This is a genomic window from Nostoc sp. JL23, assembly GCF_017115065.1.
GTDB lineage: Bacteria > Cyanobacteriota > Cyanobacteriia > Cyanobacteriales > Nostocaceae > Nostoc > Nostoc punctiforme_A.
Window position 1 is genome coordinate 57,672 of the sequence record NZ_JABXKN010000092.1, and the last position, 57,671, is coordinate 115,342.

Here is a 57,671-nt window from a genome sequence, read left to right on the forward strand (position 1 = left end):
AACCACCTGTAGGCGGCATCCCGTATTCCAAAGCTGTCAGAAAGTCTTCATCTACACCTTGGGCTTCCAAGTCACCAGCAGCTTTCCGCGCCGCTTGAGCTTCTAAACGTTCTCTTTGATCGATGGGATCGGTAAGTTCTGAGAAACTATTCCCAGTTTCTCGCCCGACTATAAATAACTCAAATCGTTCTACCAAACCAGGCACAGAACGGTGAGGTTTTGCTAAGGGCGAAATTTCTACAGGGTAATCAATTACAAAGGTAGGTTGAATTAAATTGGCTTCTACCTTCTCTTCAAAGGCTAAATTTAGTAACTTACCAATTGATTGTGCTTCATCTATACCAGGAATAGCAGCATTTTTACTCGCTGTTTTCGCTTCTTCCAAACTTTGGAACGAATTAAAATCCAAGCCTGTAAATTCTTTCACTAGATCGTGCATTGTCACCCGTCGCCAAGGTGGTGTTAAATCTATCGGTTCCCCTTGGTAGGTAATTTCCAATGTACCGAGTACCTCTTGGGCGACAGTGGTAATAATCCCTTCAGTCAACGCCATCATATCGTTATAGTCGGCGTAAGCTTGGTAAACTTCAATCGTCGTAAATTCGGGATTGTGTCGAGTCGAAATTCCCTCATTGCGGAAAACCCGCCCCAATTCAAACACCTTTTCAAAACCACCCACAATTAACCGCTTGAGATGTAGTTCTGTGGCAATTCGCAGATACAACTCCATTTCTAAAGTGTTGTGGTAGGTGATAAATGGACGCGCATCTGCACCCCCAGTCTCACTTTGCAAAACTGGCGTTTCAATTTCCAGAAAATCCCGCTGTTCCAAATAGCGGCGAATACCGGCAGTAATTTGGGCGCGACGGCGGAAAGTTTGCCGCACTTCTGGGTTTACAATCAAGTCAACGTAGCGCTGACGGTAACGCTTGGCAACATCCGTTAATCCATGCCACTTGTCGGGTAGAGGTAACAGGGATTTAGTGAGGATAGTATATTGTTTAACGTAGACAGATAACTCGCCCTTTTCAGTCCGTTTAATAGTACCTTTGGCTCCGAGAATGTCGCCTGCATCTGTAAGTTGCTTCAGGTGATTGAAGGCATCGGCATCAATATCTGCCATACCTTCTTGGATGCGATTTTTATCCAGATAAAGCTGAATTGTGCCGGTTTCATCTTGCAAGGTGAAGAAAGCTAATTTACCGAAAACGCGACGTGCCATAATGCGTCCGGCTATGGCAACTTCCAAATCAACTTCTTCACCACTGGATAAATCGGCAAATTTTTCTTGCAACTGCGCTGCGTGATGGGTGGATTCCCAACGATAGGCATAAGGATTAGTCCCTAGCTGCTTAAGCTGTTCTACTTTCTCCAGCCTGGCGGCTCGGATATCTTCTTCCGACATGGTAACGAACTAAATAGGGCAAGATTAATTATAGATGCTGCCAAAGTTGAGAGTAAGAGATAATTGCCTAAAAATGATGTGCGGATGGCTAAAGGAAATACACAATGACACAAACTAGAGTCCGTCTATGGACTGTAAACGAATATCACCGGATGTTTGAAACGGGTATTCTTACAGAAAATGAACGGGTTGAACTGATTGAAGGGCAAGTTGTTGTTGTTATCCAGATGAGTGCCAAAAAGCCTCCTTACGCAGCGACAACGCTGTGTGCGTTTGACTACCTCAAGCGGCTGCTATCAGAAGTTGGCTTAGTTCGGGTGCAAGATCCCATTCAGTTGAGCCAATACTCGGAACCTGAGCCAGGTATCGCTGTTGTCCAGATTGATGCGCGAAAGTACATTGAGTCATCCTACACCAAATGAAATCTTTATTGAATTTATTTTGCAGTAGGATGCAACGTTATCCTTGATTGCCTTTCCAGAAATCGAAGTGCCAATTAGTCAAATTTTTCCATCAGTTCTACAAATCAAACCTTTACTTCTCTGCTATTTTTAGCAAATGCCTAGATGAAATAGCATTCATTTTCAAGTTAGTAAATTGCACGATCGCTTTTACTAAGTCTTGCTGTTCTGGTTGCAAATTTAGTTTTTCTAGCGCTTGCTTGATATTATTACCAGCCCGGAGATTTTGATTAAGTTGGTCACGCTGAGATGAGTTTAATACTGCCGCAATTTCCTTATTTCTTCTCTGACGCACAGCCTGGAGTTCCTGGCGTTGTAAGGGAGTCAGGCTAATCTCCGACGAGGTGGAGTAGCTTGCAGTTTTGGTACTTTGGGGGAAAATAACACCATAAGTCGTATTGATTTGAACGGGTACAGCTAAGGCAATTCCCGGCATGAAGAGGACAAGAGCAAGAATATTAGCGAACATAGACAGGCGTTTTGTCAAGTAAATTGCCATATTGAGAAATATCTAGTACAATCTGGCAGAAGTTTGCCTACCTTTAACAAGTTGCTCAAGTAACTTATCTGGTTAATTAACTTCCAAAACCAGGAATTAAATGCTTGAGGGCACGACCGGCAACATCGCCATAGCGCAATTCTCCACACATAATCTTACCCATGATTTGGGGAGCCGAGGGATGCTTAACACCAACTTTGTAGCCAATGTTGGAAAACCGATAGAATGCTCCAGCTAATTTTTGCGCCCAAGCCATCTCAGTACCCAACTCTTCATTAATGGCTTCGCTATATTTTTCTAAAGCGTTAGTGTCACCAGAAAGTGCTTCATTAATAGTTGCGGCTGCGAGTAAACCACTAAAAATTGAGGGGCGAATGCCTTCTGCTGTCATGGGATCAACCACACAAGCAGCTTCCCCAGCTAAAACCGCATTTTGCGTGTGTAGCTTTTGATTACCATCCCAAATACATAGGGGATGACCATATTGTTTGCTGGTTTTGAGGTCTACATTCAACGATTTGGCGTACTCATCCAAAATCTTTTTGAAGTCCTGGGGTTGACGACCAATAAACGTCCCAACACCTATAGAATAACCATCAGCTTTGGGGAAGTTCCAGAGATAGCCGTTTTTGACCAAGCCAAACTCAAAATGAATTGTGGGTTTGTTTTCCATGATGCCAGGGATTTCTGCCTCTAAAGCCCCTGTGAGCAAACGTTTACGTTCTTTGAAACCTAGCCATTTTGCCATTGATCCTTTGGCACCATCGGCTGCGATTAAGTAGCGACCTGTAACTGCACCATTAGCTGTGTTAACTTGCCAATAGTCACTTTGAAATTCAATACCAGTTACTTCCGTATTATCTCGTAGTTCAGCCCCTTGCTTTTGTCCTTGCTGCACTAGGAAATGGTCAAAAATATCTCGTCGCACCATCCAGACTGGTTCTTTGGTGGCGATTTTTGCTTCCACGGGGTCGCCCAATTTCCAGGTAAAACGAAGGGAGTTGGCTTTCACAGAAATCGCTGGGCTAAAATCAAAGTCAAACCATTGAGCGATCGCTGGAGATACACCACCGCCACAAGGTTTATATCTTGGCAGAGATTCTTTTTCTAAGACTAATACTGAGCGACCTTGTTTGGCTAAATGATAGGCTGCTGTTCCACCAGCTGGCCCAGCGCCGACGATGATGCAGTCGTACATAAGGCTGAATTTTTGCTCCCCAATTAGTTTATTTTCTATTGAGATACTTTTGATCAATTTTTGCTAGATACCTAAGAAATGATAAAGGCTGAAGAATTTATCCATTATCCTTCAGCCTTTATACTTAAGACTTTAGACTTTAAACAGTCGTGATGTCTTTTTCTTTTTCTGCCAACAGTGAGTCTATTTTGGCAGTATACTCATTTGTCAGTTTTTGCAAGTTGTCTTGTTGGTCTTTTGATTCATCTTTGGAGATTTCAGAGGCTTTCTCCTGTTTGCGAATGGCGTCTATGGCATCGCGGCGAATGTTACGAATAGCAACACGACCCTCTTCAGCATACTTGGATGCCATTTTGACGAATTCTTTACGGCGCTCGCTGGTTAAGGGCGGAATATTCAACCGGATTACAGAACCGTCGTTACTGGGTGTTAAACCCACATCTGAGAGGGAAATAGCCTTCTCAACGATGTTTAGGGTATTGCGCTCGTAGGGTTGAATTAAGATCGTCGTAGCATCCGGCGTGCTAATATTTGCCAGTGATTTCAAGGAAGTAGGCGAACCGTAATAGTCCACCAATACCTTATCTAATAGACTCGCATTGGCGCGACCAGTGCGAATCGAGTTAAAAGCTCGTTGAGTTGCCTCAACGGTTTTTTGCATCGTACTTTCAGCTTCAGCTAATTTCACAAGAACCTCCCACAAGGGTGCCGATGGATTCTCCCATGACTGCTCGGTGGATGTTACCTCGCACCGTTAGGTCAAATACCAAAATTGGGATATTATTTTCTTTACACAAGGCGATCGCAGTACTATCCATCACCCGCAAATCTTTGGCTAAAACGTGCGCGTAGGTTAAGCTATTGTAACGCTTGGCGTCAGGATAAATATGAGGATCGGCATCATATACTCCATCTACTTTGGTGGCTTTAAAAATCACCTCGGCATCAATTTCTGCGGCTCTTAATGCCGCAGTAGTATCTGTAGTAAAAAAGGGATTTCCAGAACCAGCACCAAAAATTACCACCCGTCCTTTTTCAAGATGACGGATGGCACGACGACGGATATACGGTTCCGCTAATTCTTGCATAGCGATCGCGGTTTGCACTCGCGTCTGTACTCCTATGCGTTCTAGCGAATCTTGCAGCGTCATGGCATTCATTACCGTGGCAATCATCCCGATATAGTCAGCGGTTGCCCTGTCCATCCCCGCCGACGCTGCTTTGACGCCACGAAAAATATTGCCGCCGCCAACAACTATGGCGATTTGAGTACCAGTGGCTATCACCTCTGCTAATTCTTGTGCTATTCCTTTGACCACTTCTGGATCAATGCCATAGCCCATGTTGCCCATTAAGGCTTCACCGCTCAGTTTGAGTAAAACCCGTCGGTAATTCGTTCCCATGAAGTTACGCTTTATCAAAAAAGTTGCAATTGCCTCCAATTTAAGATAACAGTTACAGGGACTATCTATGTCTAGTTACGCCAAATCAATGTAGTCCCAACTGGTTCTGTTTGTGGTATAGCTATTTCTTCACCTTTAAACAGAGAAGCGATCGCAGTTCTCAAATAATCCTCTCCCACTGACAATCGCTCTTGGGGATGATTATCAATTTTACCTTTGTAACGGACTATACCATTTGTGTCTATGAGAAAGGCCGTTGGTGTTTTTGTTGCACCGAAACTACCGGTCACATCTTGCGTTGAGTCCCACAGGTAAGGAAAGTTCAACTGGTGACGTCGGGCAAAAGCTTTCATGTTTTCAAAGCTTGACCTAGTGTCGTAGTCAACATTACTACCATTGAGTCCAATTAGTGTGAAGCTTTTTGGGGCAAATTCGGCTTGAATGTTTTTTAGTCTGCCTAAATACCGCTCTACATAAGGGCAGTGGTTACACATAGAAATAACGCCGACTGCTCGGAACTTCTCAAGATAACGCCTGAGATGGTGTACTTGACCATCAATTCCTGGCAATTCAAAATCCGGTGCGTAGCTCCCAACGGGAGTATCAATTGTTTCTAGTAGATTCATGTTTTCTGGCTCGCAGAACTAGGAACAAAAAAAATATTGTTAAATTCAGCGTCAGTTTCCAGTTCCAAACCACCCCTTAGCCGATGCCTCATATTCGCCAATCTTATAGACCAAATTTGCGATCGTAAATTGTGAAACTACTGAATCTAGCACTGATGCTAATTCACTCACATCTAAAAAATAGCCCAAATCTTACTCACATTAGAGAAGTTATGATTTCTAATACTGACATAATCTCAGTTGTGAGTAAATTATCTCTATAAAGAAGAGGAAAACTCTCTACACTGGATAAATTTATCAGCTTAATGCTAGTATTATCGGCCTATAAGCTTTTGTGGTATATGTATAGGCTATCACTAGAGCAAAGGATTTATTTTGAAAATCTGATAAATTTTATGCAAATTAAAAACAATTTTACTTGTGCTTTGCTGCTAAAAAGCTTTTAGCATTATTTAGATCAAAATTACCATGACAAGCTCAAGTTCAAAAACAGCACTTAACTCTACAAAAACCTGGATTTGGCAAGATTTTCCGATCTGCTATCAAACCCAAGGAACTACTGGGCCAGCTGTTGTCCTGGTGCATGGATTTGGTGCTTCTTGGTGGCACTGGCGAAAAAATATTCCGGTATTAGCGGAAAATTGCCGTGTTTATGCGATCGATTTGATTGGTTTTGGTGCTTCTGCAAAACCTAAACCTGGTGAAAAAATTACCTACACATTAGAAACCTGGGGACAGCAAGTAGCAGATTTTTGCCGTGAAGTTGTCGGTGAGCCAGCTTTTTTAGTTGGAAATTCCATTGGCTGTATTGTAGCTATGCAAGCAGCAGTAAGTAATCCAGATATTGCGTTGGGAGTTGCTTTGCTCAACTGTTCTTTACGGCTGTTGCACGATCGCAAACGGGTAACTTTACCTTTATCTCGTCGTTACGGAGCGCCTCTACTGCAACGCCTGTTATCTATCAAACCAGTTGGTGATTTCTTTTTCAATCAACTCGCCAAACCGAAAACGGTGCGGAAAATTCTGCTGCAAGCTTATGCAAATGCTGAGATGGTGACAGATGAGTTGGTAGATATTCTCACTTCACCAGCAAGCGATCCGGGGGCTGGGGCTGTGTTTCTGGCTTTTACTTCTTATTCTACAGGGCCATTACCAGAAGACCTTTTACCACTGTTACAGTGTCCGGTGATTATCTTGTGGGGAACGGCTGATCCGTGGGAACCAATAGAGTTAGGGAGAGAATTAGCTAACTTTCCGCAAGTAGAAAAGTTTATTCCTTTAGAGGGAGTGGGGCATTGTCCGCAGGATGAAGCGCCGGAGTTAGTCAATCCGATTTTACTCGATTGGATTTTGGAGCGATCGCGGTCATAGACTCGGCTCAATTTTCACCTAATGGATGGTGTTGAATATATTCAAAAAGATTTATTTTTTTGTTGATTGAGCCGATACGAAAAATTAGCGGTTGACTGTGAATCAACTTAAAACTTTGACAGTACTATACCAATACAGTTCAGATAAGCCCAAAACCCTCATGTAGAGACGCGATTTATCGCGTCTTCATAAGACCAATTATCCTTAACTGAACCGTATTGAGTACTATACTTCTTTTCAAATATTCCTAAAGATATTCAAGAACGCATTGAAGATTATTCGGTTCTGTTTCAATACCAATTATTTTATCTCTTCTAACTGATACAGAATAAGTACCTTACTCACTCAGTGTCAAGGAACTCAGTTCTAACAGTACCATCTGGCATGATAGTGTTACACAAAGTCAGGTATCTGACGTTACCAGTAAGACTAGCACCAGTCAAGTCGGCATTAGTCAAGTCAGCTCCGTACAATATGACGGAACCAAGATGGGCATTACGCAGATTGGCATTGATTAGTTTAGCGCCTTCGAGATCGGTACAATCAAAATCTGCATCCCTCAAATCAGCATTAGTCAGGTTAGCACAAGTCAAGGTAGCACCTCCCAGATAAGCACCACTGAGATTAGCACCGCTCAAGTTGACGCATATCATGTTGGTTCTAGTCAGATTAGCACCACTCAAATTGATGCTACTAAGATTATTCCTAGTGGGGTCGTATTTACAGAGTCCAGCAACATTAAGGTTGACACCACTCAAATCAACCCCGCTAAAATCTCTCTCCCCAGCAGCATAGCGTTGCAACAACTCTTCAGCATCCATATTATTAACCAACGATGAATTTTTGGCACTATCTCTTGTTTGCTCAATTAGGAATAGTCCTGTAGCTGTGTCCAAAAACTTTTAACTACTTCTCCCTATCTTCATCTAGTGCTTTTTGGATAGCTTGGCGACAAAATTCAGGAGGGTCGTCTTTAGCCTTTACCTCTTCCTTCATTTCCTTAGAGACTCTAAAACTCAATTGGTCAGTTAATGGCTTATCTCCCTTTGGTTGCGCTGGTTCAAAATTTTGAGGGTTCCCTTTAGGATTAGGCATTGTTGAGAGATGTAAGTATAGCTTGATACTAACGAAACCATTAGAATAAGGTTTTAGATCGGTGGTGATACCCAGTCTACAAAACAAGTTCACCACCGATACCACTTTTACAAATGGGTAACTCTATTTTATGTTCACAAGGTCAGAACTCGAAATCAAAACTATTGCTGAGTTGAGAGACTTGTGTAGGCGTTACGGATTGAAGCCTACTGGGAACGGAGGGTACAAGACCAGTTGGATTGTTACCTTGATGGCATTCCCACAGATAGCACTCGCTCAACTAAGACAAGGAAGAGGGTTGAAGTCACCAGGCTTTAGCGTTATTCAATTCCTTGAAGGGGTGGTAGATGAGATGAATTCACCCACTGATGAGCAAGCAGCACTGATCAAGCTAACAATGGAAGGAAAGGCTATGAGCTACCCTGACAGATACGACCAAGAAAGCTTGCTTAACTTGCACAAAGCTAAAATGTATCTTGAAATTGCGATCGGACTGCTAAACCAGTAAATCAGTTTTGAGTGTTTGTAGTAAGGACTTTAGTGCTTAGAAAATAAAGACTAAAGTCCTTACTACGAAATTGCTTACCCGTATTGGACTCAACTGAAAAGTACTATTTTTATTAACTAAGTACAACATTTCTCTAATTCATAACGAATTAACTTTGGTAAAACTCTGCGTACCTTTGCGTTTAACTCTGTGTTCCTCTGCGTTTAAAAAAGTACTAAGGATGAATTTTTGGCGCTATCTCTTATTTGCTCAATTAGAAATAGTACTCAAGGCAATTACTAATTCAAAACTAACTGACTTAAAAAGAAGGCAAGGGCTGCACTGCCCAAAGGAACTGTCAAATTGTCAATACCCAAAAATGAAACAGCTTCTAAAGCCGTAGCTATAACTGCTACTAACAGTGATACTGCCCAAGTTTGCCAACTGTTTCCTTGAGTGCCAACTAAAATCAAACTACTGACGACATAGCTAACGAGCATCATAGTTAGGGAGCCTTCCCAACTTTTTTGCGTACCAAAAACTTTATACTTATGTTTACCAAAGCGTTGCCCAATCAAGGCTGCTAATCCATCTCCCCAAGTCATGATCAAAATTCCGAGTGCTGCGTACTGGGGTTGTTGTAAATACCAGAACCAGGCAACTAAAATACCGAAACTGACGGAGTAAAAAAACGTCCCTAAGCTTTGCCGTCCAACGCTATTAATACCAGGAAGAATCGGCAATCGGTAGGATAATAAGGTGATTGCACTCGCTAAAATAGAAGCTGTGATCCCTACACTGGCGGGAATATCTAGCCACCAAGCGATTAAAATCACATTACCAGTGCCAATATGAACTATCTTTCGCACGATTTCTGGCTTGTCGGCAAAGCGGTTTACCACCCATGCAATCAGGAGGATGAGTAACACCCAAATTGCAGCCGACGCAATTTGCAGCCAGAAAACCGGAATTGAGGTGAAGTCAGAAAATGTAATTAACAAAGATGCGACAAAATGAAAAGTTTTACCCCTGTTACTAATTTATAAGATTTGGGTAGCTGCAATGAAATTATTATTTATTTGGCTGATTCGGGGCTACCGAATGTTTATCTCGCCGTTGTTTCTCCCGACTTGTCGCTTTCAACCAACTTGTTCGATGTATGCTATTGAAGCTATTGAGCGATTTGGTGTGTTGCGTGGTAGCTGGATGGCAACTCGGCGGATTTTGCGCTGTCATCCGTTTCATCCAGGTGGTTACGATCCAGTGCCAGAGGTGGTGGAAAAGGTGAAGGAGGAGTAGTTTGAGAATTAGAGTTTAAACGCATAGGCGCTTCGCCTTCCCGCAGGGTAGGGGCGCGGAGGGAAGCGCAAAGGGACGCAGAGAATGAGAAGAGGGGTAGATTATTAAAGGATGTGTTCGTGGGTATAGGTATTTGGGGAGATGTCAACAGACGAGGTTGTCATCTAGCGTGGGAAGGTTGAATAATTTAATTTGGACTTACGATGATTAATCCTACTGCGATTTCTATACCCGAACCACAAATTCCTACTCCTGGCCCGAGTCCACTACCTAGTCCCGAACCTGTACCGGGGCCAGCGATTCCTCAACCGTTACCGGGGCCTGTACCAGAAACAGTACCTACTCCCATTCCTCAAACAGTTCCAGCACCAATTCCCCAAACCATACCGGAACCTGTTTAGATTACCTTGGTAATGTAATCCAAAATCTCAAATCTAAAATCCAAAATGCTAAGAGCCGGAATTGTCGGACTTCCCAACGTCGGAAAATCTACTTTATTTAATGCTGTAGTTGCTAATGCTAAAGCAGAGGCAGCTAACTTCCCTTTTTGCACGATTGAACCGAATGTCGGCGTTGTCGCAGTACCGGATGAACGGTTAAATGTTCTTGCTAAGATTGCCAGTTCGGCACAAATCATCCCGGCGCGGGTTGAATTTGTGGATATTGCCGGTTTAGTTAAAGGTGCAAGTCAGGGTGAGGGACTAGGGAATCAATTCCTGTCCCACATCCGGGAAGTTGATGCGATCGTCCATGTGGTACGTTGTTTTGAGAATGACGATATTATCCACGTTGCTGGTTCTGTTGACCCAGCACGAGATATTGAAATCATTAATATAGAACTGGGTTTATCAGATTTAGCACAAATTGAGCGGCGAATTGACCGCACTCGTAAACTAGCTCGTACCAGCAAAGATGCACAGTTTGAAGTTTCAGTTTTAGAGAAATTAGCTGCGGCTTTAAATGAAGGAAAATCGGTGCGTCAGGTGAGCTTGAATGAGGAAGAAACAGAAATAATTAAAGGATTAGAACTGCTCACTTATAAACCGATTATCTACGCCGCCAATGTATCTGAGGATGAGTTGGCAACTGGTAATCATTTTGTGGAAACAGTGCGGCAAATTGCAGCAACAGAAAATGCCCAAGTTGTGATAGTTTCGGCTCAGGTTGAAGCTGAATTAGTGGAATTAGCAGAAGAAGATAAAGCTGATTTTCTCGCGTCTTTAGGTGTGGAAGAAGGCGGTTTGAAATCATTGATTCGGGCAACTTACATGCTTCTAGGCTTGCGGACATATTTCACTTGTGGTCCCAAAGAAACCCGCGCTTGGACAATTAATGCGGGAATGTCTGCACCTCAAGCTGCTGGTGTAATCCACAGTGATTTTGAGCGGGGATTTATTCGCGCCGAAACTGTTGCTTATAAAGATTTGGTAACAACTGGTTCGATGAATGCGGCGAAGGAGAAAGGGTTGGTTCGTAGTGAAGGTAAAGAGTATGTTGTGCAGGAAGGGGATGTAATGTTGTTCCGATTTAATGTGTAGGGGTAATTAATCAGTGGCCGTTATCTTTGAGATAATGGTCAACCTACACGAAGTTGCGTAGGCTTTGCCCGCCGTAGGCATCGCACCAAATAAGTTGACAAATATTTTATAATGTGTATACAAATATGCAAGGCGATCGCAAATAAACCAGCAATCCTCAAAATTTAGTAGCTACTTCCACCCACAATGTACAGATAAGAACCCAAATTCTCGTCGTCTGTACCAACCACTACACCGCCTTCTGCACCGGGAACAAGTTCCATAGCTTCAATTTTGTGATAATTAGAGCGGTAGAGAGGAACAAGTTGAGAATTTGCCGCCATACAATTTTGTCGCCACGAAATCTCAAGTAACCAGCGATATATACAGCTGACTGAAATGGGCCATCATCCCCAGCATCACTTGCTGAGGTGATGTACACAATTCCTACGGGGTCTACTTTAATATCTGAAATATGGCGAACATTGCCAGATGGAAACGGTACTTTCAGATTGGCAGAACCTGCGATAGTAATTTGATATTTAGCTAAGTCAAATATTCCCCAAAAAATAGTTGCTGGTTGTTCGCCTTTACCTCGATGCCCCCAAATAGCAACTAATTTCCCATCTATATTTTGTAATCCAAATGCTTCAAAATTATTTCCTTGAATAATTTCTGGTAGACTGAATTCTTTCAGCACCGAGATGGTCTTGTTAGCAGAGTCTAACCTGATGTAATAAGCTTTTCCAGAACTGCTTAAAGCGATAAAAGAGGATTTTGTTTTCTCTGGAACAGATGTTAAAGCTTCTAAGTCGATGGGCAATTGTGTATTGTTTGGCCAATTCAATGGGAAATATTCAGGTTGCCTTTTATCCTTAATACTAATAATTGCTAAACGACCTTGGTTTTTTTGTTTGTTGTCATGGACAATCAGAAAATCAAGCGTATTGCTTTGTTGCTCTATCAAAGCTATACCACTGATACCGAAAGGGATACCACCGTGAACTGGACGCCAATCTTGGGCCCAAACTTGCTGGGATATGAGTAACAATGCACCTAAGACTACTATATTGATGATTAACCTAAGAAACCGAGGCATATTGATTTAGCCAAGTTGTGAGTATCGTTAAAAGGAGTGTGTTAACGGATGAATCATATCAAATCCAAGCAATTTGCACCCACATCCATAAAAGCAGCTTTTGACACTCACAATAGCAGTATAGTTACGTAATTAGTTTACTTTCGATAGTACTTTCTGTAAAGAAAGCAATAATTCGTTGACAGTATAGGGCTTCGACAAAAATGTATTGACACCAATAGCTGCTACTGCACTGAGCTTATTCTCAGACATCAGTCCACTGCTGGCGATAATTCTGACTTCGGGGTTGATTTTTTGCAAGGTACGCATGGCTGTTAAACCATCCAGTGAGGGCAGCATAATATCCATGAGGACGGCACTAATTTTGTCTCTATTTTGAGCATATAGCGCGATCGCCTCAATGCCATCACTGGCAACTAAGATTTTGTAGTTGTGAGCTTCTAATGATGTTATCGTAATCTCTTGAATGGCGGCTTCATCATCTACAACCAAAATCAATTCTCCATGTCCTGTCTTTGGTGGCAAATTTTCGGGGCTACGTGTTTCTATTCCCCCCACTGCTGGCAAGTAAACCTTAAAGCTAGTGACACTTTCCGGTTCACTATACACGTTCACAAAACCTCCGTGACTTTTAACGATTCCCAATACTGTGGAAAGTCCTAAACCCGTACCCTGTCCGACATCTTTTGTAGTAAAGAATGGCTCGAAAATTCTATCTAGCATTTCTTTAGGAATCCCAACTCCAGTATCGGAGACAGTAATTACTATGTAAGGCCCCTCTTTGGCTTCTAGGTTCATGCGGGCATAATTTGCGTCAATCAACATATTTTCAGCAGAGATACTCAAAGTACCGCCATTGGACATAGCATCGCGGGCGTTAACGCAGAGGTTCATCAGTACTTGATGCAGTTGGGTACTATCTCCAGAAACCATCCACAAATTTTGCGGTAAATTAGTGCTGATTTCTATCGATTTGGGAAAGGTCTCTTTAAGAATCTTGGCAATTTCCACAATTATATGTTTGAGTTGCAAAGTGATGTGCTTCCCTTCTACACCCCGCGCAAAGGACAGTACCTGTTTGACTAAATCAGCACCGCGTCTAGCGTTAATTTCTAAAATTTCTAGGAGATGACGAGTTCGCTCATCTGCATTGGGAAATTTCAGCGGTAGCAGTTGCGCTCCTGCCAAAATCGGTGTCAGGATGTTGTTGAGGTCATGAGCAATACCACTAGCTAAAGTGCCAATACTTTCGAGGCGTTGAGCGCGAAATAATTGGGCTTCTAGGTGCTTTTTCTCGGTAATATCTGTGTCAACGGTGAGAATTGATTTGGGTTTTCCTTGTTCATCGCATACCAGACTCCAGCGACTAGCCACAAGGACTTCTTTGTTCATTTTAGTAAGTTTTGTTAATTCGCCCTGCCACTTACCTTTACTAATAGTTTGCAATAGAGCCGCTTCAATTTCTGGCGAAGGTTCGTCATCCAAAAGTTCGCTAGCATTTTTACCCCAAGCCTCTGTAGCTTGCCAGCCGTAAAGTGTTTCTGCACCTTTGTTCCAAAAGATAATTTGATTGTTTAAATCTCGGACGCAAATGGCATCTGTGGTGACATTTAGTAATGCTGCTTGTTCGCGGATTTTTTCTTCTGCCAATTTGCGTTCGCGTAGCGCAGCTTGTCGTTCGCTAATATCTATACTGGCGCATGTCACTCCAACAATTTCTTGGGTTTCATTCCGTAGTGGCTCAACAGTTAAATCGTAATATCGCGTTGTATCTTTGATGGTAATTGATACTTCCTCTCGCGTTCCGATGCCTGTAGTCAGCACCCCATGTTTAATTGCGATCAGATGTTGAGCATCTTCTACTGGGATGATATCTAAGTCTTGTTTGCCCAATATTTTCTCAATTGTCAATCCAAATGGGGGATTATAAACCCAGGTGTAGCGTAAATCTTTATCCTGGTTGTAGACAAAGATTGGAGAGTTTTTGAGAGCAACCCGAAATCGCTCCTCACTCTGCCGCAGTGCGTTGTCTGCCCGTTGGCGTTCGATGGCATAACGCATAGATCGCACCAGTAAGTCACCAGTTACTTGCCCCTTCACTAAATAATCTTGCGCTCCTTGTTGCATTGCGCTAGTTGCCAGGGTTTCATCATTTATACCCGTCAGCACAATGATTGGAGTTGCTTTTGCCTGATTGTGAGCAATGACAAAGGTTTGTAATCCCTGGCTATCTGGCAGCGAGAGGTCTAATAAAATAACATCAAAAGTTTCGTTTGTTAGGTAGTTGACTGCTTCATAAAGCCGTTCAACGGGCATCAACTTAACTACAACTGTGGTAACTTCCTTAAATAACTCTTGCAACAATAAGACATCACCAGGGTTGTCTTCTACTAACAAGACTTTAATAATATTTTCACCTGCCATTTCCACTACTCCGGTGGCAGTTTTACGATCGCAAACCAAAAATTTTCTATTGATTGGACAATTTTCACGAATTGATCGAAATCTACTGGCTTGGTTATATAACAGTTGGCAAAAAGATTATAGGCTTTGAGAATATCTTCTTCAGCTTGGGAAGTCGTCAAAACTACTACAGGAATTCGTTTAAGGTTTTCATCTCCTTTTATTTCTGCTAATACTTCTCGTCCATCTTTTTTCGGAAGGTTAAAATCGAGCAGTACAATATCTGGATGAGGTAATTTAGCATATTTTCCCTGTTTTCGCAAGAATGCCATTGCCTCTACACCATCCTCGACTACGTTTAAGTGAATTGAGATTTTACTATCTTCTAGGGCGATGCGTGTAAGTTGGACATCGCCAGGATTATCCTCTACTAACAAAACCTCAATAGGCATAATCGCTGTTATGGTGTTTACCATTGCTTACATACTCTATCTGGAATTGTGAAGTAGAAAGTGGAGCCTTGATCCGGTTTCGACTCAACCCAGATCCGGCCGCCGTGGCGTTCGATAATTTTCTTACAAATGGCCAGACCAATTCCAGTACCTGGATACTTGTCTCTACCGTGCAAGCGCTGAAAAATTATAAAAATACGTTCCGTATATTGGGATTCCAAACCAATTCCATTATCACGCACTGAGAACAACCATTCATCCTCCGAGGGGGTAAAATTTAAATTTTTTCCATCTAATATATCTGCATCTCCCTTACGTACCCCAATGTGAATTAATGGCTGTTGACGATCGCAAAATTTGATCGCGTTGGCAATCAGGTTTTGAAATACTTGTGTCAATTGGGTAGCATCAGCCATCACTTGAGGTAGAGTATCGTAAGTGACAACTGCCTTTCGATTTGCGATCGCAACTTGAAGATTAGCAAGCACCAGTTCTAAGACAACACTACAATCAACTGGCATAAAAGGCTGTCCACGGGTGCTGACGCGGGAATAGTTTAACAAATCGTTGATTAGGGTCTGCATCCGGCTGGCCCCATCTACTGCGTATGTAATAAACTGATCCGCATTGGCATCCAGTTGGTTTTTGTATCTTCGCTCCAGTAGTTGTAAATAACTAGTTACCATCCGCAACGGCTCTTGCAAATCATGAGAAGCCACGTAGGCAAACTGTTCTAATTCCGCATTAGAACGAGTAAGTTCCTGACTTTGCTGGGTTTCTTTTTCTAATAGTTGCGCCTGAGATAAAGCAATCCCAATTTGGTTAGCTAATTGCTGTAACAAATCTGTCTCAAACTGATTCCACTGTCGAGGTGCGGCACACTGATGAGCTAGCAATAAGCCCCAAATATCGTCCCTGACAAGAATCGGCACTACCAGATTAGCCCTGACAGCAAACTGTTGAAGAAATTCTCGATGGCATGGTTGGATATGAGCAGCTTCAATGTCTTCAAGGGCACTTACTCTTCCCTGGCGATATCTCTCTATATATTCTTCTTTAAAACAGGGGTCAAAAATATTTTCTCCTAGAATTACTGGCCAACCAGGCAGGACTGCCTCTTGTACTACTGTTCCCGAACCATCAGTTTCCAGTCGAAAAATCAACACTCGGTCAGCTTGCAGTAATTTTTGTACCTCTGTGACAGTGGTTTGAAGAATTTCATCTATTTGTAAAGAGTTTCGAATTTTTAGAGTGATTTCGGCAAATAGTTGCGATCGCAAATTTTGCCGCTTTAATTCTTCATCTGCTCGCTTGCGATCTGTGATATCAGTATAAGAACCGACCATCCGCACTATATCACCCAATGCGTCCCAAAGTGCCTGTCCTCGATCTAGAATCCATTTATAGCTGCCGTCTTGGCACTGGACTCGATATTCACAGACGTAAAACGGTGTTTTCTTGGCAAAGTGGTCTTGGAAAGCCTGAAGTACCCAATCTTGCTCATCGGGATGGATTCGTTTTGTCCATTCATCCCAACGGTTGGAAACTTCGTGGTCTTTATAGCCGAGCATTTCCTTCCATCGAGTCGAGAAGAACACTTCATTAGTCTTGAGGTTCCAATCCCAAATACCATCATTATTACCATGTAATGCTAATTGCCAACGTTCTTCACTTTCTCGTAGTGCTTCTGCTGTTTTCCGTCGTTCAGTAACGTTTTGGAAATAAACAGACAAGCCGTCTTTTGCTGGATAGGCATGGACTTTAAGCCACTGTTGCTGTGGCAGATAGAACTCCTCAAATTCGACGCTCACTTGTTCTAAAATTGCTCTGCGATATTCACAATCAAATCTTGTACCGATAATTTCTGGAAACACCTCCCAGATATTTTGACCCAAAAGCTCATTGTGAGTTTTTTGCAATAGCCTTTCTGCTTGGCTATTAATATAGGTGAATTGCCACTTTTGATCTAGGGCAAAAAAACCATCAGTGATACTTTCGAGAAGATTGGTGATGCGGGTTTTGGCTGCTTCAGATTGGGCGCGGGCTGCTTGCTCGTGTGCCACTAGTTTCTCAGTAACTTTAGATACCTCACTTACATGACGCCTGAGTTCGAGTTGGTCGATTACCAGGCGACTCAAACCCACAAATGCCTCCACTTGTTTTTGGCTTAGTTGTCGTGGAACTTGGTCAATTGCACACAGAGTTCCCAACATATCTCCCTGCGGAGTAATTAAGGGTACACCTGCATAAAACCGTATATATGGATAGCCAGTTACTACTGGATTACTAGCCAACTTCTCATCAGCTAGGGTATCAGGAACCACCACAACATTAAGCTGCTCTTGGCAAAGATAAGAGAATCCAACACTCCGGGGCATTTCTGATACATCTAAACCTATTTTTGCCTTAAACCATTGACGGTTTTCATCAATAAAATTTACCAAGGATATGGGAGTGCCACAAATAAAGGCCGCTAACTGAGCAAGATTGTTGTATGCTTCTTCGGGTTCTGTGTCAAGAATTTGATACTGGCGGAGGGCTTCTAACCTCGTTACTTCTGTATCAATATGTCTAGGTTTCATTAACTTTTTTTAATAAATATAAATGTGATATCCAGTCAGCAGCGTGATTATCTCAAGAATAGCTTAACCTTTTTTAATAATTGTTAATTATTTCCTCACCTTTGGCTGTTCAGGAAAGTCTGTTAGAAGCGATTCTTAAAATTCTAGTGTAGACAAGTTTAGGGCTGATATTATTTACTGTGCATGATTAGATTTAGTTATTAAATATAGGATATTTAGTGAGTTTCCCAAAGTAATTTATTAGTCCGAATAAACCATTCTAGGTCGATGCGATCATCGTCTACCGTCTTGGTATTCTCAGGAAAACTGTCTTTTACATTAATGCGAAATTTATCTGCATAGCATTAATTAGCTCAAATATCAGCATAGATGCACAGCGGCTGATTGTGAGATATTGCTCTACTGTTTCCACTACATGGTTAAGAGTATCCTCAATTCGCTCAATCAGTGTACTGCGGATGTATAAATCAACTTCACTAGCAAACAGCAGTAGTAATACGGCAGTCACAGAAGTGTATCAAATTGAGAGACGGCAGCGAGTAGCCTAAAGTAGATTTTTTACTGCGTTTTTTCAGTGAATATCCTTGCATTACGTATTTATACGGCTAAATAATGGCTCAATTTTTGAGTTTTGGTGATTTTGCTGAGGTTGAATTTTTGCTCAAGAATTACACTCTTGTTGCAGTAAATCTGCTTAATCCTATTTTATTCTTTACGAACAAGATAAGAAATCAAAATTTTTTGACTAGCTATATTTACTGAAACACTGTTAAATCCATCGAATCAAATAAATTCAAATACCAAGTATTAAATAATGGTTAATTTTCGACATTAGCCAATGCTCAATAATTTGAATCGCCAAAAATTTTATTCTGAAAGCATTGAAAAATTCAAATCAAAAAAGCATCAAAATCTCCCTAATGAGATTCGAAAAAAATGTAAAAACTATTGGAATTTGTTTATTATTTTCAACAATTGTATACCAAATTATATTTATTAAATTATCTGCGATCGCTCTAGTCATAAACAGGCAAAATAATATTGATTTAATCGCTAATCAGAATAGTTCATTAATCAATTTCAATCAAACAATAAATAACTTCCAAAGCCACGAGCTGTTAAAACAGGCTTTAAGAAAGTCTAACTCTAACTTAGAGAAACCAAAACAGTTACAAAAATTCACCATTGCTGACGTTATCCCAATTGAAGAATACAAAGACAAACCTCCCAAGCTACCTGAAGAAGATGAAGAAAAGCCTCAACCAAATACAATTCAACCATCAGATCCCAATCCATCCAAACCATACACACCCCAGCAACAAATACTAATACAAAAACTACGTCGAACAAACAAACAACAACAAGTAATCCAAAAGAAAATAATTATTGACGCTCTGACTGCAAGTTCCAATAGGTATTCTTGGATTGTTAATCCAACAGATAACCTGACTTTTAAACCTCAATTATTTAAACCAAATGAAGATGAAAATTATATAGATACAGATTTAAATATCAGATTTTCTGGAGACAATCAGTTTATTGATAAATTTACTTATGCTAAATTTCCCAAAGATGACCAGTTTTACTGGGTTCTCGATAACAATAGATTAGTAATTGAGACTAAAGGTACACAAGCAGGTATTCTTGCCCAAGGTAGAGATTCTGAAACTTACATTACCCAAAATGTGACATCAACCCAAGGATTTTGGGGATTGCAAAATATTAGTACTTTACCTGTGAATTTTGATGAATTAGTCGGCGGAGCTAAAATTCAAGATTTTTCTATACTTTCTCTAGCAGGAGAACTAATTAATCCTGAAGGAATACCTGCTGGTAAAGTAATAATTAATAGCGGAATTAATCTTAACGATCCTAATGTCACAGTTCTGGAAAATACTACACCAATTATTGGAAGCGGTTCCACTTTTAGTAATGATGGTGGCGGCTCTTTATTTGATTTCTTAGATACTACTAATACACCTAAAATTCTACAAGCTTTTCCTACTACTAATTTAAAGCCTTTACTAAATTGCGGAAGCGTTCAACTTAAACTAGGCGAAATTATTCCCGATCGTGTTCTAGAAGCGACTGGTATTTTATGGGGAAATATCTTAACGGGTGAAGGTTTTGGTTTTACTGCTCCTGTCTCTTCATTACCAGGTGTTAAGATTGCCCAGAGAGGCGAATTTGATAATTTTGATTTATTAAATATAGCAGTTAATCCTTACTTGACGCCACTTGAGAGAGACTTGTCTTATTTAAATTCTTTATTATGGGTATCTTTCGGCAAAAGAGACCCCATATTTAAAACTTTATCTGAGACACAAAAAACTTCTAGTTGGCACAAATTATATGTTAACTATCCTCACAACCGGACCATTATTCAATACGATCAAGAAAAAATCAGTGCTAGTTATTCTAATATTTTTTCTAGCCCAGGATTGTCTATTACAGCTAATTTAAGTGACTTTAGTATTGATAGTATCCAAACAGCTAACTCTACTTTAGGATTGGCATTAGGCGGAATCTTTGAATTCATTAAAATAGATAATATTAATGAAAGTTTAGCAGAAGCACGACAAAGCTTTAAAAACGGAGAAAGTTTTGTTGAATTAAATACAAAGTCTACACCAAATCAAAGAAGACAAATTAACAACAGACTAAATCGTACTTTAGCTTATTCTAATGCAACTAGCGACCTAGAACAAGTCTCTGGAAGTATCACACTTCAGAGTAAAATCACTCCCAATAATTCTAATATTTTGGAACTGAGAACAGGAAATCACAAACGCACAGTCCAATTTTTACAAAGAGATGTTGAACTTTTAGATCCAGGAAATACGTTCTTTTCAACCCTCAGACTTTCTAATGAAAGATTTGGCCCTCTGACTTTCATAGGAAATCAAATGCCTTTGACTAATACTGATATTAATCCTATTAACGAATCTAGCGGTGCTGAAGTTATTTTGACTAACTCCCAAGGACGACAATTTGTACAACGATTTAATTCGGAAGATAACACTATAGTACCAATTCCAGTCCGCACATTTGATTTAGCATTCGATTATTTTGAACTCACCAGAGTCGATCGCATAGGTGTGAGTTTTAAAAGCTTTGATGGTTATCTCTCTTTACCTTCAGTTGAATTATTAGCTGCGGGTTCTGCTGGGGATTTAAACTATAGCGCTAGCTTAGGAACTTGGTTTAATATAAACGCCAACTCAGCGCCTGGAGTTTCTAATAATAATTTAGGGTTAGCAGAACCATCTGTGGGTATATATGCCAGTATTCTGGCTAACTATATTAAAACTCATGTCCAGTTAAACTCAAATAAAAAACCTGTAGCTGTCAACACTCACATACCATCATTAAAAATTGACTGGAATAGTGCATCAAATAACAATAATCCTTTTTCCACTGTACTCAGCTATTATTTTAATCATCAGGAAAAAAATATAAGTTTTTCTTTAGCGCCTGCAATAGCTTTTATTCAAGATAATAGCAATGGTGAGTTTTTAACACTGTTTAGTGGTGAATTTAGCACTAGTACAGGTTTAAATATTAATACGAACCTAGAGTTAGGCAAAAGCCTTTTTTATGAGTTACAAGGTTTGCAAAAAGTTGGTAGAAATTTCTCTGTTGGTGCTTATATTAAAAATTATTTTACCAAGAATGTGGGTTTAAATACCCGATTGTCTGGTCTAAACTACGGAGCTATTTTTAGATATAATTTTACAGATAATAATATTTTTATAGAATCTAAAATTGGTACGGGAGAAAATGGACTTGATATGCAAATTCAAGGTGGTTATCGATTTTAAATACAAAAGTAAATAGGCAAGCTGACATTAGAAATATTTACTCTGGATTATTTAATTAAACAATATAAAAATATAGAGGAGTACTATTTTAGTATGTAAAAACAATCAGTACAATCAAGGAGGCTTTTCTCCCTTTATATCGTGGCTTTTTCCTATTGCTTTTTGCCCTTTCCCTATTGCCTAAGAATTATCAAATATCGTAGATGCAGCAATAAACTTAATATATTTTTTGCAACTATTCTAAAGCCCCTAAACCATTAGTACTGTTGATTGTCTGAATTAAAGAGGCTGTATCGGGAATTAATGTTTGATTGTTGACTGTTTCTAAAGTTTGGTTCAAAAAGGAATTGTTATTATTTGTGATTATTTCATTGGCTGTGCCTACTGTCAGAGATAAAGAAGTTATTGTTTGATTAGTTGCTCCAATATTTGTCAAAGTAGGCGTTATTGTTAGAGTCGTATTTGTGCCGGGATTTAAAAAATTATTACTAATAAGTAAAGAGAGTTCACCACTAACACTTTGATAAGCGCCGGAAGGCGAAACTATAGAAATAGCCCCGCGTGCTACAGCTTCTTGTGCATATACTGGCACTGCAATAAAATTGCCTACACTGATAAAACTCAGCAAGCAAATGGTTCTTTTGATAGTTCCAGGCAATTGACGAAACACGCTATACATAATTTATTCCTCATGCTTTTTTTGATTGGCATGAGCAATATAGCGGTAACTTTTCAGAAAATTTGATTGCTAGACTACCAAAATTTGGTATAAGAATTGACACTTAGAAAATAAAGGCAAAGTCCAATAAGTAAATAACAAGAGTAATGATTGTGTGATTGTCTTGTGCCTAATGCCTTCTAGCTTCCGTCTTTTGGCTTTTGTATTTTACCTATTGGCTAATTTAAAAGATTTCGTAAAGTATCTATTTAAACAACATCAAAAGCCCGATTTCTTCAAGAAACCGGGTTTATATGGTAATATAGTATATAAGTTTGGAAATACCGCCCCTCAACTACATTCAAGGGGCTGTATTTTTCTTCAATCTTTTACATCTCAGTCACTCTCTACTTTATCCCCTGTCAAAACTATGGATATAAGTAAAGGAGAGTCAGTCAAAGAATTGATTCGCGTATTACCAAATACTTTGATGCCAATGCCCAGCATGGGGATAGTCGTAGACGTTTCGTCTCAACTGATGGCAAAATTTTCTCAAACAATACCCAAACAGAGGTTGAAAATCAATTCAAGAAGTGAAAGCATATAGACTAAAAGCCAATACCTTTTAACACTATAGTGATTTTCTGTCAGTTAACAATCAGTCTATTCTAGACCGCCATTAACACTAGCTGCTCTGACAAGGGCTGCTAGGTCTTCAACTGCTGTAACAGTGCCGGCATCAATCTTGGCTGCAATAGCTGCTTCGATTGTAGAACTGGGTGGTGATACCAGGTTTACAACTGCACCTGGATCTATTGTTAAAGTAGTTACGCTTTCGTCATTTGCACCTATGACACCGCTATATACAGGTGTAACAACTAACGCTGGTCCGGTGAAATATGCAGAAGTAGGTGCAGTTAACTCAGCACTGACGCTGACAGAAGCACCTGATGGTCTAACAATTGTAACCGCACCACGAGCAGCAGCATCTCCTGCATTTGCAGGTGCTGCAAAGAAATTACCAACACCAACCAAACCTAATACACAAACGCTGCCTTTGATAATTGCAGAAATTTTCATGATCAACAAGCTCCCTGTGTTGTTTTTATTCACGTTTTAAATATAACTATTGCTTTTCTAAAAACTCTCAGTAATAGTACTTGATTTTTTAAAAATATCAGCGGTCATCAATTACAAAAACTAATAGACAAAATTGTTGGTGAGGATCTCAAAAATAGCAGTAGAACAACGATAAAACCATCATTTAGAAGAATTAGATTTACTTACTACTTATACAAAGTTTGTGGTAATACTTACCAAAACTAGAATTATAGAAAACTCAATAATAAAAACATTAGAGGTAAGGCTTTAGACCAATTCAAACACCATAACTCTCAATTCAAACACTATAACTCTCTGTAAACTCTGCTTAATAATTAGTCACACATTTTCCGAAATGCCTATGTCATATCTTGACTAAATCTTAAGTGCATCTTCATGGAGAATATTGGGTAATATATTGTGTACAATGATTTGACTCCCCAGACTTATTACAGTTTTTATCTGGATGCAATATTTTGTCAGGGCACGCAACTGTACGCTGATACCATATACCACACAGTTTAAAACAGCTATAAAATATAGTTATAGGTTGGGTAGAGTGAGACTCTGAAAAAAAACGCTACGCGATGGTGCAAAGCACGTGTCAGAAGCGAATATCGACGACGGGCTATGCCTACGCAAAACTACAAAAATTTTAGGGACTTGCAAAAAATAAATTATCCCAAATTATTTGTATATTTGTAGGGGCGCAAGGACTTGCGCCCCTACTATGGGATATTTTTTTAACTGGAAGTCCCTTAGACCTCTTCTTTCAAAGAAAGTCACTGTGTTGCAGCGCAAAATCAGCATTGCCAAAAATTGCTTAAGCGTTACCCTCAAGCACCATTTAACCTACTATATTTATTGTCCCCCAGTTCAATGGGCTACATCTGCCTGCCGTTAGGTCATTATGGCAAAATCTAAGAAAAGCGCTACCCCCATCAATCTCAGCGATCCACAATATTATCTTAACCGAGAGTTAAGCTGGTTAGAATTTAATGCCAGGGTATTACATGAAGCCTGTGACGATCGCACCCCACTTCTAGAACGTCTTAAGTTTTTGGGAATATTTAACTCTAATTTAGATGAGTTTTTCATGGTGCGCGTTGCTGGCTTAAAGCAACAAGTAGAGGCAAAAGTTAGCCTGTTAACTCCCGATGGTCGCACACCACAACAACAGCTAGACGATATTAGGTCTACCCTCACTCCCCATGTCAAGAAACAGCACCAACATTTTGAGGAAGTACTTCGTCCTCTACTAGTAAATCATGGTATTCATATTCTGAATTACATAGATTTGAATCAAAAGCAGCGGACTCATCTCAACAGCTATTTTGAGGAACAAGTCTTTCCAGTTTTGACTCCTCTGGCTGTTGATCCTAGTCATCCCTTTCCTTTTATTTCTAATCTCAGTCTAAATCTGGCTGTTGTGGTCAAGAACCCAGACACCGAAGAAGAATTCTTTGCCAGAATCAAAGTCCCTAGTGTTTTACCACGATTTTTACCGATACCGCCTGAATTGGGAGATCAGAACAGCGAAAAACTTGCTCACTGGACTGGGGTACCTTTAGAACAAGCGATCGCTCATAATTTGGAATCTCTATTTCCAGGGATGAACATTCAAGAATATCATCCATTCCGCATTACCCGTGATGCCGATTTGGTCTTAGAAGAAGATGAAGCAGATGATTTATTGTTAGCGATCGAACAGGAATTACGAAAACGGCGGTTGGGTGGTAGTCCAGTCCGCCTAGAAATTCAATCCCAGACTCCTGAAATAGTGCGATCGCGATTATTGCAAGATTTGGAATTAACGGAAAGTGATGTTTACGAAGTAGATGGTCTTTTGGGACTGCGGGATTTAATGTACTTTATGTCCTTGCCATTGCCGGAACTCAAAGATCCACCACGCCAATCTGTTGTACCGTTACGCCTGCAAAGGTTGAGAGAACCGAGTTTAGACCCAGATGCACTGGAGACGGACGAAGGAAAGGACTTTTTTGCTGTAATTCGGGAAAAGGATTTGCTAGTACACCATCCTTATCAATCCTTTTCGGCTACAGTAGTCCGCTTTATTACCCATGCTGCCTACGATCCGAATGTATTAGCCATCAAGATGACCCTTTACCGGACTTCTGGTGACTCGCCCATCGTCAACGCTTTAATTGCCGCTGCTGAAAATGGCAAGCAGGTATCTGTGCTGGTGGAATTAAAAGCGCGATTTGATGAGGAGAATAATATTTACTGGGCAAAACGACTAGAAAGAGTTGGAGTTCATGTCGTCTATGGTTTAGTCGGGCTAAAAACCCATAGTAAAACCGTTATGGTGGTACGGCGCGAAAAAGACCGGATACGTCGCTACGTGCATATTGGGACTGGAAACTATAACCCTAAAACAGCACGACTGTATACGGATTTGGGATTGTTTAGTTGCCGTGAAGAATTGGGCGCTGACATTACAGATTTATTTAATTTCTTAACAGGATATTCCCTGCAAAAGTCTTATCGAGAGTTGTTGGTTGCGCCTGTAAATATGCGCGATCGCTTTTTGGCACTAATTCACCGCGAAATCGAAAATGTTCAAAATGGATTTTCTGGACGGATTGTTGCCAAAATGAATTCCCTAGTCGATCCAGAAATTATCGCGACTTTATATGAAGCTTCCCGCGCTGGAGTGCAAATCGACTTAATTATCAGGGGTGTTTGTTGTTTACGCCCAGGAATCAAAGATATTAGTGAAAATATTCGCATCATCAGCATTGTCGGTCGCTTTTTAGAACACTCTCGAATTTATTATTTTCACAACAATACACAGGAGGAGATATATATCGGCAGTGCTGACTGGATGCGTCGCAACCTAGATCGCCGAGTCGAAGTAATTACCCCAGTCAAAGACCCAGATATTGCTAAAGATTTGCAAGAAATTCTGGGAATTATGCTCGCAGATAATCGCCAAGCTTGGGAATTACAAGCTGATGGTACTTACATTCAACGGCGTCCTTATGATGATTCTCCAGAAGCTAATTCACAAAAAATTCTCATGAACATGGTATTACGCTCAACCGGTGTAGTCGCAACCTGATTAATTAAAAAATAAGTTACTTATACCTTGACAACTAGCTCAACTTAGTTTTTTTGGAAAAATTGAATTTTTTGAGCAGTTGTCTAAGTTGTTTATCATAGGTTCATACAAGTTATTCAACCATAGGATAGAGTCAGTGCTAGCACTTGTTCTCATAAACTGGAGAGGTTATTCTGAATAAATTTGTCTTTCCCCTCAATGTTAATGTTATCCTGCGAGCTTTCTACCTTGCGTGTTTTAGTAGTTGATGACCACGAACTGACTCGTTTAACCTTACAATTGGTTTTTTCTTGCCAGGAAAATATTCAAGTAGTAGGTTTAGCCAGTAATGGTGAAGAAGCTATAGAAATGGTTAAACGTTGCCATCCTGACGTAATTGTTCTAGATTTACAGATGCCAGTCATGGATGGGTGGAGTGCGTCCAGTCACATTAAAGCTATATCTCCGAACACCCAGATACTTGCTTACTCCTCAGTGGAAGACGTAAATTTTCACGGGACAAAGGCAATGTCTAGCTTTGATGACGTTTGCAAGAAAGATGTGCCTACAAGCGAACTGATTGCCTTAGTTAGGCAGCTGGGTCAGCGTGCAGGAGATGGTTCAGTGGCAGGATAAATGTTGCAGTGATAATTGCTTCGCCAACTCAGGCTTAGTTCAATTCTGGGGATTTAAAGACATAATACTACTAAAGAACGTCGGTCTAGCCTGAACTTGAGGTTAAACCGACGTAAGTTTTGATAATTTCTACTCTACCGGAATGGTGCGTGTAAATTCATCAATTAATTCATCCAGTTCTTCCAAAGCCTGATTTACATCTATTCTCAAAGTTCCCAGGTTTGGTTGCTCTAATAAGCTTAATAGGTAATCGCGTTTATTTTGAACTGCGACAATTCGTTCTTTTATAGTCTGTAGATCCATTATTTTTTTCCTATCTTTAACTACCTTTAAATTTAAAGTTAACTCAAAATCCAATATTCTGAAACACTATACGCCTTTAGTAGTCAACTTAGTCCCACTTGCCTTGCCTACGGGATGCTGCGCGAATGTGGACTAAGGAAAAATTGAGTGTTTCACAACCACAAAGACAAAGGTGGGTAAAGTTTCGTTTAAACGAAGCCAGTGCTTTGGGCAGCAATGCCTGACTTGTTCGTTATTGGTGTGCAACTGGCGTGCAGTTTCTAACCGCCTTAATAATATGGCAATTTAAGGTTAGTTGAATACTAGCGCTTGGGGATGATGTTCTTCCCTAATTTGTTACTCATAGCCGATGATAATAAAACTAAGGTATTCAGACTTTATACTAATTTAAGCTCATGCTACGCCAAATCTCTTTGGGAACACTCGGTCTAACTATCGGTGGCATATTAACCATCATTGGCTTCGTCGCCTATGCTGATAATAATGCCACACTCAATCTTGTCGGATTTTTTTACGGGATTCCTCTACTATTGGGAGGACTGGCGCTAAAAGCGAATGAACTTAAGCCAGTACCATTTAGTCAAACTACGTCACCGTCAGCATTAATACTGCGCCAGCAGCAAGCAACTGATACGCAAAATAAAATTCGCAAAGACATCACCCGATATTGCTACGGTCAAGATGCTCATCTAGATACAACGCTTTCTTTTTTGGGTTTGAGTCCCAATGACCAGGAACGGCCAACAGTCACAGGGTTACGAGAAACAGAAGTTAATGGGAGCTATGCCCTAATTTTAGAATTTGATTCACCGCTAATACCAATTGATGTGTGGCAAAAAAAGCATGAAAAAATGACCAATTATTTTGGTCCTGGATTGGAAATTCAAATAACGCAGCCATCTGAAAATACAATTGAGCTAGCGCTAATCAATATTCAAAAACAATCAGTAGTCAGTAGTCAGTAGTCAAGAGCAAAAATTATCGTTACCCAAACTTCATACCTTTATGACTTGTTGTTACCCATATTTTTGCAACAGTCACAATAATTAATAATTCATAATTACAATTAGTAGTAGCTCCTGTACTCTCCATTCTCTTGTTGACCACCAAATTTTTTGATGAGTGTGTGGCCTAGTGTACAGTGTCTTTAACTAGAAATTATGAATTAGTAATTATTCTTTTGGGAATTCCTTTAACCACGATTTAACTCTCCAACTTATTGAAGAAGTTGGGGAGGTGGTCAGCAATTTTTGCTTAAGATTTCTTTGGGATTCTCTTAAGCACTGATCAAAAAGTTACTTTTCTAAACGAACTGCGTACCACTGTAAATATTTCCCAGGGCCAATATCTAATTCGCAGCTAGTGTCAATTAAATATTGGGCTTGAGTTTCCACAGTATCAAACTTTTGCAAGTCAGGCGGTAAATCTTGAGTTATGAGTTGTTGAAGCGTTGTTTTGAGCTTTTCTAATAGCTCTGATGGTGTCATAAATTGTTCTGGTTGATTTGTTTCTAGAACAACAAAATTATCCTGCTGGTACATTAATGAGTCTGGCATTTTAAAGATTTAGCGAATGTCAATAGGTTTGGATGATTTTTGTAGGAACTTTTGCTTGTTTGTGTAGTCAACTTGAGTTCTGGGCAGTTTATGGCTAGACCAAAATGGTTATGAAGTCACTTGAAAATAAAGTTTTACTGTAAACTTTTATCTCAATCTTATGTAATTATACTAAACCTCAGCAAGCCTTGTCATATAGACTAAATAAATTTCAGTCAGGTGATATTACTATTTAGTATTAGCTATCTTGTGAGGGTACTTTGGCAATTGCTTTGCCCTGTCTCACTAGGTTTCTAAACTATCTACATAAATAAATAATTAGGGTGTGTATTTGTAATTCTCAAAAAAATCGTAATTTGACTTTAACAATAGGGAAAGATAAAAGTAACATTTCCTCCCATAACCATCGTTGAACAAAAAGGTAGCAATTGCCTTCGTGTTCCAATTACAGATTGTCTATGCAACTTATTTATCTACCGCTTGCTTGGCCCAACAACATTAGGCAGTCCATTGTCAAAAAACAGTTGATTGTGAAGCTAGACACACCTTTGCCGCAAATCCTGGCATTGATGAAAATAGCGATCGCCCCCATGCGATTGAGTTGTACAGCCATTTTCAGGATAGTTCCACAAGTGGAAGGCAACTCATGTCAGGCATAAGCCCATTTTCTGTTTCTAAGCAACCACCACTGATTTTAGTGGCTGATGATGACAAGACCATCCGAGTATTGTTGCGTAAAACGATGGAACAAGAAGGTTATCGAGTAGTCGAGGTCAATGATGGTAAGCAATGTTTAGATGCTTACGAGACTATCAAACCGGATATAGTTTTGCTAGATGCTGTAATGCCTGTGATGGATGGCTTTACCTGCTGTAAGCAATTGCTCCAGATTGCCAGGAATAATTTAATATCAGCCCTTGCAAACTTTGATAATGACTCGACTCTTAACAATACGGTCATCTCCAAGATATGGGAGCGTACTCCCATCTTGATGATCACATCCTTGGACGATGAGGAATCTGTAAACCGTGCTTTTGACGCCGGGGCTACTGATTATGTGACTAAACCAATTCACTGGCCTGTATTGCGCCAGCGGTTGCGCCGACTGCTACAGCAAGCACAAGTATACAAACAGTTAGAGGCGGCAAACGAAGCTTTGTATCACCTTGCCAATGTAGATGGCTTAACTGAGTTGGCTAATCGTCGTCGCTTTGACGATTATCTCAATACTCAATGGATTAATCTCGCACAAGAGGGATTTCCCTTGTCAATGATTTTGTGTGATATCGACTTTTTTAAATTTTATAATGATAAATACGGCCATCCGGCAGGGGATGTATGTTTACAAAAGGTGGGTGCTGTCTTAAGCCTTAAGGCACAAAAACATCAGGATTTAGTAGCGCGTTATGGTGGCGAAGAATTTGCTGTGATTATGCCATATACACCTGCATCTGGCGCACTTCACGTTGCCGCCGTGATCCAAGCGGGAATTAAAGATTTGCAAATTGTTCATGACGGTTCTGCGGTGAGTCAGCACATCACTCTCAGTATGGGCGTGGCAACTGTTGTCCCGACTTGGGAGTCTTCGCCTTCAGAGTTGATTGTGTTGGCAGATAAAGCACTCTACCAAGCAAAGGCTGGGGGACGCGATCGCTTTATCTCAAGTTCTTAATTGTCATTGGTTATTAGTCATTGGTCATTAGTCAATACCCAATTACCTAAGAAGGATAAACTGGCAGTGTGAAGTGAAACCATGCTCCGTTATTGGGGGCAGAATCCACCCAAATTTGACCATAATGTGCCAAGACGATGCGTTGGCATAGACAAAGCCCAATGCCGTAACCTTCTGTACCTTCATCCCGTTGCAGGCGGAAGTGGTTTTCAAAGATGCGATCGCGATTCTCTACAGGAATACCAGGCCCAGTATCGCCAATACTAAACTGAACTTTTTGGGTAGTACGGTGCAATCCGGCGACGCTAATCTTGCCACCTTCTGGGGTGTATTTGATGGCATTATCCAACAGATTTACTAGCACTTGCCGGATGCGTTCTGGGTCAGCATATATATAAGGTAAGTCGTTGGGAATATCTGTTTCTACTTCTTGGGATTTGGCGGTGTAGCGATCGCACAATTCTTCTAGTACATCTAAGCACAGTTTACCTAGCTGTACTTTTTGTGGTAAGATAGGAAACTCCGTATCTTTGCCACGACCTACCTGCAAAAGGTCGGCAATCATCCGATCGATAACCTTAGTTTGATTCCGGGCTTGTTTTAATAGATGCGCCGTCAAGGATGGTTTGAGGCGCTGAAATTGGCCTGTCTCTAAATTGTAGTTAGATTGGAGAGTTTCGATGGCGATCGCGGCAGCAGTTAGAGGATTGCGGAGATCGTGTGCCAGCATCGCAATCACCCGATCTTTAAACTGTAGCTGCTCTTGGAGGTTATCTTTTTCTTGTTTTAAGCGAAAAATTTCGTCTGAGAGTCGGATGAGTTCGGCAGAAACAGCAACTGAACGAATAGTGGATTTGGGTGATGTTACTCTAGCAGTATCGTCTATCCGTTCTTGTAAGTCTTCCTGTAATTTCAAATAGGCGTCTACAGCGGCTTGCCAGCGAGGCCACCAGTTTTTCAATTGCGCTATGATATTACTCCCAGCCAAAACCTGTCGTGGTTCCGGGTGAATTTTAATTAAAGCTGGCGTTGCTACCAATTTAAAGTGTTCTGCTAAGTAAGGTTGTTGTCCAACATCAATAGTTTGAAGTTCAAAACTATACTCAGCCTGTAATTCTTTTAAGTAAGCACGAATTCGCTGCACCTGTTGACGGGACTTGGGGCGTCCATCGACAAACAGTAACAGCTGGAGTGGAGCCTCAGAATAAATAGGCTGATCCTGGGAAACTTGCATGTAATCGTGTTTCAGCACTGGTAACAACCCGGTGACGCTTTACAGAAAGTAAAAAGGACTGACGGTTGTCGATGGTCGTTGTTTTTTCTTCTTAATATCTATTTTAGATTTTCATATTCCTATCCGATCTGCGTTTTTGACATCAGACATATCTGATTCAGCCTTTTACTACCGTTTGGTTAACTTTATCTCCAAGAAACACCCAAGCCCCTTGAATATAAGTCTTAATTTGCCCTGAATCAAAAATTATTGCCAGAGCCAGCAGGTGAAAGGCTTAGTAGTATGTCAAATCGGCTAGTGCAGCACCATATCAAGTTGAGCAGATCGCCCAAGAAAACACAGATGCTAATTGTATCTAATCTATCAGGAAGCTGTTAACTGTTCAGACCAAGTTTGTAGAGTTTTTTTCAACCGCCAGTGCATTTGATGAAGTATCTTTTTCGCCTCAAGCCAATCATTAAATAGGATTGGGAAAAACAGCCATAGATAACTATGTACTACTTCTATAACTTGCGAAGCGCACCTTCCAGCCTTCCTAAAAGAACCACAGCCTTATCCCAGAATAACAGGGGATGGGTTGATTGAGGGAAAGTTTTGGATAACATAGAAGCGATGCCTACAACGGTAAACTACGCACTTTTAGACGAAGCACTCACTGCTTTCGAGGCTGTCAAGAAACCCTTGACTACAGCACAAGTAACACTTTCTCCAGAAAATCAATTTAGAAATACTAGGGAAACTGCTGCGACACTTGACTGCTTTACCTATTTACCCCAGTCGCCAAGAATAACGAACTTACGCCAATTTCCTGGAATTGTTTGACACTGGCATTTTCCAGAGATTCCCTTACTCACCTTACCATCGTTAGATGAATAATTTCCAGAATCGATTGTTAGGCAGTGTTAGTTAACTTGATCTATTCCCCTCTTTGGGTGAGGCTAAGGGGGGCTTTATTCCTAGTCTATCACTTCAGTTGTTTGGCGTAGGCAATGCCTGCCGTAGGCATCGCATTACAACTAGTGCATCTGGAAGTAGATTCCAGCTTTTGCTCGCTAAACTGTTTTTTGACCAGTTATCAATCAGTTATCTGCTCTACAACTTGGATGTTTAGATAACTATCTGAAAAATTGGTTCACAATCAAGTATCGATCGGTTTGTAGTCGGTGGCTCGATTCCTCATCTAAAGACTAAAGTCCTTACTACGAACTTTCAACTCATAAAACTCTTATCTAGCAAGGATTTCAGATTTATTTATGTTTTTTCTCAAAAATGTTAGTTTTTCAGAATTTTAGGGAACTCTATAAATAAGCATAGGAATTATCAAAACCTAATGGCTGTAAAACGAAGACAATACGGTAGCTTTTGCTACCGTTTACTCATTTTTGGAGATATCATCACTAACATAGACATTTAGGAAGAAGACGTAGTAAGTCGGTAGTGTCTTTTGGTGATTATAGAGAGTCAGAGGAGAGCAGGGGAATAAAGGAGAATAACCATGTCCCATGCCCCATTCCCATTTAATGGACAGTCTGCGCTAGGGTAGGAATTGAAACTCAATGTGTGATTTCCTGTGCTTCCCTGTAAACGTCCAGCTGTATTTCTAATTTGGGCTGTTATACTCACTTCGTTAACAGCCTGTGCTAATAGTCCAGTCGCCAAAAACCTTGAGCAATCTTTGGCGGCAGATCCGAAACTACAAAGCGATCAAGTTGTCTTTGGAGAATCCCCAGGTAATCAACCGCAAGCACAGCAAAATGAATCAGCCGTTCAGCTACCATCTGATTTTCCTAAAGATATCCCCTTATATTCCAATGCCAAACTACAGGAAGTTACACCTGCTAGCGGCTCAGAAAACAAAATCTCAACTCGTTGGTTAAGTTCTGACCCCAGTAATTTTATTGCTAGTTTTTATCGCAGCCAGTTTCAAACAAATAACTGGCAGATTTTACAACAGCCGACAGATGATACAGGAGGAGCTTTTGAGGCACGTCGCAACGATTTGCTGTTGAAGATTTCCATTCAGCCCAAATCAGTTACTAACGCCACACCTAATCAACCCCAAACAGCCACTGAATTACTGATTGATTACGTACCGAATAGTACTGTAACAGCACAACCTACTTCAACTACAAATCCTAACGAAACTGCTAACGCCGTTCCTCAACCGGGAAATTCACAGTTCATTGGCCCAATACCACCCGCAAACTTGGTAGCACAGCCACCAAGCACAGCTAATAACCAAACAATCCCTACAGCCACCCCTAAATCTCAGGTATTCAACGATCTGAATAAGGCACCACAAGAATGGCGGCAACATATCCAAGACTTGGCTGCATTAGGTGTTTTATCTATAGAAGCAAAGACAACTAAGAGCAACTCCACGACCACAACTAATCAGTTTGAACCCGGTAAAATCGTTACACATCGAGAATATGCCCGTTGGCTAATTGCTGCTAACAATGCTGTATATACCAACAATCCAGCTAAACAGATTCGTTTGGCATCAGAAAGTACTCAACCAGCTTTTAGTGATGTGTCAGCAAAAGACCCTGATTTCCCAGCAATTCAGGGATTAGCCGAAGCTGGGTTAATTCCCAGTCCTTTGTCTGGAGATTCTACAGTAGTTTTGTTTCGTCCTGATGCACCTCTAACGCGGGAACAGTTGCTGCTGTGGAAATTACCCTTAGATACTCGCCAAGCTTTACCCTCTGCTAACTTAGATGCGGTCAAACAAACCTGGGGTTTCCAAGACGCAGCGAAAATTGACTCTAAGGCTTTAAGAGCAGTGTTGGCTGATTATCAGAATGGCGAACAATCGAATATTCGCCGGGTCTTTGGTTATACGACTCTGTTTCAACCCAAAAAACCAGTAACTCGTGCTGAGGCTGCTACGGCTTTGTGGTATTTCGGCAGTCAGGGTGAGGGTGTTTCGGCTACTGAGGCTTTAAAATTAAAGCAAAGTTAAAGCTGTGTCTACGACGATCTACCTGATCCTGATTTAGTTGCGGTTAGTCCACCATCAGCATAAAAGTGGGCAATTTTGCTCTTTAGTATACAAATTTTGCTATTTCTTTCTAATATATCTATTTTTCATCAAGAAAATGTAAATCTAAGTGTTTTAAGCGTTTTTACCTGTGTTTGATGAATTTTTGAGGCATAGTTAAGTGAAACAACGTAAATTAACTCAATAGACGTACTTAGTTTTGAAGTAATCTCAAAAGAGTAAGTTGTCGGACTATCGCCCTTTCATTGCTTTTAAACAAGTTAAAAAGACCACAGGTAAAACAAATATGAAAAAACAAGCTGTAGCAGCAGGATTTGTTCTATTTTCTTTCATGTTGCCGACCAAAGCCTCAGCTGCGAGTTTTGATCGGCTTTATGTATTTGGTGATAGTCTTTCTGATACAGGCAATATATATAATGCTACGGGTAAAACATACCCTGCAAGCCCACCTAACTTTGATGGACGTTTTTCCGATGGGCCGATCTGGATAGATTATCTCGGAGATCAGCTAGGATTAAAGCCCACTTTATTGACTACTATTCCTTCCACACCTTCTCCTCAAGGGATAAACTTCGCTTTCGGTGGTGCTAGCTCTGGTTTAGATAACGCTGTCGTTCCCAATCAAAATTTACCGGGAGTACTCAAACAAGTCCTTGGTTTTGCTGGAACTCTGCAAGCAAATAATCAAACTGCTGACCCAGATGCACTTTACACATTGTGGGGAGGTGCTAATGATTTCTTTTTTCTGAACCCGGAAGACTCGAAGACGCCAATCAGTAATATATCCCTGGCGTTGAATACTCTGGTAGGAGTCGGCGCAAAAAATATTTTGGTGTTTAACTTGCCAGATTTGGGACAGCTACCAGCAGCTAAAATCAACGGTCGCAACCCTACAACCCTCAGTAAATCGACTAGTGAGTTTAACTTGGGTTTAGCACAAACTGTGAACGCTTTGAATCAAAACCCAAATCTTAACATCATCTCTGTTGATACTTATTCTTTATTTAATCAGGCAAGTGCATTAGGTTTTACGAATGTAACCGAGTCTTGTCTATCTAAGCCAGATATATGTAAGCCAGGGGACAACAAGTTTCTCGTCTGGGACGGCTTCCACCCAACGACTGCTGCTCATAAGGAGATAGCAGACACTGCGCTGGCGGCGATTGAGGCTAAGTCTGTTCCTGAACCTGCGATCGACTGGGGAATTTTAGCCCTTGGTGCTTTTGGTGCGGTAGGAGTGCTGAAGCGTCAACAAAAAAGATCGGCAGGTCGGGTTATTGATGCACAATTGTCTCATACAACAGTTAAAAACTAAACTAACTGTATTGATGTGGGATTGCGATCGCTTATTTGAAATTATTGAAAAATTAGTTATGCACCATTCTCCTAGTGGTGTAGAAGCTGAGATTAACCAGTTGTTGATGCAACGATTTACGGCGCTGGGTATGGAAGTCTGGTGGGTAGCGTGCTGCGTGTTTGGCGTTTCCTACACAAAATACCCACGGTTATGAAATTGCTCATTTAGGAGCGATCGCTAATTGTATGAATTTGTTAAAAGCTTTCTGCGAAACTGAGTTTGAGTGATTTGTCGAGGCTTTAATTTGAAGGAGCGATCGCATTTGCTATTTCGGGGTACGCAATTGCTATTTCGGAGTACGCAATTGCTATTTCGGAGTACGCAATTGTTATTTCGGAGTACGCAATTGCTATTTCGGGGTTCGCAATTGCTATTTCGGAGTACGCAATTGTTATTTCGGAGTACGCAATTGTTATTTCGGGGTTCGCAATTGCTATTTCGGAGTACGCAATTGTTATTTCGGGGTACGCAATTGCTATTTCGGGGTTCGCATTTATTGATTTTGTGATTCCTGTTGCTGATTGTACTTATTCTAAAACAACAAATTGATATGAAAAATGAGTAAAAACACAGTCGAAGTCGTAATTATTTCGTTGAACTTTTAATGAAATAAATCCACAAAACTACCCATCTCAGTCAAAAGGATACTCCACTATGTTGAAAAAGGAATTATTAAAAAAGGATGTGTTATGTCTTTAAAAACTCGTGGTTCTGCTGCTATTGACAAAGCCCAACTTCGTCTCGCCTTGCTTAAATCTATTGATGAAAATCTGGATTTAGGACATGGGTTAACCATTGAAGCTTACAACCACCTAATTAACACTACCCGTGCTGTGCTAGAAGCTAATAATACGCTGGTTTCCAATCTGGAAGAATCGCGTAAAACAGTAACCCAGATGGATAAAGCTCTCTCCGAAATGTCTGAACGAATGCTAAGTGGAGTTGCAACTGTCTACGGCAAAAACAGTATGGAGTATTCCAAGGCTGGCGGCTCTAATCGAAAACGAAGTAAACACTCTAGTTCAAAAGTTACTCCACTTATAGCGGTTCTTACTACTCAACCTACTCAAGCTGCAATTGCGAATGCCTCAACTAATGGTAATGGCACAACTCCCTTGCTGCAATAATTCACACCTACTTAAACAAGAAATCAGATCCCCGACTTTTTAGAAAAGTCGGGGATCTTTTTGTCGCCAACATTTTGTTATATCGAGGATGCGTTGGCGTAGCCTACGCCAACGCTCCTGAATTAGTAGTAAATACCTGAATTCCTGGCACTGTCACATAATCACCATCATTAGTAATAATCTAGTAGGACTTACGCAAGAACTCTCTGAAACTCTTATTTCTCCGTGCCCTCTGCGTCCTCTGCGGTTCGATTTTCCGTTACCTGTGCGTAAGTCGTGTCTAGGTTTGATGACAATAATTTGTCACAGCGACAGAAATCTGTCACCGACGACAAATAATTAGTCACTGTACAATATGATTTGTGTCAAACTTGACTATTGAGCAATACTTTTATCAAAGCCGATGATGGGATTTGAACCCACGGCCTGCTGATTACGAATCAGCTGCTCTACCACTGAGCCACATCGGCGTACACAATCTAAGAGTATAACATGATTTAATCATGGTAGATCAAAATTCTAAAAATCGCCTTAATCCTGAACAGTATGCCAGCCTCAAAGCAGAAATAGCTGCTCCTTTTCGGGGTTTACGACAATTTTTTTACATTGCTTTCGCTGCTTCTGGTTCACTCGGTGCATTCGTCTTTTTCTTCCAAGTACTTGCCGGACGCAATGTTGAGAGTGCTTTGCCTAATTTAGCTCTCCAAGTAGGAATAGTCGCTCTAATGGTTTTCCTCTGGCGCTGGGAACAGCGTCGGCAACAACGCTCCCAATCGGGTAAAAATTCTAATTCCTGAAGGGAGAAATTTTAGCTAGTTAATTTTTAACTCCTTTCTTTTGATATATCTTTATACTCTTCAAATTTATGAATGCTTTGATGAAGATTAAAATGTAAAAAAAGAAAAAATAAAAAAATTATTAGGAAATCCTAAAAAGCAAAAATTTCTGAGAAAATAGAAATCATTGAAACGGGGTCAGCCAGTATAAAGACCCTGACCATAAACCCAATCACATTCAAATGGGGTCAGCTATATTTAAAGACCCCAAATTTTATGTTTAAAAACTCCCAAATTTAACAAAACTCACATTAATTGGAAGCACCAGACTAATAATTTGTTAGTCTGGTGCTTCCAATTTGCTAACTAGGCATTTATTGGGCTGTTACCAAATAAGATGAAGGAATTGGTTGGGCACGTCCAGCATTGACAAGTGCCTGGTAAACAAAGGCAGCAACCTCAGCTCTAGTTGCCTGACGATTAGGATTGAGTTGCTTCACTGTGGGATAATTGATTACTAGTTGCCGTGCAGTTGCCGCAGCAACAGGAGCGATCGCATAATTAGGAATCTGGGCCGCATCGGTGTAAAAAGAAAGGATATTTTGATTACTTGCAGTTAAGCCCAAACCATTAGCTAAAGCAACTAACGCTTGTACTCTGGGAATTTGCTGCTGTGGCTTAAAAGTGCCATCGGGATAACCAGAAACAAATTGACTCTGGTAAGCAGATTGAATGGCAGCGTAAGCCCAGAAATTGCTTGCTACATCCTTAAACTGAATGGCTGGGCGTTTGGCTGCTGGCGTTAAAGCTTTAGTAACAATAGTGGCGAATTGAGCGCGGGTTACAGGTTCATTGGGTTTAAAGCTGCCATCAGGAAAGCCCGCAATAATATTTTGGGAGGCTAAAGCTTCGATGTAGGTTTTTGCCCAGTAATTTGCTGGCACATCTTTAAAGGCAACAGGCCCTCCGGGGGGTACGTCAACACTTGCGGCAACAAAATCTACTGAGCCAAAAATCTTTTTCTGGTCGATATCGTTGCCAACGGCGACAATCTTACCTGTTTTGGTGGCGTTGTTCACATCATAACGAGTGTTGTTGCGAATAAGATTGCCACCAGGATTTTCGTTAGTGCCAAGGTCGGGTAAAGCACTAACAGTTGCTACAACTCCATCCCGCTTATTATTTTGAATGACATTCTTACGCAATACGGGCTTCGCTGACTCTGAGATAAAAAGACCGTCTTGGTTTTCGATAATTTGGTTTTCTACAATTAGAGGTGTGGAAGTGCCACCGATCGCAAGACCAAAACCAGTATCCTGAAATAAGTTACTCCGAATTTCTCCTTGGGCTGTTTTAGCAATTGAAATCCCATTGCCTTTGTTTTGCACAAAGAGGTTACTTTCAATTTTGGGATTGCCTGTACCCGTGACAAAAACACCTTCTCTGACACTGTTAGTAAAAGTACTGTTTTTGATAATCGGATTAGTTGACTCTACCCACACACCCGTACCCCGGCTATTTGGGTTGGTAACGGTGACACCTGCGATCGTGGTATCTTGCTCGGCCAGGATGGTAATGTCCTGTCTGGCAAAGGTGCGACTAGTATAGAAGCCTCCACCTGTAATCAATATTGCCTGACCTTTAGTAGCTTCATCACCCCGCAGCGTCACCCCTGGTTTAAGTAGAAGCGGGAAAGTTTCACCACTTTCCTGGTTATAGTTACCAGGTGCTAATTGAATCACTGCACCTGCTTGGGCTTGACTGAGAGCGAAACTTATGCTTTTGTAGGGTGCAGCTGAGGTGGCACCAGCACCAGCCCTATCTGCACCAGTTGCTGGATTAACATAAATCGCTGCGGCAGTTGCAGGAGCTTGCGCTGTGCGAGTTGGGGCGATACTTTCTGGGTAAGTCGCACCAGCGTTAACCTCACTAGGTAGTAGTATTGACCCACTAGAAACAACAAGTATTGCCGTTAGTCCGGCTCCCAGGCGCAAAGTGTATCTGAGATGACTGCTAGAAAGAAGGCGAAAATTTTTCACCAGAGAAATGTGAGAACCCCGATATTTCATTTTTTCTGTCTGTGATGTGCTGAATTACGGTATGTCGAACAAGGTTAAAGATAACAGCGTTGTAGCTGCTCTAAAACCCATGCAAAACTATACTGGATGATTAGCACTGATTCAGCTAAATTCCCTAGATAGGTCACAGAACTTATACATTAGTTATATTTAGGACTTACGCCCAGGTCATGGAAAATCAAACCACAGAGGACGCAGAGGAATAAGGGTTAAAGAGGTTTTGTGCGCCAGTCCTAATATTGTGTTACCCAGAAAATTTTATTATGAACACTATGGGGATGAGGCAATTTTTAGTATTTTTTAAAGCTAGATGCCGCAACTAATTCTGCGGGAAGTACGATCGCAGGAAAAGCAAACCTATTGGAAATCGGGAGAAATGCGTTTTAATTTTTTGGGGCTGCGTGGCGTCTTAGTTTTAGCGGGTAGTATCTGTCTTCTATTTGTGTCTACTCCTGCCTTTGCTGCGGAAAGAGTAGTGCTGAAGTATGGTGTCTTCCGCGAATCACTTTCTGGAGAGGAACTATCCACCTTTTCCCAAACAGGTGAACTCTCACGTTCGCTAAAAGTAAATTTAGCTTTGGCGCGACAAGATCCCAAAGCCATTCGTCAGTATTTAACAAAGCCAGTGAAGGTAAACCCTGTATTTTTAGATAAAGTGCTAAATAGCCAGATTGGTAATATTATTTTTGATCAAATTAGTCAAGTTACTTATACACTGTCTCGGAGAGCAGATCGGCAGGCTTTACGAGCCGCTTTGGTAATTTCTGCGAGTCAAAACAGGCAAGTATCGCTGATTGAAATTATTAAGAATTATCCCACCAATGAAGTGGAAGTTGATGGCGTAGTTTACCGCCGTAGGCATCGCTCGGAGAGTGCATACCGTCAACTCCGCCGCTTGCAAACAAACCTACAAGATTTATTTGGTGTTTAGTAAGCTAAAGTTTCTAAAGTTTCACGTAAATACCGCTGTACCTGCTGTTCCAAGCGAATTCCATCCAATTGAGCATCACGTTCTAGTTGCCAACGTTGAAAACCTGAACTAGTGGAGATCGCACATTTGAGGCTATACCAAATTTCAGTATGGGCAGAAAATTGGCGATCGCTAGAAGCTGGAATTTGAGCCATAGTTCCTTATTCCTTTATTTTAAATTTCAACGGTAACTGGGCATTGGGCATTGGTTATTTATTCTCCTTTGCTCCTCTGCCCCCTGCCTCCCCTGCTCTTATCTCTAGCCCTTTTAAAGTGAAATAATATACTTTAGGGGCTACTACGAATCTGTATTTATCCTAAACAATGATTGCAATAATCGGGGCACAATTTGATTAACCCGCACTCCTAAAATGGTGAAATCTTGCTTAATCTTTTCTAAAGATAATGGCTCAATGCCAGCGAATTCTGTCTCATTAATCACCAAAACTCGCATTACACTCACAGGTATTTGTAAAAATAGATTGCTGCCCAAAAAGGCTAATCCTGCAAGTACTAGTGCAAGGCTGCGCCATTGGGGGAGGAATTTAGCTGAATTTGCTACTAATGGGGCAATTTGGTAAAGATTCCACAGTATCCAAACTGACAATGCTGCTGCCACTAATGCCAGGATACGATTTAACTTTGTATTAATTAAACAGAGAATTTTCCGCTGCCGTTCAGTCAGATTTTCTGGCTTTAGGGCTATTCCTAAAAGAGCAAATATATAAAAGGGGCGACGCAACTGCATCCATAGCAGGGGGAGAACACCAATGGCGGCAACTAAGAATAGCTCCATCCAGACTGGCAAAAATGGCTCGCCTACAGACAAAAAGAATAAGCAGAGTACTAAAAAAACAGGCAACGTCGCCAATCCAGCGACGTGAATCCACAAAATAGGTTCAGAGCGAAATGAATGCATAATAAAAAGTTATGAGTTAAGAGTTAGGAGTTAAGAATTAGTAGCCTTTAACTCCTAACTTCTAATGTATCACTCCTAACTCCTAAGCATTTTACCCTCAACACTATCTCGTTAAGGTGAGAGTGCGGCGCTTCGTAACCATCTGATAGGATTCGATGATGTCACCTTCAACCCAATCATTGAATTTATCTATGCCGACACCGCATTCATAACCGGCGTTGACCTCACGAGCATCTTCTTTCATCCGTTTTAAGGAGTCAAGGACACCTTCAAAGATCACCTTACCGCCACGTCGCACCCTGACTTTGCAGTTGCGAACTAGCTTGCCAGATTGAACGTAGCAACCAGCAACCGCGCCACGACCGACTGGGAAGACGGCACGGACTTCGGTTTGACCCAAGGGTTCTTCCACCAACTCTGGTTCCAAAAGACCTTCCAAGGCATCTTGGATATCTTCTAGGAGTTTGTAGATGACGTTATATTCCCGGACATCGACACCTGCTTCATCGGCGGCTTGTCTAGCGCCACTGGCAAAGGTGGTGTTGAAGCCGATAATTACAGCGTTACTGGCAGCAGCTAAATCGATATCTGTCTCGGTGATTTCCCCAGCAGTAGCCAACAGCATCCGAATTTGGACTTCGTTTTGCGGGATTTGCTTGAGCGCTCCCACAATAGCTTCTACGGAACCTTGTACGTCTCCTTTCAAGATCAAGTTGAGTTCTTTCAACTCGCCTTCTTGTGCTTGAGCCGACAGGGTTGTCAGGGTAACACGTCCTTGTAATAGGCGGGATAGGCGTTGTCTGTCTGCGCGATCGCTAGCAAGTGCTCTGGCTTCTTTTTCGTTCTGGAAGACCTCGAACTCGTCGCCGGCTGCTGGCACATCACTTAAACCTAGTACCTCGACAGCAAAGGAAGGAGAAGCAATGTCTACTCTCTTACTTCTGTCATCCACCATCGCCCGGACTTTACCAAAGGCCGAGCCAGCTACCAAGATATCTCCCACATGCAGGGTGCCATTCTGAATTAGCAGGGTAGCAACTGCTCCCTTAGCTTTATCCAGATGTGCTTCAATGACAGTTCCTTTGGCGGTACGATCTGGGTTAGCAGATAGTTCTGCAACTTCTGCTACCAGGAGAATCATCTCTAAGAGCGTATCCAGATTTTCACCTCTGATGGCGCTCACGGGAACCATGATTGTCTCACCACCCCAGTCTTCTGCGGTCAGACCATACTGGGTCAACTCTTGTTTCACCCGCTCTGGTTGTGCCCCTTCTTTGTCAATTTTGTTGATTGCAACAACAATTGGCACTCCCGCAGCTTGGGCGTGACTAATGGCTTCAATGGTCTGGGGACGGACACCATCATCAGCAGCCACTACTAACACGGCAATGTCTGTTACCCGCGCTCCTCGTGCCCGCATCGCCGTAAAAGCTTCATGACCAGGAGTATCCAGGAAGACTATCTGCTGTGCTTTGCCCTCATGTACTATATCTACATGGTATGCACCAATGTGCTGAGTGATACCGCCAGCTTCGCCAGCAGCCACTTTGGTTTTGCGGATTGAGTCCAGCAGGGTTGTTTTACCGTGGTCTACGTGACCCATAATTGTCACGACTGGTGGACGGCGATGAAGATATTCTTGGTCTTCTACGCCGACCATTTCCGTGATTTTGCGAGCTTCTGCTTCTCGTTCGACGGTTTCAACTTCTATTTCTAGTTCTTTTCCTACCAGGGTAATTGTGGGAATATCTAGATTTTGAGTGATACTCACCGCCATACCTTTAAGGAACAGGATTTTGACAATCTCTGTATCGGCAACGCCTAATACGTCAGACAGTTCTTGCACAGTCAACGGCCCTGTGATCGTCACTTTTTCGGGGCGATCGCGCTTTGTCTCGGCTTCTTGGCGACGGTTTTGGTGATGGTCGCGGCTCGAAGACTTGGAACCAGACCTGGAACCAGATTTTCTCCCTCTTGCAGTTGGGGCGCTAGCAAGGGTTGCACCTGGCATCTGTACTGGTCGAGTCGCTTTCGGTTTGGGAGGACGAGCAATAGAAAGGCTGACTTGGACTGTGGCTGGTGAATCTATATCGTCATCATCGAGCAAATCTTCTTCAAACTCATCATCAAGTATGGGTTTGATCCGCTTGCCTTTGACGCCAGCTTTTGCCTTCTCTTTAACTTCGTCAATTATTTCCTCTTCTACCCATTTTTTGCCGCCTTTGGTCGGTCGAGGCGGACTTGGGCGTTTCAAGTCGAGGAGATCCGGTGTGACTGGTTCATCACCCAATCCTTGAGATTTGCCCGCTATGCCTGACATCTGTCTAGGTGGAGTAGCGATCGGCATTGCGGCTGCTACTGCTTCACCTGGACGTGCCGGTCTGGGTCGTTGCCCCTCTCCCAGTTGTGATGGTGCAGATGGTCTATTGCCTCTCGGCTCTGGTCTGCTGGGTGCAGGGGTAGGACGACTTGTCCTTTGTGGAGCACCTGGTGCGGACTGGTCTGTTGGCAGTTTAGCGACTCTCGGCTTAATTTGTTCGCGATCGCCTTCCGCGGGACGTAGCCGTTGGTCGCGTTTGAGGATCGGTTTATCTGCCTGAGATACTGGCGCCTCATCTATCACCTGGGCAACTTCTGCCTCAGGTCTGGCTGGAGGAGCAACTAGTTGTGGTTTGATCGGTTTTTCCGATTTCGGCCTGGGCGCAACTGTTTTTTCCGGTTTTTGGGATGCTATTTTTTCCGGCGCCGGATTTGGATTAGGCGTTTGTTCCAAGTCAGCGATCGGAGGTTGCTCTTGAGTCTCAGATTGAGTCCGGGGCACAGGTCGAGTTGGTGCTGCCGGTTTCAGGGGTGAGACTGGTGTAGCGAAAGGCCGTGGAGGAGAGGGAGGATTAGCTTCAGACAAGGCAGCTTGGGTATTGTTAGCAAGTGACGCCTCTAGGGCGTTGGGAGTAGTATTTCTCAATATTTTGGGTTTGCGTATTTCCAAAATTTGCTGTTTGTGGGGTGCAGCAGGTCGGTTACGTCCGCCGTTGGGTGGTGAATTTGGCTTATGGCTGGTTGTACCTAGTTCCTTTTTGGCTGACACATTCGTAGCTGCAAGCTTTTCTGCTGCCGCCCGGATGTTTTCTGCCTCGGATTCGGAAATCGTGCTGCTATGGCTTTTGACCGCAATATCGAGCTGGTCGCAAATTGCTAGTAGCTCTTTGTTATCCAAATTCAATTCCTTTGATAATTCATAAATTCTAACTTTGCCGTTGTTCATCCACTCTTCCCCTTTAATTTACAGTTTTAGCGGATGGTTGCCTGGTTTGCGACATCTCCATCCTTGGATTACTGTTTTTAGACTGCCGTTCAGTTTTTGCCGGTGCCTCCAATCAGGAAAGAGAGATGTTTCGGTTTAATAATGGCATCCCCACCAGGAATGATGGTTGAGGGATACCCATAAAAATTTCTTAAATAAAAGATTTTTATAGGAACCCTTGAGGCCGAACTGCGCCTGAGCGCTACCAGGTTGCCATTTTGTAGTTTCTTGTTTTGTTGATTCTGAGTCTTCCACAACACAATCGATTACATTTTGTTCTGGGAATGTTGCCTCGCCCCTCGTTATGGGAGAGCCGAATGCCTTTTACACCCATTTACTATTTTGGCACTAACCTTAACGATCAACAGGGAGTGTGATGAAAGCGCGACTTCGGCTTTCGACACAATTCCTCTAATGATTACGTCACAAAGTTGTTCCAACTAAATTTGGTTTTGGGTATTACTGCGGGCTAGACGTTGCGACAAGCTTTGGTACAGTGCTTCTGGCACTGATGCATGTAGCGATCGCCCTAGTCGATTTTTTTTTTGAGCCGCTTGTAAGCAACTCGTTTCTGGACAAATATAGGCAGAACGCCCCATGCCCTGATCCAATTGTACCTTTCCATCGGGAAAGACGCGGACAATCCGCCAAAACTGATCTTTTGAGCCTACTTTACGGCAACTAATACAGCGCCGATAATTTGGTTTCATCGGTTCTTTGCGATCTCAGTCCAGGATAATGGAAGTAAAAAGAAGTTTATTATTACTATTTTTTACTTATACCAAGTAGCTTTTGAGACTGAGACTACAATCTTAACAGTATCAAAACTTTACAAAATTAATCAATTATTCATCATCGTTATTGTCAAAACTATCTTCGTCTTCTAATTCGTTCTGATTTTCATCCTCGAATTCTTCTTCATATTCAAGATCGTCTTCCTCTGATTCCTCTGATTGATATTTTGTTCTGACGGCTGCAAATTTAGTATCCTCTGCTGCATAGTCATACTTAGCTTTGTCTTTAATATCTATCTTCCAACCAGTCAGACGGGCTGCCAAACGGACGTTTTGTCCTTCTTTCCCAATAGCCAAACTCAATTGATCTTCAGCTACAAGTACATGAGTTTGCCGCGATTCTGGGTCCATCAGGCGTACTTCATCTACCCGTGCTGGACTTAAGGCATTCGCAATGTATGTTGCTGGGTCTGGCGACCAGCGAATTACATCTATTTTTTCACCGCGTAATTCGTTGACTACCACTTGAATTCGCGATCCCCTAGCTCCAATACAAGCGCCTACTGGGTCTACATCACGATCAAGAGTATCTACTGCTATTTTAGTCCGGGGGCCGACATAACGGGAAGGGGGGTTTGCCTCCCTAGCTACGGCAACAATCCGTACCACTTCATCTTCAATTTCTGGGACTTCGTTGGCGAAAAGATAAACTACCAAACCAGCATCAGCACGAGACACAAGCAACTGTGGCCCTCGTTGCTGACCTTGGGAGACTTTTTTCAGATATACCTTGAAGGTGGCATTTGCCCGATAATTATCATTGGGCAACTGTTCCCGCTTGGGTAATTCGGCTTCTACTTCTGGCTGACCAAAGCCGCTGCTAACTGCTAGAACCACTGATTGCCGCTCAAACCGCAGGACTCTTGCTTGGAGAACAGTTCCTTCTAAATCTTGGAATTCTTCTTGCACCATCTGGCGCTGTTGATCCCGTAATTTTTGCGCCAATACTTGCTTCGTTTGCATCGCCGCCATCCGACCAAATTCTCCTTGATCGGGGGTAACATCCAGCACCACAGAGTCCCCTAACTGCGCTTCGGGAGCGACTTGTTGAACTTCGTCTAGGGAAATTTGGTGATCTGTGTTATCTACTTCTTCAACAATGGTTTTGGTGGAAAGAACGCGAAATCCTTCTCCTTCAATATCGAGTTCTACTTCAAAATTTTCAAAATAATCTTCGTCAAACTGTTTGCGCTCTAAATTTTGGGCACGGCGATAGCGTTCATAGCCTTTGAGTAGTGCTTCTCTAATAGCTGATTGAACTGCAAGCCGGGGTAAATTCCGTTCGCGACTTATACTTTCAATTAATTCTTTTAATCCAGATAAAGTAACCATTGACATAAGCAATCTCCTTTAAAAATTAGGGAGTGGGGAGAGACACGATTAATCGCGTCTCTACTAAGTGGGGACTGGAGACTAGGGACTGAAAACTACGCACTAGAGCCAGGGATTAGAGAATAGCTTTAAACTAATCTCTAACCTCTAGCCCCTACCCTCTAACCTTTAGCCCTTAGTTCCTAAATCTTTAGCCTTGAGCTAAGGTGCTCTAGTCTCTAACTCTTGAGCCATAGCCCTTTGTTTATCCGCGCTCCTCTAACTGCACCTTAGTAATTAGGGAGCGAGGAATTTCGACTACACGACCTTTTTGGTTTAAGTAAAGTGCTGTCTCATCACGACGAATCAACTGACCAATCCACTCTTGTTGTCCGTCGTAGGGGGGCGTTGTGGAGATAATGACAGGAAATCCTTTAAAGGAAATAAACTCCCTGTCTGTTACCAGTTGCCGCGAAATACCAGGACTAGACACTTCCAAGACGTATGTATCTGGAACGATTTCCGCAGCATCTAAGGAGGCTTCTAAAGCACGGCTCATCCTCTCACAATCGTTCAACCCAGTGTCTTGCTCAGGATTGCGAATGTCTACCCGCAACACTGGTGGACTCTGGTTGGTGTGAAAAACCACACCAACCACTTCCAATCCCAGTTCTTCTGCCACTGGTGTCGCCAAATCAATAATTTGTGGAACTAAAGGATGAGCCATGAGAGAATTCAATAAAAAAAGTGGGCATCGACCCACTTCCTGCGATAGGTATATCTTCCAAGAAGTCTTGTGACGAACCAAATGATGATTCGCCTAATTCGAGTTTAGCGCATTTCTTTTATAGTCGTGCATTGGGCATGGGGCATTGGGCATTGGGAGAGAGGAGGCTGGAGGCAGAAGTTCTTTAATTTTGAATTTTGAATTTTGAATTTTGAATTGATTTCTCCTCTGCTCTCCCTACCCTTCCCGTATTTTTGGGAGAGTAGCACCTTTATCCACTACCACGGGAACTGATGCTTGTGTTCGTAGCTGCCGGGTTTGCTCGATAATTTGGTCTATGTCTTCTTGGGATAAACGCTGGACGTAGTTGAGTTTGATTTCCTCTAAGAAGTCAAAAAGTAAACTCTGAATTTCTGAGAGTACATGTTTTTCCTTGATTTGAGATCCCAATACCTTGGTGAAGCTTTCTACTAGCTGACTGGTGAGTTTTGCTCCTACAGGGTCTTCAACAGCGCTAACCAAAGTTTTGTAAAGATTAGTTGTGATTTGAGTCGCCAGTTGCTCGCTTAACTGGGTTTGAGCCTGTCCCACGCCAGGGAGATTCTGAAGGTTGCGGTAGACGGGAACTTGATCGAAGACGGTTTCGATGTTGTGGCGCAGAATGGCAACGATCGCAGGTTGGATATCAGGTAGCACTTGGTAGACAATTGTTTTTACCAAAAGACTTGCGATCGCTTCCACTTCATTCACATTATTAATATCTATGTAGGGACGTAAATTTTCTTGTTGTGAGAGCCAGGTTGTTAATTCACCCTGCTGAATTGAACCTTGAACCTGATTAATCACCCTCACCACAACAATTTCTGTGAGTTCTTCGGCAAAATTGGCGACAATCCCCTGATTAAGTTGCTTTCGCACTGGATGCAGATTCAATAACTGCGCTTGATCGAGGCGAATTAATACAGGTATGATTCGCAAGCCTCGCCAAAATGGCAGTAGTAAAAATAAATCGTACCATCGCCACAATAGTGCTTCTAACCAGCTAAAACCAGGATGTTGGCGTTTGAGTAAGAAGGTGCGCCCCAGCAATTCTAAGCCAAATAAAATCACAAAGGGTAAGTCAATAAGCCAGAATTTATCAATAAAATCGCCATTTTCCCCGATTTGGCGGTAGTAGTTACTGGCGATCAAAGGACGGATGCTTGTGTTGAAAAAATTAATTTCTTTATCCCAGCCATTTTGTGATAGATGCGGCTGACTCCAAAAAGTAGCGAAGGACTGTTTTGCGGATTCTTTGCGGATGTGCGATCGCATCCTTTGTTTGATTTTTTCCAGCGTCCCACTCTTATTCGCTCCCGCAAACGGGTTACTGTCAATCATCTCGCTGCTAAGACGACTTATTTGTATTAGCCTGCCATTTACTTGAGGCGACTGTAACCCTGTTTGTCTAACTTGTTCTTCTAATGCGTCTACTGTTTCTAGATAACTTTTTGTGTCTCGATGACTTTCAATACCTTTGATTGGATCATAAATCTTAGTAATTTGGGGAACTTTTCGCAAGTAGAAATCTCGCCAAGGTACGTAACTTAAATCGAACAACACTAAACTTAAATTTACGGCGGCAGTAATTGCCATAAATCTTTCAAACCAAAGATTACGCTGCTTAGAAGATTTTATATTTTTCATTTTCTGTAAAATATGATACTGGTTTGGGTATTTAAAATATAAACTCTTTCATTTATTAATTTTCTTTCTGCCCTTTCTAACCAATTACAGCAATTTCCAGTCGAGTAGACCCCAGTAAAAGGGCACATCTGTCATGGGTGTCAACTTCAGCCCAAACCAAAACCCCTTTTCCAACCATAAGCTGAAAATACTCCTCATTGAAGCATAGCCACAGGTGAAGAGACTGCCTTTAATCTTAAGTTGACACCAATGCACAGATGTGAACTACACGGCAATTTAGTGTTAAAAAGGTGTATTTGATTCAAATGATCGGATCGCTGATCTATCTCTGCCAATACAACATATTCCTTTTGATAGATGACATAAATTATTTTTTAAATTTTTAGCTAAATTTAACAAAAAAAATCACAATTTGTTCAAAATTCATTAAATAATCGTGAAAAAAGTTATTAAACAAACTTAAAATGCAGCTGTTAACGTTTATGATCCTGCTGATTTAACCCAAAGGAGTTTTTAAGTATGTGGTGTGGGTTTGGAAAATCAAGCGCAACCTTTGCTGTTACTTGCCTGATGACTGCTAGTTTCGTAATTGCAGACACAGGTTTTGCAGCCCCTCAAAAAAGTTATACGCCTCAGCAATTCCGTGAGGTATTACGGGGACTAGGCTATAACGTCAAGGTAACAAATACTGCTTTGACAGACGAGGAAACTAAAAAGGCAATTCGAGAATTTCAGACTGGTTACAAGCTAAAACCAGTTGATGGCATAGCAGGGCCAAAAACCCAAGATTTTGCTGCTAACATCGTTCAAATTCTGCACAGAAATTTGAATGCAGTGGTGAAGCCAAATCCTCCTCTGCCGCGCGATCATTTTTATGGTTCCCGCACGGAAGAAGTGGTGAAGGAGTATCAGAAGAAATATCAGTTGCAAGAAACTGGAATTGCTAATTTAGCACTCCGCCAAAAGCTGAATGAAGAAGCAAAAACACTCTTCAGCCAGCCAACAACTAAACCAACAACTAAACCGACAGCTAAACCAACAGCTAAACCAACAGCTACACCAACAGCTAAACCAACAGCTACACCAACAGGTACACCAACAGGTACACCAACAGGTACACCAACAGGTACACCAACAGCTACACCAACAGGTACACCAGCAGCGACACCAGCAGCGACACCAACAGCTACACCGACAGCTACACCCTAGTTGCCACAAAAAACTCTTACCCCGGAGCCACTCAAGTCATCTGATTTGGTTCTTCTAAGGGTCTGCCCTTGGGTGTAGGCAGAATTGGACGGAGATCGTTGTAAGGCATAGGAATGTACTGCACGCTGGGTCGTCCTCCTTGTGGCTGTGGGTACAGATCCATGAGATCATAAATAGAATGGGGCAGTCCGACGGTTACGGGCAGCCCCATTTCTGTTGCTTCTTCAATAGTGATGGGATAGTCGTGGGTGACGCGCCCAGTTGTCAAGGCTTCGATAATCGGTTCAATATCTTCTGGCAGAACTTTTTGTTTGGGTATACTGTCTTTTAGCAAAGTTCGCACAAACCTCTGTACCTGCTGAATTGCTTTGCGTGAGAGGTCGGCCATAATTAGAGTTTGGTCATCAATCTCACTGATGGGTTTATCTTCAACTACTTTCAGGATACTGGCTGCGGGGTAATTACCCAATTGGGGATCAACTGGCCCCAAGACAGCGTTAGCATCCATAATAATTTCATCAGAGGCGAGAGCAAGCATTGTACCGCCACTCATCGCATAGTGGGGTACAAAAACTGTGACTTTTGCTTGGTGGCGAATTAACGCTCTGGCGATTTGTTCCGTAGCTAAAACCAAACCGCCAGGAGTGTGCAAAATTAAGTCAATTGCTACATCTGGCGGCGTGAGGCGAATTGCTCGCAATATTTGTTCTGAGTCTTCAATAGTAATGTAGCGAGATATGGGAATTCCCAAAAAGCTAATGGACTCTTGACGGTGAATCAGCAAAATCACCCGACTTTTGCGTTCCTGCTGGAATTCTTGTAAAGCACGCAAGCGGCGATATTCTATTTGACGTTTTTGCCAAAGGGGTTGCAAAGAAGTCAGAAGGAGGAAAATCCAGAATAAATCACCAATACCAAAGCCCATATAATTTATTTTTATTCAAAAATAACGGTTGCCGTCATTATTGTTACAAATTTAGGGCGATCGCAGTTCTATCTGTAGATTCATAGAAAAATTACGAATTATTTACTACCCCCTTCGCCAAATTTTAATAGTGTCGTCATCACTACCGCTAACTAGGGTTTGGCCATCGGGACTGAAGGCAACGCATCTAACATAATTGGAATGCCCTGTAAGTGTGCTGATTTCTGTACCACTGTGTATGTGCCACAGTTTGATAGTGTTGTCCCAACTGCCACTAGCGAGAAATTGTCCATCCTGGCTAAAGGCGACTGACCAAACTGAATCAGAATGACCTGTGAGAGTACGAATTTCTCTGCCTGTATTTATATGCCAGAGTTTAACCGTGTTGTCACCACTACCACTAGCAATAATTTCTCCATTTTTGCTGAAGGCGATACAGTTGACAAAGAAAGAATGGCCTGTGAGTGTGTAAATGTTTCTGCCTGTGTATACTTGCCACAGTTTAATAGTGTAATCATTACTGCCACTAGCTACCAGCTGTCTATCCTGGCTATTGGTTGCAGGTGTTCTCGGAGAGTAGGCGACTGACGAAACTGAGTCGGAATGACCTGCGAAAGTTTGGATTTCTATGCCTGTGTTTACCTGCCACAGTTTGATTGTGCAGTCAGCACTGCCACTAGCCAGAAACTTGCCATCTGGACTAAAAGTAACGGAATTCACCCAATTAGCATGACCTGTGAGAGTACGAATTTCTTTACCCGTCTTGACATCCCACAATTTGATTGTATTATCCCAACTCCCGCTAGCTAAGATTCCGCGGTTCAAGTCTGTAACTCCCGCAGATTTGCCGGATTCGCCTTGATAAGAAAGGTTTGAAGAGATTGGGCTAAAGGCGACGGAATGAACCATACTGGAATGACTAGAAGACCAACGACCCAGTTGACGCACTAACTTACCAGTACCGACTTGCCAAAGTTTGATGGTCTTGTCATTACTGCCACTAGCAATAAATTGCCCGTCTGGGCTAATGGCGATCGCATGAACCATACTAGAATGACCTTTGAGGGTCTGTACACATTGCCAGTTCTGCCGATCTAATACAACAGGTACAGGTACAGGTAGTTTCACTCTAGGCGTTATCACAAAAGTAGATGATATTTTAGTTATATCTTCCCCAGTATCAGAACCCAATAAATCCAACCACTCCTGTACAGACTGGGGACGATACGTTGACTCCAGATCCATGCCGCACATAATAGCCTGATTTACCCTGTTGCTGATGTTGGGATTAAAATATTGTGGTGGTTCTAAATTAATATTGTGACGCCTATCATCTGCACTAGTTGGTACAACTGCGGTAAGCAAGTTATACAAAGTAGCAGCTAGGGCATAAATATCAATGTATTCTCCTCGCGGCGCTTCTGATTCATACTGTTCAGGTGGGGCAAAACCAGGAGTCCGATACACTGTATGCCTTTGGATCATATTAGGAACAAATTCTCTAGCGATGCCAAAGTCTATCAGTACTGCTTCTAATTTATCAATGCGGATCATGATGTTGCGTGGTTTGAGATCCCGATGCAACAGTCCTTTAGAATGGATTAGGGTCAAAGCATCACCAATTTGCCGGATGTACAGTAGTGCTTCTGCCTCTGATAGCACCCCTATTCGCCTCAAGCGTTGTGCTAAGTCTTCCCCTTCGATGTAATCCATCACCATGCAGGGCAAATTCCCCTCATCAAAGATGGTTTCTATCTGTACTATATGAGGATGGTGGCACACAGCCAGCCGAACTGCTTCATCACGAAAGTCTTGCCGTAACTTGTTTCGGTGGAGTATCCAGGCAGGGTGATTCAGGATTTCTTCTTTGAGGGTTTTAATCACTCGCTGTTGATTTCGTTGATTTCTGGCAAGATAAGTAATGCCAATTCCGCCTTCACCTAATTGGCCTTCAATAATGTAGCGTCCCCCGAATAAAGACTTTCCTGCATTCCACACCATTAGTAATATTTGACAATTGCTGGTATTTATTTTGGCAAGGTATCAGAACAGCCAACACGAATTTTTGGGAATTCCATTTGAATTGCTGTTGTGCTTTTTGGAACTTAATTACTTAGATAACATTTTGATGAACCTCAATAATTACTAATAGTATAAAGTTGGATATACCCTCATAGTTTTGCCTAAACTATGCCTTTATAGGAAAACATGAAAGTTGATTGCTCATGGTAGAGTAAACAGTAACTTTAGACATATTTGTTCATAATAATTTGACTTGTAGGTAATCTAAAATTATGCTAAAGAATCTCAATTTGAAACAAAAATTTACAATTCTGCTACTGGTAATTTTGACATTTGGTCTGAGCTTGAGTGGATTTACTCTTTCTTCTCTACTGAGGGAGAATGCTAAACAAGATATTAGCTCCACTGGTCTCATGCTCATCCAAACAATGAGTTCTGTTCGTAAATACACCAGTACTCAAGTAAATCCAGAGCTAGTTGATAAATTGGCTACTGAATTTTTGCCGCAAACCGTTCCTGGATACTCAGCACGAGAAGTGTTTGAAATTTTACGTAAAACAACAGACTACCGTGATTTCTTTTATAAAGAAGCAACTCTCAATCCCACAAATCTTCGGGATAAGGCTGACGGTTTTGAGACGGAAATTGTAGAACAGTTCAGAAATAAATCAGACCTTAAAGAAGTTAGTGGATTTCGTTCAATTCCTGGAGGGGATATCTTTTATATTGCTCGTCCCTTAGCAGTTTCTGAACAAAGCTGTCTGGTCTGTCATAGTGTACCTGAAGCTGCACCTCAAAGTATGATTAGTCTTTATGGTGCTGCTAATGGATTTGGGTGGAAGCTTAATGAAATTGTTGGCGCTCAGATTATATCAGTACCTGCAAAGAATGTCATCAGCAAAGCCAATCACTCTTCCTTACTAATTATCTTGATTGTATCAGCTATATTTATAGCGACTATCCTGTTAGTCAACTTCTTCTTGAATCGACAAGTTGTGATGCCTCTCAAACGCATGACTCGCATAGCCGAAGAAGTTAGTACGGGACATATGGAAGTTGAATTCGAGCAGATGTCTAATGATGAAATCGGTAATTTAGCTAAAGCCTTTAAACGGATGCAGTTAAGTTTAGAAATGGCGATGAAAAGAATCAAACGTACTCAAGGAGGTACAAGCGATTACAATAATTCGTAATCATGCTCTCTAGGAGACGCTGCGTTTAGCTTGCTTAAGAGCAGGGGTACGTGGATTAGCTACCGCTACGCTAACGTAATAACTTTCTTTAGAAGACGTTGCGTGTAGCTTTGCCAAAAACCCTTGTTACTTTTATTAGCCCTCTTGACTTAAACTTACAGAATTAGTTAAGAGATGAAAAATTATTCATCAATTTCATGATGTCTAAATCTCTATGAAAATAAGCTTTTTTTGAATTCAAAAGCTGCTTGAAAGTTAGGAATTTCCTTAGTTACAAGTTCAATAAATTGGTCAGCTGAAATATAAGGATTGTGAGCTAGTATTTCTTCTATAATCAGATTTGCCATTGGGCCGATGTGGTAGGCTAATTCTTGCTGGCAATGTTTGATAAATGCTGGTTGGAGTGAAGATTGTTGTTGTTCAATTCGTCGCCCATTTTGTGGACTAGTCGGTGAACTAAAAATTGTTTCTTCAGGTTGGTTATATGACTGTGATATAACCGACATAGCCTGAAATTCAGGGTTAAATACCGTGGCTGGCAAATCATCAACCATGATTGCAGAAGATATTGCTATTTCTGGTTCTCCAATATAGCCTAAATCTCTAAGAACTTCGCTGGCTGTTTGGTATCGCTTATTAGGTCTATCTTCCAACATACAATCAAGTACTTGAGCAAACCCATCAGTCACATACGTATAATCACGCCAGTTCCATTCAAGTGAGTATTGATCCATTAGTAAAGATGGATCTCTACCCGTGAGTAATACAATAGCAGTTACACCTAAAGCATAAAGGTCACTAGAGGGTGAACATAAACCCAAACTAATCTGTTCGCGGGGAGCATATCCCACTTTGCCTACAAGGGACATTTTGCCAACAAACGTTACCTGTTGGTTGGAACTTCTCACCTCGTTTATGTCAGCAATTTGCTTACCTACCCCGAAATCAATCAGCACTGGCAGATCCTTGCCATCGGGTAACATGATGTTGTCTGGAGAAATATCTCGATGGATAATGTTGTGCTGATGCACATATTCCAAAACAGGCAGCAGATTCTTTAGCCACTGTATAACTTCGTCTTCAGAAAAATTTCTTCCTTGACGTTGAAGTTCTCCTAGCAGTCTTGAATATGTTTTACCGTCAACATACTCTTGTACTAGGAATAGCCGACCATCTCCTTCAAAGCAAGCCAAAAACTTAGGAATTTGAGGATGTTGCAATTGATGAAGAATTTTTGCCTCTCTTTTAAATAAGTTACGATATTGTTCCAGTCCACTTTCGCCTGTGCCAATGGGTGCAAATTCTTTGAGAACACAGGCTTCATTAAACCGACGAGTGTCAAATGCTAAGTAAGTTCGTCCCAATCCTCCCTGTCCTAGAAGTTTTTGGATAATATAGCGGTTATCGATTAGAGTTCCAGCAGCTATTTCTGGTCTTGTCATAGGGGACTGTGACATCATCATCGCACTCCTAGCGATTTTGTTATTGATAAATTATCTAATTTGCTGAAAGTCAGAAACTCTAGCAGATAAAGGCTGATAACATCCTTTAAATTGAGGTTAGCACCACTATCGAGCCAAGGAAATACACTTTTCTACAATTTTTTGATGGTCTTGTGTTACCAAATAGACAATTTTAACCTGGGTAGTTTAATCCTACTACTCATACTTAAGTATTTTAGCCGCCGCAACATAATCAGTGTCTGCGGTAATATCTGCAAATGTTCAGGGCATCACCTTTGAGATTTGCTGCTGAACCTTATTTTCCCCTTAGTAACCCAATATAAACTGAGTTGAGGAACAGTAAGGATATAGCGTGACATCATGGTTTTTCATAAAAACTGAGGTTGCTATAGACTTGCTGAAAGGAATATTATATGTATTTCAAGTGCTAAATATGCGATCGCTCTCAAAAATTAATCTTTCTGGGAGCCAATATCGTTATGAAATGGCTGCTTCGGCATCGGCTATCAAGGTTTTTAGTGCAGGTGATTCCTCAAAAACAGAAAATTATACTGCGTATAAGAAAAGACTTGTAAAGCTACAAGAATTCATCTAGTTCATCAGGATTCATACCTAACTGACGCAAACATTCTGTTAATTGTTCTACTTTTCGTTTGGCTTGAGCAGCTTCTTGTTCAGCAATCATAGCTCGTTCAGTTGCAGCCGCCGCTTCCTCTGTGGGTGCGGGAATTAATTCTCCTGTCAAAGTGAACCACCTTAACCACAACCTTTCAATATCTCGAAATGAACCTTGCCATAAGCCTAAACTTAAATCTATCTCTGGCATTAGTAGGTATCCATTAGTCAAGTTCATCGGTTCATAGTGAC

General features: G+C 41.5%; 51 protein-coding genes, 1 tRNA gene and 3 pseudogenes (2 of these 55 cut by a window edge). 23 read left to right on the forward strand and 32 right to left on the reverse strand.

Translation table 11 applies throughout. The annotated features are described in order from the left end of the window. Positions 1–1,405: the 5' portion of a lysine--tRNA ligase gene (lysS, locus tag HWQ42_RS18070; RefSeq protein ID WP_292814609.1), read on the reverse strand. 119 nt of this gene lie to the left of the window's left edge; the window shows 1,405 of its 1,524 coding nt (coding positions 1–1,405); it begins with the start codon at positions 1,403–1,405; the stop codon falls past the left edge of the window. Positions 1,406–1,509: 104 nt separating this feature from the next. Here lysS and HWQ42_RS18075 point away from each other — a divergent pair, with 104 nt between their 5' ends. After that, positions 1,510–1,827 (forward strand): hypothetical protein, encoded by a 318-nt coding sequence (locus HWQ42_RS18075; RefSeq protein ID WP_292814612.1) that lies wholly within the window; start codon positions 1,510–1,512, stop codon positions 1,825–1,827. A gap of 112 nt (positions 1,828–1,939) precedes the next feature. Here HWQ42_RS18075 and HWQ42_RS18080 read toward each other — a convergent pair whose 3' ends face one another. The 5 genes from HWQ42_RS18080 to HWQ42_RS18100 all read right to left on the reverse strand — a co-directional run bounded on the left by HWQ42_RS18080 (position 1,940) and on the right by HWQ42_RS18100 (position 5,592). Continuing rightward, on the reverse strand, positions 1,940–2,365 hold the full coding sequence (locus HWQ42_RS18080; protein WP_292814615.1) for a hypothetical protein: 426 nt from the start codon (positions 2,363–2,365) through the stop codon (positions 1,940–1,942). Positions 2,366–2,441: 76 nt separating this feature from the next. After that, a complete protein-coding gene (locus HWQ42_RS18085; protein ID WP_292814618.1) occupies positions 2,442–3,563 on the reverse strand; it encodes a geranylgeranyl reductase family protein in 1,122 nt (373 codons plus the stop codon). Between the two features lie 139 nt (positions 3,564–3,702). Next, on the reverse strand, positions 3,703–4,251 hold the full coding sequence (gene frr, locus HWQ42_RS18090; protein ID WP_292730245.1) for a ribosome recycling factor: 549 nt from the start codon (positions 4,249–4,251) through the stop codon (positions 3,703–3,705). Further along, positions 4,238–4,966, reverse strand: a complete 729-nt coding sequence (gene pyrH, locus HWQ42_RS18095; protein ID WP_292730242.1) for a UMP kinase — start codon at positions 4,964–4,966, stop codon at positions 4,238–4,240. Before pyrH ends, frr begins: the two co-directional genes overlap by 14 nt. A 71-nt stretch (positions 4,967–5,037) precedes the next feature. Next, complete coding sequence (locus HWQ42_RS18100; RefSeq protein ID WP_292814620.1) at positions 5,038–5,592, reverse strand: thioredoxin family protein; 555 nt, start codon at positions 5,590–5,592, stop codon at positions 5,038–5,040. A gap of 468 nt (positions 5,593–6,060) precedes the next feature. Between HWQ42_RS18100 and HWQ42_RS18105 the strand changes: the two genes are divergently transcribed. Next, the gene (locus tag HWQ42_RS18105) at positions 6,061–6,963 is read left to right on the forward strand and encodes an alpha/beta fold hydrolase (RefSeq protein WP_292814621.1); all 903 of its coding nucleotides are present in this window, start codon (positions 6,061–6,063) and stop codon (positions 6,961–6,963) included. A gap of 341 nt (positions 6,964–7,304) precedes the next feature. Here HWQ42_RS18105 and HWQ42_RS18110 read toward each other — a convergent pair whose 3' ends face one another. Further along, complete coding sequence (locus tag HWQ42_RS18110) at positions 7,305–7,859, reverse strand: pentapeptide repeat-containing protein (RefSeq protein ID WP_292814623.1); 555 nt, start codon at positions 7,857–7,859, stop codon at positions 7,305–7,307. A 10-nt stretch (positions 7,860–7,869) separates the two neighbouring features. Further along, positions 7,870–8,058 (reverse strand): hypothetical protein, encoded by a 189-nt coding sequence (locus HWQ42_RS18115; RefSeq protein ID WP_292814625.1) that lies wholly within the window; start codon positions 8,056–8,058, stop codon positions 7,870–7,872. Between the two features lie 130 nt (positions 8,059–8,188). On the opposite strand from HWQ42_RS18115, the gene HWQ42_RS18120 reads away from it, so the two are divergent. After that, entirely contained in the window at positions 8,189–8,566 is a 378-nt protein-coding gene (locus HWQ42_RS18120) for a hypothetical protein (protein WP_292814627.1), read from the forward strand. 278 nt (positions 8,567–8,844) lie between these two features. On the opposite strand, the gene HWQ42_RS18125 is transcribed toward HWQ42_RS18120, so the two are convergent. Continuing rightward, positions 8,845–9,546, reverse strand: a complete 702-nt coding sequence (locus HWQ42_RS18125) for a diacylglycerol/polyprenol kinase family protein (RefSeq protein ID WP_292814628.1) — start codon at positions 9,544–9,546, stop codon at positions 8,845–8,847. Positions 9,547–9,607: 61 nt separating this feature from the next. On the opposite strand from HWQ42_RS18125, the gene yidD reads away from it, so the two are divergent. The 3 genes from yidD (at position 9,608) to ychF (ending at position 11,382) form a co-directional block, all read left to right on the forward strand. Beyond that, complete coding sequence (gene yidD / locus HWQ42_RS18130) at positions 9,608–9,844, forward strand: membrane protein insertion efficiency factor YidD (protein WP_012412579.1); 237 nt, start codon at positions 9,608–9,610, stop codon at positions 9,842–9,844. 203 nt (positions 9,845–10,047) lie between these two features. Further along, complete coding sequence (locus HWQ42_RS18135) at positions 10,048–10,245, forward strand: hypothetical protein (protein WP_292814629.1); 198 nt, start codon at positions 10,048–10,050, stop codon at positions 10,243–10,245. 45 nt (positions 10,246–10,290) lie between these two features. Beyond that, complete coding sequence (gene ychF / locus HWQ42_RS18140; protein ID WP_292814631.1) at positions 10,291–11,382, forward strand: redox-regulated ATPase YchF; 1,092 nt, start codon at positions 10,291–10,293, stop codon at positions 11,380–11,382. 164 nt (positions 11,383–11,546) lie between these two features. On the opposite strand, the pseudogene HWQ42_RS18145 reads toward ychF, so the two are convergent. The 5 genes and pseudogenes from HWQ42_RS18145 to HWQ42_RS35585 all read right to left on the reverse strand — a co-directional run bounded on the left by HWQ42_RS18145 (position 11,547) and on the right by HWQ42_RS35585 (position 18,405). Continuing rightward, positions 11,547–12,460, reverse strand: a pseudogene (locus tag HWQ42_RS18145) (hypothetical protein). A 132-nt stretch (positions 12,461–12,592) separates the two neighbouring features. Further along, positions 12,593–14,884: a response regulator gene (locus tag HWQ42_RS18150; RefSeq protein WP_292814632.1), complete on the reverse strand. Its 2,292-nt coding sequence runs from the start codon at positions 14,882–14,884 to the stop codon at positions 12,593–12,595. Between the two features lie 5 nt (positions 14,885–14,889). After that, positions 14,890–15,339 (reverse strand): response regulator, encoded by a 450-nt coding sequence (locus tag HWQ42_RS18155; RefSeq protein ID WP_292814634.1) that lies wholly within the window; start codon positions 15,337–15,339, stop codon positions 14,890–14,892. Then, positions 15,333–17,897, reverse strand: coding sequence for a GAF domain-containing protein (locus HWQ42_RS18160; RefSeq protein ID WP_292814637.1), 2,565 nt, complete (start codon positions 17,895–17,897; stop codon positions 15,333–15,335). Before HWQ42_RS18160 ends, HWQ42_RS18155 begins: the two co-directional genes overlap by 7 nt. 313 nt (positions 17,898–18,210) lie before the next feature. Further along, entirely contained in the window at positions 18,211–18,405 is a 195-nt protein-coding gene (locus HWQ42_RS35585; protein WP_334813407.1) for a hypothetical protein, read from the reverse strand. A 412-nt stretch (positions 18,406–18,817) separates the two neighbouring features. Between HWQ42_RS35585 and HWQ42_RS18170 the strand changes: the two genes are divergently transcribed. Continuing rightward, positions 18,818–21,718, forward strand: coding sequence for a hypothetical protein (locus HWQ42_RS18170; RefSeq protein WP_292814640.1), 2,901 nt, complete (start codon positions 18,818–18,820; stop codon positions 21,716–21,718). Between the two features lie 235 nt (positions 21,719–21,953). On the opposite strand, the gene HWQ42_RS18175 is transcribed toward HWQ42_RS18170, so the two are convergent. Further along, positions 21,954–22,397 carry a hypothetical protein gene (locus tag HWQ42_RS18175; RefSeq protein WP_292814643.1) on the reverse strand — a complete coding sequence of 148 codons (444 nt, stop codon included), beginning with the start codon at positions 22,395–22,397 and terminating at the stop codon, positions 21,954–21,956. A 642-nt stretch (positions 22,398–23,039) separates the two neighbouring features. Then, positions 23,040–23,456, reverse strand: coding sequence for a hypothetical protein (locus tag HWQ42_RS18180; RefSeq protein ID WP_292732098.1), 417 nt, complete (start codon positions 23,454–23,456; stop codon positions 23,040–23,042). A gap of 931 nt (positions 23,457–24,387) precedes the next feature. Between HWQ42_RS18180 and ppk1 the strand changes: the two genes are divergently transcribed. Together ppk1 and HWQ42_RS18190 are read left to right on the forward strand one after the other, a co-directional pair. Further along, positions 24,388–26,559, forward strand: a complete 2,172-nt coding sequence (ppk1, locus tag HWQ42_RS18185; protein ID WP_292814645.1) for a polyphosphate kinase 1 — start codon at positions 24,388–24,390, stop codon at positions 26,557–26,559. Between the two features lie 198 nt (positions 26,560–26,757). Continuing rightward, a complete protein-coding gene (locus HWQ42_RS18190) occupies positions 26,758–27,174 on the forward strand; it encodes a response regulator transcription factor (protein WP_094348557.1) in 417 nt (138 codons plus the stop codon). A 129-nt stretch (positions 27,175–27,303) separates the two neighbouring features. Here the strand turns inward: HWQ42_RS18190 and HWQ42_RS18195 are convergent, their stop codons facing one another. After that, on the reverse strand, positions 27,304–27,477 hold the full coding sequence (locus HWQ42_RS18195; protein WP_292732096.1) for a hypothetical protein: 174 nt from the start codon (positions 27,475–27,477) through the stop codon (positions 27,304–27,306). A 395-nt stretch (positions 27,478–27,872) separates the two neighbouring features. On the opposite strand from HWQ42_RS18195, the gene HWQ42_RS18200 reads away from it, so the two are divergent. Then, positions 27,873–28,442 (forward strand): DUF2854 domain-containing protein, encoded by a 570-nt coding sequence (locus HWQ42_RS18200; RefSeq protein ID WP_292814648.1) that lies wholly within the window; start codon positions 27,873–27,875, stop codon positions 28,440–28,442. A 330-nt stretch (positions 28,443–28,772) separates the two neighbouring features. Here HWQ42_RS18200 and HWQ42_RS18205 read toward each other — a convergent pair whose 3' ends face one another. Continuing rightward, a complete protein-coding gene (locus HWQ42_RS18205) occupies positions 28,773–29,033 on the reverse strand; it encodes a chlororespiratory reduction protein 7 (protein WP_292732094.1) in 261 nt (86 codons plus the stop codon). 458 nt (positions 29,034–29,491) lie between these two features. On the opposite strand from HWQ42_RS18205, the gene HWQ42_RS18210 reads away from it, so the two are divergent. Next, a complete protein-coding gene (locus HWQ42_RS18210; RefSeq protein ID WP_292732093.1) occupies positions 29,492–29,692 on the forward strand; it encodes a hypothetical protein in 201 nt (66 codons plus the stop codon). Next, entirely contained in the window at positions 29,680–30,705 is a 1,026-nt protein-coding gene (locus HWQ42_RS18215; protein WP_292732092.1) for a PleD family two-component system response regulator, read from the forward strand. The genes HWQ42_RS18210 and HWQ42_RS18215 overlap by 13 nt, the downstream gene beginning before the upstream one ends. A gap of 46 nt (positions 30,706–30,751) precedes the next feature. Here HWQ42_RS18215 and HWQ42_RS18220 read toward each other — a convergent pair whose 3' ends face one another. After that, positions 30,752–31,957 carry a histidine kinase gene (locus tag HWQ42_RS18220; protein ID WP_292814651.1) on the reverse strand — a complete coding sequence of 402 codons (1,206 nt, stop codon included), beginning with the start codon at positions 31,955–31,957 and terminating at the stop codon, positions 30,752–30,754. A gap of 576 nt (positions 31,958–32,533) precedes the next feature. Between HWQ42_RS18220 and HWQ42_RS18225 the strand changes: the two genes are divergently transcribed. The 6 genes and pseudogenes from HWQ42_RS18225 (at position 32,534) to HWQ42_RS18250 (ending at position 37,427) form a co-directional block, all read left to right on the forward strand. Further along, positions 32,534–32,761, forward strand: a complete 228-nt coding sequence (locus HWQ42_RS18225; protein WP_292732090.1) for a hypothetical protein — start codon at positions 32,534–32,536, stop codon at positions 32,759–32,761. Between the two features lie 748 nt (positions 32,762–33,509). Next, a complete protein-coding gene (locus HWQ42_RS18230; RefSeq protein ID WP_292814654.1) occupies positions 33,510–34,904 on the forward strand; it encodes an S-layer homology domain-containing protein in 1,395 nt (464 codons plus the stop codon). Between the two features lie 325 nt (positions 34,905–35,229). After that, positions 35,230–36,258, forward strand: coding sequence for an SGNH/GDSL hydrolase family protein (locus tag HWQ42_RS18235; protein WP_292814657.1), 1,029 nt, complete (start codon positions 35,230–35,232; stop codon positions 36,256–36,258). After that, positions 36,224–36,454, forward strand: a complete 231-nt coding sequence (locus tag HWQ42_RS18240; protein ID WP_292814660.1) for a hypothetical protein — start codon at positions 36,224–36,226, stop codon at positions 36,452–36,454. Before HWQ42_RS18235 ends, HWQ42_RS18240 begins: the two co-directional genes overlap by 35 nt. Then, a pseudogene (locus tag HWQ42_RS18245) lies at positions 36,408–36,527 on the forward strand (M42 family peptidase); the annotation flags it as partial. The gene HWQ42_RS18240 and the pseudogene HWQ42_RS18245, both read left to right, overlap by 47 nt. A gap of 462 nt (positions 36,528–36,989) precedes the next feature. Continuing rightward, positions 36,990–37,427, forward strand: a complete 438-nt coding sequence (locus tag HWQ42_RS18250; RefSeq protein WP_292814662.1) for a hypothetical protein — start codon at positions 36,990–36,992, stop codon at positions 37,425–37,427. A gap of 398 nt (positions 37,428–37,825) precedes the next feature. Here the strand turns inward: HWQ42_RS18250 and HWQ42_RS18255 are convergent. Further along, positions 37,826–37,897, reverse strand: a tRNA-Thr gene (locus HWQ42_RS18255). A gap of 33 nt (positions 37,898–37,930) precedes the next feature. Here HWQ42_RS18255 and HWQ42_RS18260 point away from each other — a divergent pair. Then, positions 37,931–38,224 (forward strand): DUF3493 domain-containing protein, encoded by a 294-nt coding sequence (locus HWQ42_RS18260; RefSeq protein WP_292814664.1) that lies wholly within the window; start codon positions 37,931–37,933, stop codon positions 38,222–38,224. A 353-nt stretch (positions 38,225–38,577) separates the two neighbouring features. Here the strand turns inward: HWQ42_RS18260 and HWQ42_RS18265 are convergent, their stop codons facing one another. Then, entirely contained in the window at positions 38,578–40,272 is a 1,695-nt protein-coding gene (locus HWQ42_RS18265; protein ID WP_292814665.1) for a DUF1565 domain-containing protein, read from the reverse strand. A gap of 319 nt (positions 40,273–40,591) precedes the next feature. Here HWQ42_RS18265 and HWQ42_RS18270 point away from each other — a divergent pair, with 319 nt between their 5' ends. Then, positions 40,592–41,212: an alpha/beta hydrolase gene (locus tag HWQ42_RS18270; RefSeq protein WP_334813403.1), complete on the forward strand. Its 621-nt coding sequence runs from the start codon at positions 40,592–40,594 to the stop codon at positions 41,210–41,212. On the opposite strand, the gene HWQ42_RS18275 is transcribed toward HWQ42_RS18270, so the two are convergent. From HWQ42_RS18275 to HWQ42_RS18305, 7 genes are all read right to left on the reverse strand, one after another. Further along, positions 41,209–41,406 (reverse strand): hypothetical protein, encoded by a 198-nt coding sequence (locus tag HWQ42_RS18275; protein WP_292734224.1) that lies wholly within the window; start codon positions 41,404–41,406, stop codon positions 41,209–41,211. The two genes, HWQ42_RS18270 and HWQ42_RS18275, sit on opposite strands and share 4 nt — an antisense overlap. A gap of 143 nt (positions 41,407–41,549) precedes the next feature. Next, on the reverse strand, positions 41,550–42,170 hold the full coding sequence (locus tag HWQ42_RS18280; RefSeq protein WP_292734227.1) for a low-complexity tail membrane protein: 621 nt from the start codon (positions 42,168–42,170) through the stop codon (positions 41,550–41,552). 103 nt (positions 42,171–42,273) lie between these two features. After that, positions 42,274–45,435: a translation initiation factor IF-2 gene (infB, locus tag HWQ42_RS18285; protein WP_292814667.1), complete on the reverse strand. Its 3,162-nt coding sequence runs from the start codon at positions 45,433–45,435 to the stop codon at positions 42,274–42,276. Between the two features lie 479 nt (positions 45,436–45,914). Further along, on the reverse strand, positions 45,915–46,184 hold the full coding sequence (locus tag HWQ42_RS18290; RefSeq protein WP_292734233.1) for a YlxR family protein: 270 nt from the start codon (positions 46,182–46,184) through the stop codon (positions 45,915–45,917). A gap of 135 nt (positions 46,185–46,319) precedes the next feature. Then, entirely contained in the window at positions 46,320–47,606 is a 1,287-nt protein-coding gene (nusA, locus tag HWQ42_RS18295) for a transcription termination factor NusA (protein WP_292814670.1), read from the reverse strand. Positions 47,607–47,844: 238 nt separating this feature from the next. Further along, the gene (gene rimP, locus HWQ42_RS18300) at positions 47,845–48,306 is read right to left on the reverse strand and encodes a ribosome maturation factor RimP (protein WP_292814673.1); all 462 of its coding nucleotides are present in this window, start codon (positions 48,304–48,306) and stop codon (positions 47,845–47,847) included. A 237-nt stretch (positions 48,307–48,543) separates the two neighbouring features. Beyond that, on the reverse strand, positions 48,544–49,992 hold the full coding sequence (locus HWQ42_RS18305) for a hypothetical protein (RefSeq protein WP_292814676.1): 1,449 nt from the start codon (positions 49,990–49,992) through the stop codon (positions 48,544–48,546). A 519-nt stretch (positions 49,993–50,511) separates the two neighbouring features. Here HWQ42_RS18305 and HWQ42_RS18310 point away from each other — a divergent pair. Next, positions 50,512–51,201, forward strand: a complete 690-nt coding sequence (locus HWQ42_RS18310) for a peptidoglycan-binding protein (RefSeq protein WP_292814680.1) — start codon at positions 50,512–50,514, stop codon at positions 51,199–51,201. A gap of 31 nt (positions 51,202–51,232) precedes the next feature. Here the strand turns inward: HWQ42_RS18310 and HWQ42_RS18315 are convergent, their stop codons facing one another. Both HWQ42_RS18315 and HWQ42_RS18320 read right to left on the reverse strand, forming a co-directional pair. Continuing rightward, a complete protein-coding gene (locus HWQ42_RS18315; RefSeq protein ID WP_292814683.1) occupies positions 51,233–52,126 on the reverse strand; it encodes a hypothetical protein in 894 nt (297 codons plus the stop codon). Positions 52,127–52,231: 105 nt separating this feature from the next. After that, positions 52,232–54,127 (reverse strand): serine/threonine-protein kinase, encoded by a 1,896-nt coding sequence (locus HWQ42_RS18320; protein WP_292814685.1) that lies wholly within the window; start codon positions 54,125–54,127, stop codon positions 52,232–52,234. Between the two features lie 293 nt (positions 54,128–54,420). On the opposite strand from HWQ42_RS18320, the gene HWQ42_RS18325 reads away from it, so the two are divergent. Beyond that, on the forward strand, positions 54,421–55,341 hold the full coding sequence (locus HWQ42_RS18325) for a DUF3365 domain-containing protein (RefSeq protein ID WP_292814688.1): 921 nt from the start codon (positions 54,421–54,423) through the stop codon (positions 55,339–55,341). 212 nt (positions 55,342–55,553) lie between these two features. On the opposite strand, the gene HWQ42_RS18330 is transcribed toward HWQ42_RS18325, so the two are convergent. Further along, entirely contained in the window at positions 55,554–56,798 is a 1,245-nt protein-coding gene (locus HWQ42_RS18330) for a serine/threonine-protein kinase (RefSeq protein ID WP_292814984.1), read from the reverse strand. A gap of 358 nt (positions 56,799–57,156) precedes the next feature. Between HWQ42_RS18330 and HWQ42_RS18335 the strand changes: the two genes are divergently transcribed. Next, complete coding sequence (locus HWQ42_RS18335; protein WP_292814691.1) at positions 57,157–57,399, forward strand: hypothetical protein; 243 nt, start codon at positions 57,157–57,159, stop codon at positions 57,397–57,399. Here the strand turns inward: HWQ42_RS18335 and HWQ42_RS18340 are convergent. Further along, positions 57,382–57,671, reverse strand: a pseudogene (locus HWQ42_RS18340) (Uma2 family endonuclease) (its annotated part continues 171 nt past the right edge of the window); the annotation flags it as partial. The gene HWQ42_RS18335 and the pseudogene HWQ42_RS18340 sit on opposite strands and share 18 nt — an antisense overlap.

Excerpts from the sequence above, each read along its gene's own strand:
- HWQ42_RS18075 (WP_292814612.1), top strand. The coding sequence starts at position 1,510 with ATGACACAAACTAGAGTCCGTCTATGGACTGTAAACGAATATCACCGG.
- HWQ42_RS18080 (WP_292814615.1), bottom strand. The coding sequence starts at position 2,365 with ATGGCAATTTACTTGACAAAACGCCTGTCTATGTTCGCTAATATTCTT.
- HWQ42_RS18085 (WP_292814618.1), bottom strand. The coding sequence starts at position 3,563 with ATGTACGACTGCATCATCGTCGGCGCTGGGCCAGCTGGTGGAACAGCA.
- pyrH (WP_292730242.1), bottom strand. The coding sequence starts at position 4,966 with ATGGGAACGAATTACCGACGGGTTTTACTCAAACTGAGCGGTGAAGCC.
- HWQ42_RS18100 (WP_292814620.1), bottom strand. The coding sequence starts at position 5,592 with ATGAATCTACTAGAAACAATTGATACTCCCGTTGGGAGCTACGCACCG.
- HWQ42_RS18105 (WP_292814621.1), top strand. The coding sequence starts at position 6,061 with ATGACAAGCTCAAGTTCAAAAACAGCACTTAACTCTACAAAAACCTGG.
- HWQ42_RS18115 (WP_292814625.1), bottom strand. The coding sequence starts at position 8,058 with ATGCCTAATCCTAAAGGGAACCCTCAAAATTTTGAACCAGCGCAACCA.
- HWQ42_RS18120 (WP_292814627.1), top strand. The coding sequence starts at position 8,189 with ATGTTCACAAGGTCAGAACTCGAAATCAAAACTATTGCTGAGTTGAGA.
- yidD (WP_012412579.1), top strand. The coding sequence starts at position 9,608 with ATGAAATTATTATTTATTTGGCTGATTCGGGGCTACCGAATGTTTATC.
- HWQ42_RS18135 (WP_292814629.1), top strand. The coding sequence starts at position 10,048 with ATGATTAATCCTACTGCGATTTCTATACCCGAACCACAAATTCCTACT.
- ychF (WP_292814631.1), top strand. The coding sequence starts at position 10,291 with ATGCTAAGAGCCGGAATTGTCGGACTTCCCAACGTCGGAAAATCTACT.
- HWQ42_RS18150 (WP_292814632.1), bottom strand. The coding sequence starts at position 14,884 with ATGGCAGGTGAAAATATTATTAAAGTCTTGTTAGTAGAAGACAACCCT.
- HWQ42_RS18155 (WP_292814634.1), bottom strand. The coding sequence starts at position 15,339 with ATGGTAAACACCATAACAGCGATTATGCCTATTGAGGTTTTGTTAGTA.
- HWQ42_RS18160 (WP_292814637.1), bottom strand. The coding sequence starts at position 17,897 with ATGAAACCTAGACATATTGATACAGAAGTAACGAGGTTAGAAGCCCTC.
- HWQ42_RS18170 (WP_292814640.1), top strand. The coding sequence starts at position 18,818 with ATGAGATTCGAAAAAAATGTAAAAACTATTGGAATTTGTTTATTATTT.
- HWQ42_RS18175 (WP_292814643.1), bottom strand. The coding sequence starts at position 22,397 with ATGTATAGCGTGTTTCGTCAATTGCCTGGAACTATCAAAAGAACCATT.
- HWQ42_RS18180 (WP_292732098.1), bottom strand. The coding sequence starts at position 23,456 with ATGAAAATTTCTGCAATTATCAAAGGCAGCGTTTGTGTATTAGGTTTG.
- ppk1 (WP_292814645.1), top strand. The coding sequence starts at position 24,388 with ATGGCAAAATCTAAGAAAAGCGCTACCCCCATCAATCTCAGCGATCCA.
- HWQ42_RS18190 (WP_094348557.1), top strand. The coding sequence starts at position 26,758 with ATGTTAATGTTATCCTGCGAGCTTTCTACCTTGCGTGTTTTAGTAGTT.
- HWQ42_RS18195 (WP_292732096.1), bottom strand. The coding sequence starts at position 27,477 with ATGGATCTACAGACTATAAAAGAACGAATTGTCGCAGTTCAAAATAAA.
- HWQ42_RS18200 (WP_292814648.1), top strand. The coding sequence starts at position 27,873 with ATGCTACGCCAAATCTCTTTGGGAACACTCGGTCTAACTATCGGTGGC.
- HWQ42_RS18205 (WP_292732094.1), bottom strand. The coding sequence starts at position 29,033 with ATGCCAGACTCATTAATGTACCAGCAGGATAATTTTGTTGTTCTAGAA.
- HWQ42_RS18210 (WP_292732093.1), top strand. The coding sequence starts at position 29,492 with ATGCAACTTATTTATCTACCGCTTGCTTGGCCCAACAACATTAGGCAG.
- HWQ42_RS18215 (WP_292732092.1), top strand. The coding sequence starts at position 29,680 with ATGTCAGGCATAAGCCCATTTTCTGTTTCTAAGCAACCACCACTGATT.
- HWQ42_RS18235 (WP_292814657.1), top strand. The coding sequence starts at position 35,230 with ATGAAAAAACAAGCTGTAGCAGCAGGATTTGTTCTATTTTCTTTCATG.
- HWQ42_RS18240 (WP_292814660.1), top strand. The coding sequence starts at position 36,224 with ATGCACAATTGTCTCATACAACAGTTAAAAACTAAACTAACTGTATTG.
- HWQ42_RS18250 (WP_292814662.1), top strand. The coding sequence starts at position 36,990 with ATGTCTTTAAAAACTCGTGGTTCTGCTGCTATTGACAAAGCCCAACTT.
- HWQ42_RS18260 (WP_292814664.1), top strand. The coding sequence starts at position 37,931 with ATGGTAGATCAAAATTCTAAAAATCGCCTTAATCCTGAACAGTATGCC.
- HWQ42_RS18265 (WP_292814665.1), bottom strand. The coding sequence starts at position 40,272 with ATGAAATATCGGGGTTCTCACATTTCTCTGGTGAAAAATTTTCGCCTT.
- HWQ42_RS18270 (WP_334813403.1), top strand. The coding sequence starts at position 40,592 with ATGCCGCAACTAATTCTGCGGGAAGTACGATCGCAGGAAAAGCAAACC.
- HWQ42_RS18275 (WP_292734224.1), bottom strand. The coding sequence starts at position 41,406 with ATGGCTCAAATTCCAGCTTCTAGCGATCGCCAATTTTCTGCCCATACT.
- HWQ42_RS18280 (WP_292734227.1), bottom strand. The coding sequence starts at position 42,170 with ATGCATTCATTTCGCTCTGAACCTATTTTGTGGATTCACGTCGCTGGA.
- infB (WP_292814667.1), bottom strand. The coding sequence starts at position 45,435 with ATGAACAACGGCAAAGTTAGAATTTATGAATTATCAAAGGAATTGAAT.
- HWQ42_RS18290 (WP_292734233.1), bottom strand. The coding sequence starts at position 46,184 with ATGAAACCAAATTATCGGCGCTGTATTAGTTGCCGTAAAGTAGGCTCA.
- nusA (WP_292814670.1), bottom strand. The coding sequence starts at position 47,606 with ATGTCAATGGTTACTTTATCTGGATTAAAAGAATTAATTGAAAGTATA.
- rimP (WP_292814673.1), bottom strand. The coding sequence starts at position 48,306 with ATGGCTCATCCTTTAGTTCCACAAATTATTGATTTGGCGACACCAGTG.
- HWQ42_RS18305 (WP_292814676.1), bottom strand. The coding sequence starts at position 49,992 with ATGAAAAATATAAAATCTTCTAAGCAGCGTAATCTTTGGTTTGAAAGA.
- HWQ42_RS18310 (WP_292814680.1), top strand. The coding sequence starts at position 50,512 with ATGTGGTGTGGGTTTGGAAAATCAAGCGCAACCTTTGCTGTTACTTGC.
- HWQ42_RS18315 (WP_292814683.1), bottom strand. The coding sequence starts at position 52,126 with ATGGGCTTTGGTATTGGTGATTTATTCTGGATTTTCCTCCTTCTGACT.
- HWQ42_RS18320 (WP_292814685.1), bottom strand. The coding sequence starts at position 54,127 with ATGGTGTGGAATGCAGGAAAGTCTTTATTCGGGGGACGCTACATTATT.
- HWQ42_RS18325 (WP_292814688.1), top strand. The coding sequence starts at position 54,421 with ATGCTAAAGAATCTCAATTTGAAACAAAAATTTACAATTCTGCTACTG.
- HWQ42_RS18330 (WP_292814984.1), bottom strand. The coding sequence starts at position 56,798 with ATGTCACAGTCCCCTATGACAAGACCAGAAATAGCTGCTGGAACTCTA.